The sequence below is a fragment of the Streptomyces sp. G-G2 genome, from assembly GCF_030063135.1.
Lineage (GTDB): Bacteria > Actinomycetota > Actinomycetes > Streptomycetales > Streptomycetaceae > Streptomyces.
In genome coordinates this window covers 27,891-79,476 of record NZ_JASISO010000038.1, presented here as the reverse complement: position 1 = coordinate 79,476, position 51,586 = coordinate 27,891, and the positions used below count along the sequence as shown (strand labels likewise).

The window sequence follows — 51,586 nt, the reverse complement described above, 5'->3', positions numbered from 1 at the left end:
CCGCATCGGTGGTGCCCTTCGCGCGTACCGCCTGCGGCGGGGTCAGAACTTGTTGCGCGGGGTGATCCCCAGCGACATGCCCGCCAGGCCGCGCGCGCGGCCGCCCAGCTTGCCCGCGATCGCGCGCAGCGCGGCGCCCGCCGGGGAGTCGGGGGCGGCCAGCACCACCGGCTGGCCGTTGTCGCCGCCCTCGCGCAGCCGGACGTCGATCGGGATGGAGCCGAGCACCGGGACCGTCGCGCCGGTCGTCCGCGTCAGGCCGTCGGCCACCTGCTGGCCACCGCCCGAGCCGAACACGTCGAGCATCTCGTCGCAGTGCGGGCAGGGCAGCCCGGACATGTTCTCGACGACGCCCACGATCTTCTGATGGGTCTGCACGGCGATCGAACCGGCCCGCTCGGCCACCTCGGCGGCGGCCTGCTGCGGGGTGGTGACGACCAGGATCTCGGCGTTGGGCACCAGCTGCGCCACCGAGATCGCGATGTCGCCGGTACCCGGCGGCAGGTCGAGCAGCAGCACGTCCAGGTCGCCCCAGTACACGTCCGCCAGGAACTGCTGGAGCGCGCGGTGCAGCATCGGGCCGCGCCACACCACGGGCGCGTTGCCCGGGGTGAACATGCCGATGGAGATGACCTTCACGCCGTTCGCGGACGGAGGCATGATCATGTTCTCGACCTGGGTCGGCTTGCCCTCGACACCCAGCATGCGCGGCACGCTGTGGCCGTAGATGTCCGCGTCCACGACGCCGACCTTCAGGCCGTCGGCCGCCATCGCGGCGGCGAGGTTGACCGTGACGGAGGACTTGCCCACGCCGCCCTTGCCCGAGGCGACGGCGTACACGCGGGTCAGCGAGCCGGGCTGGGCGAAGGGCACCTCGCGCTCGGCGGTGCCGCCGCGCAGGTTGGCCGCCAGGTCCTTGCGCTGCTCGTCGCTCATCACGTCCAGCGTGACGGCGACCGAGGTGACGCCCGCGACCCGCTCGACGGCCTCGGTGACGTTCTTGGTGATGGTCTCGCGCATCGGGCAGCCCGACACCGTCAGGTAGACGGTGACGGCGACCGCGCCGCCGTCGCCGACCTCCACCGATTTGACCATGCCGAGTTCGGTGATCGGCCGGTGGATCTCGGGGTCGTTCACCGTCGCCAGCGCGTCCAGGATCAGGTCTTGATCGGGTACGGCCTGGTCGGGCACGCCCTCTTCGGGCACGGCGGCGGAGCTTGTGTCGGTAGCCATGAACCCGATGGTACGGCTCGGTAGCGCGCCCCAGGTAAGACTGTCAGCGGTCGCCTTCGTCACGTTCGGCGGGGAACAGCCTGCGCTCGTCCATCTCCTTGATCAGGTCCTGGAACTCCGACCTGATCCAGTCGCGCGTGGCCACCTCGCCCAGACCCATCCGCAGCGCCGCGATCTCCCGCGTCAGGTACTCCGTGTCCGCGATGGACCGCTCGTTCTGCTTGCGGTCCTGCTCCAGGTTGACCCGGTCGCGGTCGTCCTGGCGGTTCTGCGCGAGCAGGATCAGCGGCGCCGCGTACGACGCCTGGAGCGAGAGCATCAGGGTCAGGAAGATGAACGGGTACTCGTCCCAGCGGACCGAGGGCGGCGCGAAGATGTTCCACAGCACCCAGGCGATGATGACGACCGTCATCCAGACGATGAACCGGCCGGTGCCGAGGAAGCGCGCCACCCGCTCCGAGAGCCGCCCGAAGGCCTCCGGGTCGTACTCGGGCAGCAGTCGGCGCCGGGCCGGCCGTGGCAGGTCAAGGCGCACGCGCGAGCGCGACAGCGCGCTCGAACCGGTCGACTGACCGGCCTTCATCCGCTCCGCCCGGCCCTCGCGCGCCTCGCGCTCGGCCCGGTCGTGGCGGTCCGCCCGCTCGGCGCGCACCTTCCCCGCGACCTCGTCCAGCCGGTCCGACAACCCGTGCTCCCGCCCGTGTTCGCGCGCCTGCTCCCTGGCCTGCTCGCGCCGCTCCCGGCGCCGCTCGCGCCCCGGTTCCCGCGCTGGCTCGCGCCCCCGCTCACCGGCCATGCTCTGACTCCTCGGAGTGGAAATCGGTCTCGCGCCAGTCCTCCGGCAGCAGGTGGTCCAGTACGTCGTCCACGGTCACCGCTCCGAGCAGCGAGCCGCTCTCGTCGACCACCGGCACCGCGACCATGTTGTAGGCGGCGAGGTAGCTGGTCATCGCCGGCAGCGAGGCGTCCGGCCGCAGCGGCGGCAGGTCCGTGTCCACCAGCGAGCTGACCAGCGTGAACGGCGGATCGCGCAGCAGCCGCTGGAAGTGCACCGTGCCCAGGTACTTGCCGGTCGGCGTCTCGTCCGGCGGACGGCACACGTACACCTGCGCCGCCAGCGCCGGGGACAGGTCCGACTGCCGTACGCGCGCCAGCGCGTCCGCGACCGTGGCGTCCGGCCGCAGGACGATCGGCTCGGTGGTCATCAGACCGCCCGCCGTGCGCTCCTCGTACGACAGCAGCCGCCGCACGTCCGCCGCGTCGTCCGGCCGCATCAGTGTCAGCAGGCGTTCCTTGTCGTCCTCGGGCAGCTCGGAGAGCAGGTCGGCCGCGTCGTCCGGGTCCATCGCCTCCAGGACGTCGGCGGCGCGCTCCTCCTTGAGCTTGCCGAGGATCTCCACCTGGTCGTCCTCGGGCAGCTCCTCCAGCACGTCCGCGAGCCGGTCGTCGTCGAGGGCGTTGGCCACCTCGGCGCGCCGCTTGGGCGACAGGTGGTGCAGTACGTTCGCGAGGTCGGCCGGGCGCATCGTCTCGAAGGTCGCGACCAGGTTCTCGGCGCCCTGCCCGTCCTCCTCCAGCGAGAAGCCGGTCACCCCCGACCAGTCCACGGTCAGGGTCTCGCCGCGGCGGCGCAGCGCGCCCGCCTTGCCCTTGCGGACGAAGATCCGGTTGATCTCCCAGTCCCGGCGGGCCGGGAGCTGCTGGATGGCCACGTCCAGGACGGTGACCTCCTCGTCGTCGGCGACGAGCCGCACCCGGCGGTCCAGCAGCTCGCCCAGGACCAGGCGCTCGGTGGGGCGCTGCTCGAAGCGCCGCATGTTGATCACGCCCGTGGTGATGACCTGACCGGACTCCACCCCCGTGACCCGGGTCATCGGGAGGAAGATCCGGCGACGGCTCACCACTTCGACGACCAGACCCAGCAGCCGGGGCGGCCGTCCGCCCACGCGCAGCATCGCGACCAGGTCGCGGACCCGGCCGACCTGGTCGCCATTGGGATCGAAGACGGGTACGCCCGACAGATGCGACACAAAGATCCGTGGGGCGCCTGCCACCATCCGAGCGCCTCCTAAAGCGTCGATCCAGAGTTCTGCCGCCCCTCAGGCTAGCCCGTGCCGTGGGAAACCGCCCTGGTGGGGCGGTCCGCCCGGGCCCGGGCCGCAAACGGGGTGCGGGTACGCTGCCTGCTGCTCGCAGACGAACGACGAGAGGCACCCGCCCGTGACCGCCACCTTCCCCGCCGCACGGCTGCGCCGGGCCACCGCCATCGGGGTCCTCTGCACGGGTCTGGCCATCGCCGCCACGGGCTGCGGGGAGGACCCCGACAAGGGCACCAACGGGGTCGGCAAACTGTCCGCGGACAAGATCGAGGGCAAGGCCCGCGCCGCCGCCACCGCGGCCGGAGCGGTCCACCTGTCCGGGACCCTGGTCAGCGGCGGGAAGTCCTTCACCCTCGACATGAAGCTGAAGTCGGACGGTGGCTCGGGCGAGGTGAAGTCCAAGGACAACACCTTCAGGCTGCTGCGGGTGGGGGACCAGCTCTACCTGAAGGCCGACGCGGCGTTCTGGGGGAAGTCCGAGGCCGCCGGGAAGCTCGGCGACAAGTACGTGAAGGTGCCCGAGGCGGACCCCTCGTACAAGCAGTTCCGCGGGTTCACCGACATGCACGTCCTGCTGGACGGGCTGCTCGGCCTGGGGGGCAAGCTCGCCAAGGGCGCCGACTACACCCAGGTCGGCCGCACCCGCGCGGTCACGGTCACCTCCGACGGGGGCAAGGGCGGCAAGCTCGCGGTCTCCCTGGAGGGCACCCCCTACCCGCTGCGGATGGAACGCGCGGGCGGGGCGGGGCTGGTGGAGCTGACCGAGTGGGGCGCGCAGTTCCCGCTGACCCCGCCGGCGCAGGACGAGACCGTGGACTACGGCTCCCAGCTGCCGACGACCAAGGGCACCGGTACGGGCTCCGGCACCGGGACGGGCAAGAGCCCGAGCCCCCGCGCGAGCGGCTCCGACGACTCCACGGCCTCCGGCGGCCAGGGCGCCGACCCGGGCAGCGGGGGCTGAGCCCCGTCCGTCCTACCCCCGGGCCTTCTTGCGCTTGAGCAGCAGCCGGGGCAGCGCCGCCGGGGCGGGCTCGCGGGTGATGGCCGTGGTCGGCAGCGGGCGCGCGGCCAGCGAGCCGTCCGGCAGCTCGGTGGTGGCCGCCACCGGCTCCAGCCGCAGCAGCCGGCACTCGCGCGCCCACCGCTCGGTCATCAGCTCCGAGTCGGGAGCGTTGAGCCGCTTGCCCTTCAGCTCGGCCACCGCCGCCTCCCACGCCTCCCCGTGCGGGGCCAGCTCGGTGACCCGGGCCGTCCAGGAGATCAGGCGGCCGCCCTTGTCCTTGCTGCGTACGGTCACCTCGGCGGCCCCGCCGTCGGCCAGCCCGGGGAAGGGCTGCTCACCGGGCCCGTCGCCCAGCACGTGCGCCGCGCCGTCCACCCAGGCGTGCCACAGCGCCCGGTCGGGCCCGGTCCCGCGCACCCAGATCAGGCCGGACTTCTTGGTGGCCTCCTCGACGAGGGCCAGGTCGAGCGTGCTGAAAGTCATGCCCACAGGGTAGCCAGGGCGGGCGGCGCGGCCTACAGCCAGCCGTGGCGGCGCAGCGAGCGGTGGATGACGAAGCAGCTCGCGGCGATGGCGGCCATCACCATCGGGTAGCCGTAGCGCCAGTGCAGCTCCGGCATGTGCTCGAAGTTCATGCCGTACACCCCGCAGATCATCGTCGGCACCGCGATGATCGCCGCCCACGAGGTGATCTTGCGCATGTCCTCGTTCTGCGCGACCGTCGCCTGCGCCAGATTGGCCTGAAGGATCGAGTTCAGCAGCTCGTCGAAGCCGATGACCTGCTCGTGCACCCGCGCCAGGTGGTCGGCGACGTCGCGGAAGTACTTCTGGATGTCGGGATCCACCAGCCGCATCGGCCGCTCGCTCAGCAGCTCCATCGGCCGCAGCAGCGGGGACACCGCCCGCTTGAACTCCAGGACCTCCCGCTTGAGCTGGTAGATCCGGCCCGCGTCCGCGCCGCGCGGACTGCCCTTCGCGGGGGCGGCGAAGACCTCGCTCTCCACCTCGTCGATGTCGTCCTGCACCGCCGACGCCACCGCGATGTACCCGTCCACCACGTGGTCCGCGATCGAGTGCAGCACCGCCGAGGGGCCCTTGGCCAGCAGCTCGGGATCGTCCTGGAGCCGGTGGCGCAGCCCCTTGAGGGAGCCCTGGCCGCCGTGCCGGACGGTGATGACGAAGTCCGGGCCGGTGAAACACATCACCTCGCCCGTCTCCACCACCTCGCTGGTGGCGGTGAGTTGGGCGTGCTCGACGTAGTGGATCGTCTTGAAGACGGTGAAGAGGGTGTCGTCGTAGCGCTCCAGCTTCGGCCGCTGGTGTGCGTGCACCGCGTCCTCCACGGCGAGCGGGTGCAGTCCGAAGGCCGCCGCGATCCCGGCGAATTCCGCCTCGGTGGGTTCGTGCAGGCCGATCCAGGCGAAGCCCCCGTCCTCCCGCACCCGGCGCATCGCCTCCCGCGGGTTCAGGCAGAGCGGTCCCTGGACCCGGCGGCCCCCGCGGTAGACCGCGCAGTCCACGACCGCGCTGCTCGTGGAGGGGTCACGGGTGGTGTCGTAGCCGGACTGGACCGGGGTGGACCTGCGCAGCGCGGGACGTACGGCCGCGCGGAGGTAGGGCAGCATCGACATGGCAGGCTCCTTCGCGCGGCTGCGGACCACGCGGCTGGGAGACCCTCCGCCGCGGGCAGGCAGGCGGAAGGAAGCAGGACGGGAGGAAATGTTTCTGCCGTCGCTCTTCGGCTCAAAGGGAGCGGGAGGCGCCCCTGGAAGAGCTGTTGGTACTGCACGATCGACTTCGACCCATTGCAGCCCCACCTCCTCCGGCCGGTCCCCCGTGGGGGAAGTCCCGTCACCGGGGCATCTATCCAGGCTTCTGCCCGTGGCCCCGGCCAGCGGCCCACAGTAACAGCCGACGGATGGTCAAGAGCCTGCCTTTACCCCGGCGATAGGAGTTCTATGCTCGCCCCATGGCAGAAATTCTGGCACTCGTCGAAGCCCGGCTGCGCACCGCTCTGGGTGAGCCCGACGCCCGCGCCGCCGTCACGTTCCTCGGCACCGACCGCATCGAGGTGCTCCGCTTCGCCGACGGGGACGCCGGGGGCACCCTGGTGCGCTACGCGACCCTCGGGATGTCCGCGCAGCCGATGGGCGACCCCACGGTGGTGGTCTCCGATCCGGTCCGCGGTCCGCGCGCCGAGCTGGTCCTGACCGTACGGGGAGGACTGGTGCCCACCGACCAGGTGCTCCGGCCGCTCGCGGTGCTCGGGGCCTCCCCGCAGGTCGAGGGGCTCGTGGTGTCGCCTGGGGCCTCGCTGGACGTGGGCGAACCGCTGTGGCCCGGAGCGCCGTTCAGCTCCGTACTGGTCGCCGAACCGGGCGGGCTGGTGGAGGACCTGGAGCTGGCCGACCCGATGGACCCGGTGCGGTTCCTGCCGCTGCTGCCGATGACCCCGAACGAGGCCGCCTGGAAGCGGGTGCACGGTGCGGCGGCCCTCCAGGAGCGCTGGCTCGCGCGCGGCACGGATCTGCGGGACCCCCGGCGCGCCTCGGTGGCGCTGGACTGAGGGCGACGGACGCGCCGCGAGGGCCGGGCGCGGGACTGGGAGCCGCCACCGGGGGCAGGTATCGACTCCGGACGGGTGATCGTCTCTTGACGCGGCGGCGCACGGGGAGGAGCGTGGCTCTGTATGAGGGGCGAACCGAGTTGCCCGAAGTGCGGTGGCCGGGTCAGGGCGCCCGGTCTTTTCGCTGACTCCTGGCAGTGCACTGCGCACGGCGCCGTCCATCCCCTGCAGCCCGTCATCCCACCCAGTGTCGAGGGCCTCGGCGTCGTGGTGCGCCGGGCCCGGGTGCCCGTGTGGATGCCGTGGCCGCTGCCCGTCGGCTGGCTGTTCACCGGGGTCGCGGCCGCCGGGGACGACCGCAGCGGCGGCCGGGCCACCGCGGTGGCGTGCTCCGGACCCGGTCCGCTGGGCGGCATCGGCGAGCTGGTGCTGGTCGCGGAGGAGCTGGGCGTGGGCCTGGGCGCGCGGTACGCGGGCATCGACGGGCCCGACCCGGGCCCCTTCATCGACGTCTCCTCCCCACCGCATTCCAAGGTGGTCGCCGCCGGGCGGCCGACCCCGATGTGGCACGTGTCCGGGACGCCCGAGGACCGCGCGGTCTTCGCGGGGGAGGCGTGCGGGCTGTGGCTGTGGGCCGTCGTGTGGCCCGAGCAGTCCGGGCTGCTGATGTACGACGAGCTGGTGCTGACCGATCTGCGCGACGCGGGCGCCGAGGTGGAACTCCTGCCGTGCGGGGCGCTGAGCCCCCGGATCCTGGGCGGGGCCGCCTAGTGCCGTGACCGGGAAGGCGCCGTGACCGGGAAGGTGCACCGGGTCGCGGCGCCCGGCGACGGCGCACGACCTGCCTCGCCCTGCGCGGCGCGGCCCGTCCCGCCGGGCGGCGCCCGGTTCCCCCGTACGCCCGTCAAGCCTTGGCCAGAGCAGGACCTACTGCCCGGTTATCCTGGGGTGTCCCCCGTCCGTCCGACCCCTGGAGCCGTGCCGTGCGCATCGATCTGCACGCCCACTCCACGGCCTCCGACGGTACGGACACCCCCGCCGAGCTGGTCCGCAACGCGGCCGCCGCCGGGCTGGACGTCGTAGCGCTGACCGACCACGACACCGTCGGCGGTTACGCCGAGGCGATCGCGGCGGCGCCGCCGGGGCTGACCCTGGTCACCGGAGCCGAGCTGTCGTGCCGTCTCGACGGCATCGGGCTGCACATGCTCGCGTACCTGTTCGATCCCGCCGAGCCCGAGCTGTTCCGCGAGCGGGAGCTGGTCCGGGACGACCGGGTGCCGCGCGCGCGGGCGATGGTCGGCAAGCTCCAGGACCTCGGCGTACCCGTCACCTGGGAGCGGGTGGCCCGGATCGCGGGCGAGGGTTCGGTCGGCCGTCCGCACATCGCCACCGCCCTGGTGGAGCTGGGCGTCGTGGCCACGGTCTCGGACGCGTTCACCCCGCAGTGGCTTGCCGACGGCGGCCGGGCCCACGCCCAGAAGCACGAGCTGGATCCCTTCGAGGCGATCCGGCTGGTCAAGGCGGCGGGTGGGGTCACCGTCCTCGCCCACCCGCTCGCCTTCAAGCGGGGCCGGTGCGTGCCGGAGAGCGCGATAGCCGAGCTCGCGGCGGCGGGCCTGGACGGTGTCGAGGTCGACCACATGGACCACGACCAGGCCACGCGCGCCCGGCTGCGCGGCCTCGCGGGTGAGCTGGGCCTGCTGACGACCGGCTCCAGCGACTACCACGGCAGCCGCAAGACCTGCCGGCTCGGGGAGTACACGACCGACCCCGAGATCTACGGCGAGATCACGCGCCGCGCCACCGGGGCCTTCCCGGTGCCCGGCGCGGGCGGAAGTGCTCACCCCGGCGTGTAGGTACGCCGTACGCCGTGGACCCGCGCCCCGCGCGCGTTCCCGTACGCCCCCGCGCGCCCTTCACCTCCCTCACACCCCTCTTCTCCTGCAAGGCACAAGGCATCACTGTGTTCGATCTTGCCGTCTTCGGCTCCCTCTTCCTCACCCTTTTCGTCATCATGGATCCCCCCGGGATCACGCCGATCTTCCTCGCGCTGACCTCCGGCCGCCCGGCCAAGGTGCAGCGCCGGATGGCCTGGCAGGCGGTGTGCGTCGCCTTCGGCGTCATCGCCGTCTTCGGCATCTGCGGCCAGCAGATCCTCGACTACCTGCACGTCTCGGTGCCCGCGCTGATGATCGCGGGCGGTCTGCTGCTGCTGCTCATCGCCCTCGACCTGCTGACCGGCAAGACGGACGAGCCCCAGCAGACCAAGGACGTGAACGTCGCCCTGGTGCCGCTGGGCATGCCGCTGCTGGCCGGACCGGGCGCGATCGTCTCGGTGATCCTCGCGGTGCAGAAGGCGGACGGGTTCTCCGGACAGCTCTCCGTCTGGTCCGCGATCATCGCGATGCACGTGGTGCTGTGGATCACCATGCGCTACTCGCTGGTGATCATCCGGGTCATCAAGGACGGCGGCGTGGTGCTGGTGACCCGGCTCGCGGGCATGATGCTCTCCGCCATCGCGGTCCAGCAGATCATCAACGGCGTGCTCCAGGTGGTCCACAACGCCTGAGCCCCGGAGAAGCGGAACGTTCGGATCCGCTCAGCTCCGCACATGCGAACGCCCCCGCACCGGATCCGGTGAGGGGGCGTTGTGAAGTGGTGCGGCGAGTGGGTTCGCCGTCAGGAGGACGCGGACTCGAACGGCCGGATGAGGAGGCGCTGGCCGACAGACGCGGCATGCTGCACGATCCGGTTGACGGAGGCCGCGTCCACGACGGTGCTGTCCACGGCGTTTCCGTCGACATCGTCCAAGCGCAGAATCTCGAAGCGCACGGGCTTCTCCCTTCGTCGGTATTTCTCCTTGCATACGGTCAACGAAGTGTAGGAGGCAAACATTCCCTACGCTAAGGAAATTTTTTCACTTGCTAAAGACAGCACGGTCAAACCCTGACGAATCAGCCCAGAACCCTATCAGGGCGCGGGCTGTCGTGGCCGGGTCCTCCGCGTTGGGGGAGTGTTCGGTGCCCGGCACCACCACCCGCCGGGCGCCCAGCCGGTCCGCCATCGCGTCCAGCCACGGCACCGGCCAGGCGTAGTCCACCGCCCCCGACAGCACCAGCTTCGGCAGCTCCACCGCCGCCAGCTCCGCCACCCGGTCCGGCTCGGAGATCAGGATCCGCCCGGTCGCGATGAGCTGCTCCGGTACGGTCGCCAGCCAGCGCTCCCGCAGGAACTCCACCAGATCGGGCGCGTCCGGCGCCGCGTCCGCGGGATCCTGGGCGCGCATCGCCGCCCAGACGGCGGGCATGTCGTCCCCGAGCAGCTCCAGCGCCGCCACGAGCAGCTTCGTACGCTCCTGCTGGGCCGGGTCGATCGCGCCGGGCCCGCTGCTCATCAGGGTCAGCGAGGCGAAGGGGGCGGGGTCGCGGAGCACCGCGGCCCGGGCGACCAGGCCGCCCAGGGAATGGCCGACCAGGTGCACGGGGCGCTCGGCGGCGCCCAGGGCGGCGGCCTGCGCCGACAGGTCCCGGGCCAGCTCGGGCAGGGCGTAGGCGGCCTCGTCGCGGGGGCCCGTGCTCTCGTACTGGCCCCGCCCGTCCACCGCGACCACCCGGTACCCGGCCGCCGTCAGCGGCTCCAGGAGCCCGACGAAGTCCTCCTTGCTCCCGGTGAAACCGGGGACCAGCAGGGCGGTGCCGAGCGCCGGCTCACCGGCCTCGTGCGCGGCGAACTCCCCGCGCTCGGTGGCGAGGGAGCGGGCGCGGGCGGAGGGCGGCAGGGTGAGGCGCGGCGGCTTGCTCATGGCCAGAGGTTACCGGCCCGTACGCGCCGTGGCCCGGATACCCGGACGGCTCCGGTGCGCGGCCGGGCCCGGACACGCGGACGGCCCCGGCCCCCGGGGAAGGGGACCGGGGCCGTCCGGTGGAACGGGTGCCTGGCGGCGCGGGTGCCTACGCCTCGGGGGCGGCGGCGACCTTGCGGGTCCGGGTGCGCTTCGGCTTGACCGGGGCGTCCTCGGCCACGGCGGCGGCCGCGGACTCGACGACCGGCGCGGCCTCGGCGACCTTGCGGGTCCGGGTGCGCTTGGGCTTCACGGGAGCGGCCTCGGCGACGGCCGCGGCCTCGACGACCGGTGCGGCGTCGGCGACCGGTGCGGCCTCGGCGACCTTGCGGGTCCGGGTGCGCTTCGGCTTGACCGGAGCCTCCTCGACGACCGCGACGGCGACCGGGGCGACGGCCGCGGGGGCCTCGACCACGGGGGCCTCGACCACGGCGGCTTCGGCGACGGCCTTCGCGGGCGCCCGGGTGGCTTTGCGCGCCGCGGGAGCGGCGGCCTGGCGCGGAGGACGGCCCCGGCGGACCGGAGCGGGCTCGACGAGCGGAGCCATCTGGAAGTCCGGCTCCGGCGCGGCCGGGACGAACGGCGCGAGCGGGGCGAGCCCCGCCACGGTGGTCGGCGCGGCCTCGGTGACGCCGGCCGGCGCGGCGCCGCGGGTGCGGCGACGACGCGGCCTGCGCGGCTCGTCGGCGGCCACGGCCTCCGGCGCCTCGACAACCGGGCTGACCGGAGCGGGCACCGTCACGACGGCCGCGGTCACGGTGGCCGTGTCCACGGGCAGCGCGCCCTCGCCGTGCTCCGACCCGCCGCGGGTGCGGCGGCGCTGACGCGGGGTGCGGGTGCGCTCGGGGCGCTCCTCGGCCACCGGAGCGGCGGCGGCCGCCGGGCCGCGGCCGCCACGGCCACCGCGGCCGCCGGTCTCGCCCAGGTCTTCCAGGTTCTCGGCCTTCAGGCCCGCCCGCGTGCGCTCGGCGCGCGGCAGGATGCCCTTGGTGCCGGCCGGGATGTTCATCAGCTCGTACAGGTGCGGGGACGTGGAGTACGTCTCCGCCGGGTCGTGGAAGTCCAGCTCCAGCGCCTTGTTGATGAGCTGCCAGCGCGGGATGTCGTCCCAGTCGACCAGGGTGACGGCGATGCCCTTCTTGCCCGCGCGGCCGGTACGGCCCACGCGGTGCAGGAAGGTCTTCTCGTCCTCGGGCGTCTGGTAGTTGATGACGTGCGTGACGCCCTCGACGTCGATACCGCGCGCGGCGACGTCGGTGCACACCAGCACGTCGACCTTGCCGTTGCGGAAGGCGCGCAGCGCCTGCTCGCGGGCGCCCTGGCCGAGGTCGCCGTGGACGGCGCCGGAGGCGAAACCGCGCTTCTCCAGCTGCTCCGCGATGTCGGCGGCGGTGCGCTTGGTGCGGCAGAAGATCATCGCGAGCCCGCGGCCCTCGGCCTGCAGGATGCGGGAGACCAGCTCCGGCTTGTCCATGTTGTGCGCACGGAAGACGTGCTGCGTGGTGTTGGCGACGGTCGCGCCCTCACCGTCCTCGGAGACGGCGCGGATGTGCGTCGGCTGCGTCATGTACCGGCGGGCCAGCCCGATGACGGCGCCCGGCATGGTCGCCGAGAACAGCATCGTCTGCCGCTTGGGCGGCAGGTAGCCCATGATCCGCTCGACGTCGGGCAGGAAGCCCAGGTCGAGCATCTCGTCGGCCTCGTCCAGGACCAGGGCCCGGACGTGCGACAGGTCGAGCTTCTTCTGTCCGGCCAGGTCGAGCAGGCGGCCCGGGGTGCCGACGATGATGTCGACGCCCTTCTTGAGCGCCTCGACCTGGGGCTCGTACGCGCGACCGCCGTATATGGCGAGGACACGGACATTGCGGACCTTGCCCGCGGTCAGCAGGTCGTTGGTCACCTGGGTGCACAGCTCGCGGGTCGGAACCACCACGAGGGCCTGCGGGGCGTCGGTCAGCTGCTCGGGCTTGGCCCGGCCCGCCTCGACGTCCGCGGGGACGGTGACCCGCTCCAGGAGGGGAAGGCCGAAACCGAGCGTCTTGCCGGTACCGGTCTTGGCCTGGCCGATGACGTCCGTGCCGGTGAGGGCGACGGGGAGGGTCATCTCCTGGATCGGGAAGGGGGACACGATGCCGACGGCCTCAAGGGCTTCGGCCGTCTCGGGGAGGATCCCAAGGTCTCGGAACGTAGTCAGGGTGCTGCCTCTTCTGTGAGACGCGGCCCGAGGCGGCGAAGGGGGTCGTACCGTGCCAGGCTTGCAGTACTGCTGTGTACGGAAGCTGCGCGGGACCACGGGCCTTCGCTCAAGCGCTCATGCCGCTGAGGGGGCCCCTCGTGGGCGATGCGCATGAACGCACACACCACGCCGAGGGCGGTCGGGGTTGGAGCCGATCGGGCCACCGACCGGGCATCCTCATTGAACGGCCCGCCGAGTATTCGGCAGGCGCATTACCACTGTACCCCGGAATCGCGCAGCTGTGTCGGGTGAATTCACCAGGTCGACACCGGCGTGCGGGTCGCGGGCCTGCTCCGGCACCCGCTCCGGCCGCGGCGCTCACGTGGTTGCCGCACCGCCCGAGCGGGCTATTGTGCGGTGCATGTCGACCGTAGAAAACGCATCGCCCGCCGCAGCCGACGACGACGGCGCGAACGCCGGAATCGCCGCCCAGAACTGGTCCGAGGCATCCGCCTCGCCGCAGTACCGGGCCGCCGTCGTGGACCTGCTCGGCGCCCTCGCGTACGGAGAACTCGCGGCCTTCGAGCGGCTCGCCGAAGACGCGAAGCTCGCACCCACCCTCAGTGACAAGGCCGAGCTGGCGAAGATGGCTTCCGCCGAGTTCCAGCACTTCGAGCGGCTGCGCGACCGGCTCGCGGCGATCGACGTCGAGCCGACCGGCGCGATGGAGCCCTTCGCCAAGGGCGTCGACGACTTCCACCGCCAGACCGCGCCGTCGGACTGGCTCGAAGGCCTCGTGAAGGCGTACGTCGGTGACTCGATCGCCAGCGACTTCTACCGCGAGGTGGCCACCCACCTGGACACGGACACCCGCGCCCTGGTCGTGAGCGTCCTGGACGACACCGGCCACGGCGGTTTCGCCATCGAGAAGGTGCGGGCCGCGATCGAGGCCGACCCGCGCTGCGGCGGTCGCCTCGCCCTGTGGGCGCGCAGGCTGATGGGCGAGGCGCTCTCGCAGGCACAGCGCGTGGTCGCCGAGCGCGACGCGCTCTCCACGATGCTCGTCGGTGGCGTGGACGGGATGGCGGCGGGCTTCGACCTCGCGGCCGTCGGCGAGATGTTCACCCGGATCACCAAGGCGCACACCAGGCGGATGGCGGCCCTCGGGCTCGCTGCCTGACCGCCGTACACACGTGAGGAGCCCGGTGCGCCATTGCGCGCACCGGGCTCCTCACGTGTGTACGGCGGTCAGGTGTACGGCGGTCAGGCAGTACGGATTTCTAGCGGTCAGCCCGTCGGAAACGAAAACGGAGTCCGCCGGGGCGACCTCCTGGTGCGCGCCGCGGGCCGCAGCAGCAGCGACAGGACCACCGCGGACACCAGTACCGCGCCGATGAAGGTGGCCGGCACCGTGGTGTGTCCGGGGCCCAGCGCGTAGTGCGTGAGGAACGCCCCGAAGAGCGCCCCCGTCACCCCTCCGACCAGCACGGACCGGGGGGCGGGCAGCCGCCTGGCGAGCGTTCTCAGGGCCGCCGCGGACAGGGCGAGACCGAGCAGAACTGAGCCGAGCGCTTCCAGCAGCATGATGAGGTCCCTCCCAGACGTCAGGGCAAATCGGGTCACAGGCGTCCTACCCGAAGCGGAAGAGAGAGAAACGGCCCGGTGGGGTCAACCACCGGGCCGTTCCTTTGGTTCTGCTGGTGCTTCGCGCCTCAGAGCGCGCCGAAGCCCACCTTGCGGGCGCTGGGCTCGCCCAGGTCGACGTAGGAGAGGCGGTCGGCCGGCACCAGGACCTTGCGGCCCTTGATGTCGGTGAGGCTGAGCAACTGCGTCTTGCCGGACAGAGCGTCGGCGACGATGCTCTCGAGCTCCCCGGCGCTCAGGCCGCTCTCCAGCACGATCTCCCGGGGTGCGTGCTGCACGCCGATCTTGACCTCCACGGCTTTGTCCCTCCGACGATCCGATTGCGCGATCACTGTGCGCCGTACCGGCACCACCCTAGCCCGCGGACCCGACGCGAATGGCGTAGAGCGGACACGCTGGCAGCGAACAGCTCCCGTGACCGTCGGCCTCCATGACCGTCAGCCCGTGACCGTCGGGCCCGTGACCGTCAGCTCAGTGGCCGTCGGTGGCGTGCAGCGGGAAACCCGCGATACCGCGCCAGGCCAGCGAGGTCAGCAGGCCGACCGCGGTGTCCCGCTCGACCGGGCTGGAGCTGGAGAGCCAGTAGCGGGCCACCACCTGAGAGACCCCGCCCAGGCCCACCGCCAGCAGCATCGACTCGTCCGTGGACAGGCCGGTGTCCTCGGCGATGACCTCCGAGATCGCCTCGGCGCACTGGAGCGAGACCCGGTCGACGCGCTCGCGCACCGCGGGCTCGTTCGTCAGATCGGACTCGAAGACCAGCCGGAACGCGCCGCCCTCGTCCTGGACGTACGCGAAGTACGCGTCCATCGTCGCGGCCACGCGCAGCTTGTTGTCGCTCGTCGAGGCGAGCGCCGTGCGCACCGAGAGCAACAGGGACTCGCAGTGCTGGTCCAGGAGGGCCAGGTACAGGTCCAGCTTGCCCGGGAAGTGCTGGTAGAGCACCGGCTTGCTGACGCCCGCGCGCTCGGCGATGTCGTCCATCGCCGCCGCGTGGTAGCCCTGTGCGACGAATACCTCCTGGGCCGCGCCCAGGAGCTGGTTGCGTCGGGCTCGGCGCGGCAGTCGGGTGCCCCTCGGGCGCGCCGCCTCGGTCTGCTCGATGGCTGTCACGCCGCCTCCCACTTTCTCTCGTAACACTGCGGCGCTGTGCGCCGCGCCCGCCATCGTACTTTTCGGTAACCGAATCCGGGGGGTCCCGACCGAGTTTTCTCGCGGTGCGGACGTCCGCAAGCACCGCTGGTCAGCCCGGGTCGCCCGGGTCAGCGGTAGTCGTCCTCGTCCAGCTCGACCACCCGTGCCTGCTCGATGGCGTCCGCGTCGGCCGCCCCGCCGAGGTCCACTCCGGTCGGCGGCCCGTCCTCGCGCGGACTCACCTCGGCGCGCTGCTCCGCCGCGTCCGCCTCCGGGGCCTCCGGGCCGGGCTCCTCTCCCAGCTGGTCCTGGAAGGTGTCAGGTTCCGCGGGGTCGACAGTCATGGGACTCCCTCATTCCCTTTTCCTCGTGTGCCCTTGGTTCCTCCTCCGAGCGTAGGAGGATCGCCGGGGCACCGCTACAGGGGTTGTGACGGCGAACACACGGATCCGGGCGTGATCCTCTCGTAACATTGCGCCCATGTCGTCGACCGAGCTGCCAGGTGTGCGGGCCACCGCCGAGCTGCCCCAGGTGGGAGATGTCCGAGTGGGCGAGGGGGAGCGGCTGCGCACGGCCGAGCTGCCCGGTCTGACCCTGACGGTCCGCTCCCGGCCACCGGTCCGCGAGGGACTGGCGCCCGCCCTGTTCCTGCACGGGCTCGGGGGCTCCTCGCAGAACTGGTCGGCGCTGATGGCGCTGCTGGAGGACACCGTCGACGGCGAGGCCGTGGACCTGCCGGGCTTCGGCAGCTCCCCGCCGCCCGCCAACCGCGACTACTCGGTCACCGCCCTCGCCCGGGCCGTCATCCGCCACCTCGACGCCGCCGGGCGGGGGCCCGTACACCTCTTCGGGAACTCCCTCGGCGGGGCCGTCAGTACCCGGGTCGCCGCGGTCCGCCCCGATGTGGTGCGCACGCTGACGCTGATCTCGCCCGCCCTGCCCGAACTGCGGGTGCAGCGCTCCGCGGTGCCCACCGCGCTGCTCGCCGTACCGGGAGTGGCCCCCCTCTTCGCGCGCCTCACCCGGGACCTGACGGCCGAACAACGCACCCGCGGGGTGATGGGGCTCTGCTACGGGGACCCCGCACGGGTGACGGCCGAGAGCTTCCGGTACGCCGTCGAGGAGACGGAACGCCGGATGGGGCTGCCGCACTTCTGGGAGGCGCTCGCCCGTTCCTCCCGCGGCATCGTCGACGCCTACACCCTCGGCGGGCAGCACGGGCTGTGGCGACAGGCCGGTCGGGTGCTCGCACCGACCCTGCTGGTCTACGGTGGCAGGGACCAACTGGTCTCGTACCGTATGGCGCACAAGGCGGCGGCCTCCTTCAGGGGTTCGCGGCTGCTGTGCCTGCCGGAGGCGGGCCACGTGGCGATGATGGAGCACCCCGAGGTCGTGGCGTCGGCCTTCCGGGAGCTGCTGCGCGACGCCGAGCACTCCGAACGACGAGACAAAGACGGCAGAGGCTGAGGACCGGTGGGACGACATAGCCGCAAGGACCTGGCAGCTCCTCCCCGCCCGGTCCGCGGCGACCACGGGGAGCCGGGCACCGCGGACCGGCCGTCCGGCGGCCACCCGGAGCCCGCCGCCCGGCGGCGCGGACCCGAGCCCACCACCGGTCACCAGGGGTACGTCAACCAGCCCGCGCCCGGCGTGCGCGCGGGCCACCCGGAGATCCACGAGCCCGGCGGGGCGTACGGCGACTTGCGCGCCGCCACCCGCTCCCACCCGGCGCCCACGCATCCGGCGCCCGGTCACCCGGCGTCCGGCCACTCCGCTCCCGTCCCGTCGACGCCCGGTCACGCGGCGCCCGTCGAGGCGGTCGTGCCCGTGCCCCCCGCGCCGGCCGTGCCCTTCTCCGCCTTCGGCCTCGTCACCGACACCGATACCCCGGACTTCGGAGCCCCCGCCACCGGCTTCCCCCGGGTCACCCTCCCGACGCCGCCGTCCACCCGGCCCGAGCGCCGTACCGAGGACACGCCCGTCACCTCGACGGGCTCGCACCGCCGGGTGCCCACGCCGCGCCGCACCCCGCGCACGCCCCCGGCGGAGCGGCCCGGATCCGCCCGCCGCCGCAAGGTCCGTACGTACACCGGGATGGCCGCCGCGGCCGTCACCACCGTGCTCGCCGTCGTCGTGGCGGGCCAGGTGTCCGGCGAGGACCCGGCCACCCAGCTCGGGGCGCAGAGCGCCGGTGAGCCCGGCGGCTCCCGCGCCCTGCCCGGCCAGTCCGCCGCCTCCCGCTCCGACGGCCGCGCGACGCCCGACGCGCCCGCCGCGGGCGGCGGCGCCCCGGCGGTGGCCACGACGTACGAGCAGAAGATGGCCGAACCCCACCCGATCGACGCGAAGCTCGTCGGCAGCGGAGCCTTCAGCACCGTCGGGACCGGCGCCCCGGCCCCCGGCAAGGGGAAGCTGGTGCACTACCGCGTCGACGTCGAGCAGGGGCTCGACCTGGACGCGGACCTGTTCGCCGAGGCCGTCCAGCGCACCTTGAACGACCCGCGCAGCTGGGCCCACGACGGCGACATGACCTTCGAGCGGGTCCCCTCGGGCGACGCCCAGTTCGTCATCACCCTCGCCAGTCCGGGCACCACCGGCGCCTGGTGTGCGAAATCCGGGCTCGACACGACGGTCGACAACGTCTCCTGCGACTCCGCTTCCACCGACCGGGTGATGATCAACGCGTTCCGCTGGGCGCAGGGTTCACCGACCTACGGCCAGGACCAGATGCTCGCCTACCGCCAGATGCTCATCAACCACGAGGTCGGCCACCGGCTCGGGCACGACCACGTGAGCTGCCGGACCCCGGGCGCGCTCGCGCCGATCATGCAGCAGCAGACGAAGTCGCTCGATATCGACGGAATCTCGTGCAAGCCCAACCCCTGGGTGTACCCGGTCAGTTGATGGGTACGGGGGCCGCCGGGCGGGGAATGCCGGATTGACAAGGTGTTCGATGGTCGGCAATGGTTCTCCGCATGTCGCACCTCCACACCACGAACGCGAGCGCCGCCATAGAGCGGGCGCTGCTTGGTGTGACCGCGCACAGCGTGGCCGACATCCTCTGTCGCTGACGCCTGCCTGAGCGCGCGCGACACCTTTCGTGATGATTCCGCTTTTGTGATCATTCCGCCGCGCCCGGGCCTTCTCATGCCCGCGGTCGCGGCTTCTTCCGTCCTTCTCCCCACCCCTTTTCCGGGGGGCCGGACGCCGCTTCTCGCGTGGTTCCTTCCCGCACGTCCCATCACGCCGAGAGGTCCCTTTCCGATGCTCCGTCACACCCACATATCGCGCCGCGTGGCCGCGGTCGCCGTCAGCCTCGTACTGGCCGGGGGCGCAGCGGCCTGCGGCCCCGAGGGCGACGGCGGGGCACGCTCCGGTGACAAGCCGGGCGGCGGCGCCGCCGGGCAGCCGCAGCGCGGCGGCACGCTGAACGTCCTCAACAACGAGCCGCAGAGCGACTTCGACCCGGCCCGGCTGTACACCTCGGGCGGCGGGAACGTCCCCTCGCTGGTCTTCCGTACGCTCACCACCCGCAACCGGGAGGACGGCGCGGCCGGTGCCAAGGTGGTGCCCGACCTCGCCACCGACACGGGCAAGGCCAACGCCGACGCCACCGAGTGGACGTACACGCTCAAGGACGGGCTGGCGTACGAGGACGGCAGCCCCATCACCACCGCCGACATCAAGTACGGCATCGAGCGCTCCTTCGCCGCCGAACTCTCCGGCGGGGCGCCCTACCTGCGCGACTGGCTGGTCGGCGGGGACACCTACCAGGGGCCCTACAAGGACGGCGGCAAGGGCCTCGACTCGATCGTCGTGCCCGACGCGAAGACGATCGTCTTCAAACTGCGCAAGCCCGAGGGCGAGTTCCCCTTCGTCGCCACCCAGACCCAGTTCGCACCGGTCCCCAAGGCCAAGGACACCGGGGTCACCTACGAGGAGCACCCGGTCTCCTCCGGCCCGTACAAGGTGGTCAAGAACGAGGGCGACGGCGAACACCTCGTCCTGGAGCGCAACGGCAACTGGGACCCGAGGACCGACGAGGAGCGCAAGGCCTACCCGGACCGGATCGACGTCCGTTCCGGCCTCGACGCCGCCGTCATCAACCAGCGGCTCTCCACCAGCTCGGGCCCCGACGCGGCCGCCATCACCACCGACACCAACCTCGGGCCGGCCGAGCTCGCCCAGATCGGCTCCGACAAGAACCTCGCCGCCCGCGTCGGCACCGGCCACTTCGGCTACATCAACTACCTCGCCTTCAACCCGAAGGTGGCCCCCTTCGACAACCCGAAGGTGCGCCAGGCCATCTCGTACGCGATCAACCGCACCAGCGTGATCAACGCGGCGGGCGGCTCCGCCCTCGCCGAGCCCGCCACCACCTTCCTGCCCGAGCGCGAGGCCTTCGGCCACTCCGCCTACGACCACTTCCCGGCGGGCAGGACCGGCGACCCGGTCAAGGCCAAGCAGCTGCTCGCCGAAGCCGGCTTCAAGGACGGGCTCACCATCACGCTGACCCACTCCACCGCGCAGAACCGGCAGACCAGCCCCGAGGTCGCCACCGCCGTCCAGCAGGCCCTCGCCGCCGCCGGGATCACCGTCAAGCTCGAAGGCCTGGAGACCAACGCCTTCAACGAGAGGCGCTGGGACGTCAAGAACACCCCCGGCTTCTTCCTCTCCCGCTGGGGCGCCGACTGGCCCTCCGGTGGACCCTTCCTCGCCCCGATCTTCGACGGGCGGCAGATCGTGACCAACGGCTCCAACTACAACCACGCGCAGCTCGACGACCCGGCCGTGAACGCCGAGATCGACGAGATCGCCAAGCTCACCGACCTCACCGCCGCGGGCAAGCGCTGGGGTGCCCTCGACAAGAAGGTCGGCGAGCAGGCCCTGGACGTGCCGCTGTTCCACCCCGTCTACAAGCGGCTCGTCGGCAAGGACGTCAAGGGCGTCGTCATCAGCGACTGGACCGGCGTCCTCGACATCTCGCAGGTCTCGGTCAAGTGACGCTCGTATCCGAACGGCAGGCGGCCGCGGCCGGGGTCACCACCCCGGCCGCGGGCGCCCCGCGCCAGGTCTGGCGGCGGCTGCGGCGCCGTCCCGCGGCCCTCGTGGCCGCCGCGGTACTGGCCCTGCTCGTCCTCGTCGCCCTCGCCGCGCCCCTGCTCGCCGACCTCGCGGGCCAGGACCCCAACGCCTACCACGACGACCTCGTGGACTCGGCGCGCGGCGGGGTCCCCCTCGGCTCCTTCGGCGGGATCTCCGCCGACCACTGGCTCGGCGTCGAACCCGGCACCGGACGCGACCTGTTCACCCGCCTCGCTTACGGCGCGCGGGTCTCCCTGCTCGTCGCCCTCGGCGCCACCGCGGTACAGGTCCTCGTCGGCCTCGTGGCCGGACTCGCCGCCGCCCTCGGCAACCGGTTCCTCGGCGGGCTCGTCGCCCGGACCACCGACGTACTGATCGCGCTCCCCATGCTGGTGCTGGGCATCGCGCTCACCGCCGTCGTCCCGCTCGGCTTCCCGCGCCCCCTGCTGCTGATCCTGATCATCGGACTGCTCGGCTGGGGACCCACCGCGCGGATGGTCCGCGCCCAGACCCTCGCCCTGCGCGGACTCGACTTCGTCGACGCCGCCCGGCTGTCGGGCAACGGGACGCTGCGGATCGCCCGCCGTGAACTGCTGCCCGCACTGGCCGCCCCCGTCATCACCTACGCCGCGATCCTCGTCCCGTCCAACATGGTCGCCGAGGCCTCCCTGTCCTTCCTCGGCGTCGGCGTCACACCGCCCACGCCCTCCTGGGGGCAGATGCTCTCCAGCGCCCAGACCTGGTTCCGCGCCGACGCCGCCTACGTGCTGCTCCCCGCGGGCCTGCTCTTCCTCACCGTCCTCGCCTTCACCGTCCTCGGCGACGCCGTCCGCGGCGCCCTCGACCCGCGCGAGGGCTCTCGCCTGCGGGTCGGCACCAGGAAGGAGCGCCGAGCGTGACCCGCTTCGTGCTCGGACGGGCCGGTGGCGCACTCCTCGTGCTGCTCATCCTGTCCGTCGCCGTCTACGCCCTGTTCTACGTCGCCCCCGGCGACCCCGCCCGCCTCGCCTGCGGCGAACGCTGCAATCCGGCGCAGATCGCCCAGGTCCGCGAACAGCTCGGGCTGAACGAGTCCGTCATCGCCCAGTACCTGCACTTCCTCCAAGGCCTCGTCGCGGGCCGCGACTACTCCGGCGGCGCCGGACTCTCCCTGCACTGCGACGCCCCCTGCCTCGGCTTCTCCTACCGCAACGACCAGCAGGTCACCGAGCTGATCCTGCAGCGGCTGCCCGCCACCCTGTCCCTCGCCGCGGGCGCCATGGTCATCTGGCTGGTCATCGGCGTGGGCACCGGACTGCTGTCCGCGCTGCGCCGCGGCGGACTCACCGAACGCGCCCTGACCGTGCTCACCCTCGCCGGCACCGGCACCCCCGTCTTCATCCTGGGTCTGCTCCTGCTGATGACGGTCTGCGCCTACCTCCAGTGGCTGCCGTTCCCGACGTACGTCCCCCTCGGCGACGACCCCGAGCAGTGGGCCTGGAACATGCTGCTGCCCTGGTTGACCCTCGGCTTCTTCGAGAGCGCCAAGTACGCCCGCCTCACCCGAAGTTCCACCTTGGAGACACTGGCCGAGGACCACATCCGCACCTTCCGCGCCTACGGCGTGGGGGAACGGGCCGTGGTGACCCGGCACGCCCTGCGCGGAGCCGTCGCACCGGTCGTCGCGCTCAGCGCCGTCGACTTCGGCACGATGATCGGCGGCGCCGTACTCACCGAGTCGCTGTTCGGGATCCCCGGACTCGGCAAGACATTGATCGACGGTACCCGCGTGGCCGACCTGCCCGTGGTCGTCGGCGTCACCCTGACCATCGGCGCCGCCGTCGTGGTCGCGGGCGCCGTCGCCGACCTGCTCTACGCCGTCGCGGACCGAAGGGTGGCCCTGGCATGACGCACCGTCCGGCGCAGCCGCTGGTGCAGGTCACCGGCCTCGAAGTCGACTTTCCGGTCGGCGCCCCGGGGGAGTGCGTCCGGGCCGTGGACGGGATCTCCTTCACCCTGGAACCCGGGCGCGCCCTGGGCATCGTGGGCGAATCCGGAAGCGGCAAGTCCACCGTGGCGGCCGCCCTCCTCGGGCTGCACCACGGCACCGGCGCCCGGATCTCGGGCACCGTCCGCGTCGGCGGCACCGACGTCGGCGCGGCCACGCCCGCCGAACTGCGCGCCCTGCGCGGCGCCACCGCCGCCATGGTCTTCCAGGACCCGCTCAGCTCCCTCGACCCCTACTACGCCATCGGCGACCAGATCGCCGAGGTCCACCGGGTGCACACCCGCGTCTCCCGGCGCGCCGCCCGCGCCCGGGCCGTCGAGGTGCTCGACCGGGTGGGCATCCCGGACGCGGTACGCCGCTCCCGCGCCCGCCCGCACGAGTTCAGCGGCGGCATGCGCCAGCGCGCCCTCATCGCCATGGCCCTGGCCTGCGAACCCCGGCTGCTCATCGCCGACGAACCCACCACCGCCCTCGACGTCACCGTGCAGGCCCAGATCCTGGACCTGCTGCACGGCCTGCGCGCCGAACGCGGCCTCGCGCTGCTGCTCGTCACCCACGACGTGGGCGTGGCCGCCGAGAACGTCGACGAACTCCTCGTGATGCGCGACGGACGGGGCGTGGAGCACGGCCCGGTCGCCCGGGTACTGGCCGCGCCCGGGAACCCGTACACCGAGCGGCTCCTCGCCGCCGTGCCGCGGCTGGACGCCCCGCGCACCCCGGCCCGGCCCGCGGGGGACCGTACGCCCGTGGTCGAAGCCGTCGGCCTGCGACGGGAGTTCGGGCGGGGCGGCCGGCGGGTCACCGCCGTCGGCGGGGTCTCGCTCACCGTCGCCGAGGGCGAGACCCTCGGCATCGTCGGCGAGAGCGGCAGCGGCAAGTCCACCCTCGGCCGGATGCTCGTCGGTCTCCTCGCCCCCACCTCCGGCAGCGTCCGCCACGCGGGCCGCGAGAGCTCCGGCATCACCCCCGGCGTCCAGATGGTCTTCCAGGACCCCGGCTCCTCGCTCAACTCCCGCCGGAGCATCGGCGAATCCATCGCCGACCCGTTGCGCGCGAGCGGCGGACGCGACGAGCGGGCCGTCCGGGACCGGGTCGAGGAACTCCTGGTCCGGGTCGGGCTGGAGGCCGCGCACTACGACCGCTACCCGCACGAGTTCAGCGGCGGCCAGCGCCAGCGCGTCGGCATCGCCCGCGCGCTCGCCCCCCGGCCCCGGCTGATCGTCTGCGACGAGCCGGTGTCCGCCCTCGACGTCACCACACAGGCCCAGGTCACCGCCCTGCTCTCGGAGATCCAGCGCGAGACCGGCATCGCGCTGGTCTTCATCGCGCACGACCTCGCCGTGGTCCGCCAGGTCAGCGACCGGGTCGCGGTCATGCGCGCGGGCGAGGTCGTCGAGGAGGGCCCGGTGGACGAGGTGTACGACCGGCCCCGGCACGCCTACACCCGGCAGCTGCTGGCCGCCGTACCGTCCCTGGACCCGGCCCTCGCCGCCGGGCGCCGCGCCGACCGCCGGAGGGCGACCACGGTGGCCTGACGCGGCACTAGATGATTGATTCCAAGGGGTCAGTGATCGTAGGCGGTCAGTGAGCGGAGCACTGGTTTGCCGGTCTTGGTGTTGTGCCAGATCGCGGCGGTGAGCGCCAGGATGCGTTGCAGGACGCGGACCGTCACTCCGGTGACGGTCCGGCCGCCGTGTCGTTCCAGGTCAAGCTGTCCTTTGAGGGTCTGGTTGATCGACTCGATGACTTGCCGAAGCGGTTTGAACAGCTCCGCTCCCGGCCGCTCGGCCTCGCCCTTGCGCGCGGGCCGCAGGTGGTGCACGCCGGCGTCCCTCAACTGCGCCTCGAACTCGGCACCGAAGTAGTTCTTGTCCCCGATCAGCGTCTGACCAGGGCGTTCGGCCAGCAGGCCGGGCTCCACGGCGAAGATCTCCAGCAGGGTCTGCTGTTCGTTGGCCTTCGCCCCGGCCAGGGCGAACGCGATCGGCAGGCCGCTGAGCGTGCACACGAGGTGCAGGCGAAGGCCCCAGAAGTAACGCGAGTGACTGGCGCAGTATCCGTACTCGGCCCATCCGGCCAGGTCGGACCGCTTGGCGGTCTCCCGGGACCGGCCGCATTCCACCGGGGTGGAGTCCACGACCCACACGTCGTCCGTCCACCCGGCGGTGTCGGTGGCCAGCACCCGCAGGACGTGCCTGACCAGATCGGCGGCACGCCGCAGGCGCTTGTTCCAGCCCGGCTGCTGAGGCAGGTACGGGAAGAGATACCGCAGGTGAGCGTGGGCATAGCGCAGCCAGCGGGCCTCGGAAACGAAGCCCAGCAGGGCCTGCATCACCGCCAGGGTGACCAGCTCCGCATCACTGAGCTTCGGCTCCAGGCCCACCTTCGGCCGCCAGGGGGCAAAGTGCGGCGAGGCCTTCAAAAGGTCATCGACCCGCACGTACAGTGCAGTTGCGAGGGTGTCCATATCGGTCGTCACACATCGAGGGTGGACACCCTCGCGTCCGTGCGGCTACCCCTTGGAATCAATCATCTAGCGCGGTCGAACGCGAACAGTACGGGAAAGTTACGACTCTTCACCCCTTCCGGTGGCGCGATGGACAACCGTCCGTCGCGCCTTCGGCATATCCGCTTGAGTTCTCGCGGCGGGTCACCGGACCGACGGAGGCCGCCTGAACGGGAGATCGGGGGTGGCACTCGTGCGGATCGCACTGCTCACGGAAGGCGGATATCCGTATGCGACGGGCGAAGCGAGGCTGTGGTGCGACCGGCTGGTGCGCGGGCTCCCGCAGCACGAGTTCGAGCTGTACGCGCTGAGCCGCAGCGCCGGGCAGGAAGAGCGCGGCCGGGTGCCGCTGCCCGGCCACGTCACCCGGGTACGGTCGGCCTCCCTGTGGGCCCCCGACGACGACGGCCGCAGCTATTCGCGGCGCGAACGCCGGCGGTTCCTGGACCGCTTCACCGATCTGGTGCGCGGGATCTGCGCGGCCGACGCCGAGTCCTTCACCGCCGGGCTGTACGGACTGGCCGAACTGGCCCGCGACCAGGGCGGGCTGTACGCCGCCATCCGCTCCGAGACCGCCGTACGGGCCGTCGAGTCCGCCTGCCGGGCCCCCGGCGCGAGCCGCGCCGTGCGGGGCGCCCAGGTTCCCGACCTGCTCGCCTTCGTCGACGAACTGGAGCGCGCGCTGCGCCCGCTCAGCCTGGACTGGTACGAGGGCCTCGGCGCCGTCGACATCTGCCACGCCGCGTCGGGCGGCCTCGCGGCCCTGCCCGGCCTGGTGGCCAAACGCTTCTTCGGGGTTCCGCTGCTGGTCACCGAGTACGGGGTCCAGCTCCGGGCGCACTACCTGGAGCACCCCGAGGAGCGGCCCGCGCTCCGGGCCCTGCTCGCCGCCTTCCAGATCAGGCTCGCCGCCGAGATCTATGCCAGGGCGGACCTGCTCACCCCCGGCAACGCGCACGCGCGGCGCTGGCAGGAGCGCTGCGGGGCCACCCGGGAACGGGTGCGGACCGTCTACCCGGGGATGGAGGCGGACCGATTCGCCACCGTCGGCGAGGCCGCCGACCACGGGGACCCGGCCACCCTGGTGTGGGTGGGCCGGATAGAACCGGCCAAGGACCTGATGGCGCTGCTGCACGCGTTCGCGGAGGTGCGCCGGGCCGAACCGGCCACCCGGCTGCGGATCTTCGCGACCGCGGCGGCGCCGGGGTACCTGGCCGACTGCCGCTCACTGGCGGCCCAGCTCTTCCCGGACGAGGCGGCGGACGCGGTGACGGTCGGCGAGAGCCCCGTCACCTTCGAGGAGATCGGCGGACCGGAGACCCCCGGCCTGCCCGACGCCTACGGCTCCGCCCCCGTCACCGTGCTGTCCTCCGTGGTCGAGGGCTTCCCGATCCGGCTCGTGGAGGCCATGTTCTGCGGCCGGGCCACCGTCTCCACCGACGTGGGCGCGGTGTGCGAGGTCATCGGCGGTACGGGACTGGTGGTCCCGCCGCGGAACCCGCGCGCGCTGGCGGACGCCTGCCTGACCCTGCTGCGCGACCCCGAGCGGGCCCGTCGGCTGGGGGCCGCCGCGCGGGCGCGGGCGCTGGAACTGTTCACGGTCGAGCAGAACGTGGGCGCCTTCCGCGAGATCTACCTCCAGCTGATCGCCCGGGGGGCGGCCTGCCCGCCCGCGGACACCCCCTTCACCCACCCGCCGGAGGCCCGGGTGCCGGGGCACTGGACCAGCCCGACGTGGGCCCCGGTTCCGGAGGCCACGGCATGACGGCCCATCCGGACACCGGCCCGTCCCTCTTCGACCTGGCCCGGCGGCCCGCCCCGGTCGCGGTACCGCTGCCGCCGGCCGTTCCCGAGCGGGTGGCGGTTCCGCTCCCGGTCGCCGTTCCCGAGGCGATGGCGGTTCCCGAGCCGGTCGCCGCTCCCGAGGTGCCCGCCGTGCCCGAGCCCGTCGCCGGGCGGCGGCGCGGGGGCGGGGACCCGGTCAAGGGGCTCATGCACCGGCACCGGGAGCTGTGCGAGCGGGCCGTCGACCCGCTGGAGATCGCCGCCGGGCTGGAGGCGCACGGGATCACCGACCGCACCGCCGCGCGGTTCCGGCACCGGGACGTGTTCTCCCTCGCCGAGGAGCTGTACGCCCGGGTGCCCAGGGAGGACGCGCCGGGCGGCCCCCACCCGGCCGCCGCCCCGGCCCCCGCCCCGGCTCCGTTCGCGGCCGGTGGGCTTCGGGCAGCGGCGTACGCGCTGGCCCCCGGCGCGCTCGCGCTCGGCGCCCTCGCCCTCGGCGGGGACGCCGCGTGGGTGGCCGTCCTCTCCGTCGGCCTGACCGTCGCCGCCCTGACCCCGCCGCGCGCCCCGGGCCGCCGCCTGCCCTGGCCCGCCCAGCTGCTCGCCGCCGCCGCCACCGGGTACGCGACGTACCGGTACGGCGCCGCCTTCGCCGTCGGGCTCGCCCTGGCCGCCGCCCCCGCGCACTGGTGCGCCGCCGCCTTCGCGGCCCGCGCCCGGCGCCGGATGGCCGGGAGCCGGGCGCTGGACGAGTTCGCGGCGGGCGTCCGGCCCCTGCTGGTGGGGGCGGTCGCCGTCTTCACCACCCTCGCGGCCGTCCCGCCCGCGCTGCTCGGCACCCCGCTCGCCGCCGCCGTGCCCTTCGCGGTGCTCCTGTTCCTGACCCGGTTGCTGGTACGCCACGCGCCGCACCGGGTCCCTGCGGCCACCGCTCTCGCGGTGGCGCTGATCCCGTACCCGGGCGCCGCCGCGGCGGCCGCCGCCGGACTGCTCGTCCACGCCACGGTCGCGCTCTCCCGCGCATCCGCGCACGCACAGACCTGACCGCGCCAACAAGGAGAAGAAGACATGACCGGCCAGCCAAAAAACCACGGGGCCGCGCGATGAGGGTGCTGCTGATCGGAGCCAACGGGTACCTCGGCCGCTACGTCGCGGACCGGCTGCTCGCCGACCCCGCCGTCCAGCTCACCGCGCTCGGCCGCGGCGACGACGCCGACGTCCGCTTCGACCTCGCCACCGGCAGTCCGGGCGCGCTGACCCGCTTCCTCGACGCCGTCCACCCGGGTGTCGTCATCAACTGCGCGGGCGCCACCCGCGGCGGGGCCCGTGAGCTGACCCGGCACAACACCGTCGCCGTCGCCACGGTCTGCGAGTCGCTGCGCCGCAGCGGCTGCGGGGCCCGGCTGGTGCAGCTCGGCTGCGCGGCCGAGTACGGGCCCAGCCAGCCCGGATCGTCCACGGCCGAGGACGCCGTGCCCAGACCCGGCGGACCGTACGGCGTCAGCAAGCTCGCCGCCACCGAACTGGTCCTCGGCTCCGGCCTGGACGCGGTCGTCCTGCGCGTCTTCTCGCCCGTCGGCCCCGGCACCCCCGCCGGGTCCCCGCTCGGCAGGCTCGCCGAGGCGATGCGCCGCGCCATGCAGTCGGGGGACTCGGAACTCAAGCTCAGCGGACTCGGCGTACAGCGCGACTTCGTCGACGTACGCGATGTCGCCCGGGCCGTGCACGCGGCCTCGCTGTCCGCCGCGCAGGGCGTCGTGAACATCGGCACGGGCCGCGCGGTCCGGCTGCGCGACGCGGCCGGGGTACTGGCCCGGGTCGCGGGCTACGGCGGCGCCATCCACGAACTCGACGCACCGCAGCAGCCGCACGCGCACCCCGGCCGCCCGCCGGGCCTGGCCGCGATCGGCTCCCCGCGCGCCGAGGCCACGGCCGAACAGCTGGCCGCGGCCGCCCCGCCGTACCCCTACCCGGACGGCTGCGGGACCTGGCAGCAGGCCGACGTGCGCACGGCCCGCGACCGGCTCGGCTGGCGGCCCCGGATCAATCTGGAGGAATCGCTCGCGGACATCTGGATGGAGGCGGCGTGCCGCATCTGACCACCCCGCCCGGGGCCCGGCTGCCCGCCACCGAGGCCGGGCAGCTCGGCCTCGGGGTCCCCGGGTACGGGCACCCGCTGGTCGCCCCCGTCGAGTGGGCCGAGCTGACCCGCCCCGGCACCCCGCTGCACTGGGCCGTCCTCAATGTGGCGGACGGCCCCGGGCGGCGCCCCGACCCGCACTGCACGGTGGCCGCGGCCCGGCTCCGGGAAGCGGGCGGCACCGTACTCGGCCATCTCGCCATGCGGGACGGGGAGCGTTCGTTCGGTGAGATGATCTCGGACGCGCACCGGTTCGTGGACTGGTACCGGGTCGGCGGCTTCTACCTGGCGGACGCCCCGGCCGACCGGGCCGGACTGGCCGCCGTGACGAGGGTGACGGACACCCTGCGCACGCTCGGGACCGGCGGAGACCTCCCGCACCTCGTGCTCGGGCACGGCACCCACCCGTACGAGGGCTACGCCGAGACCGCCGACCAGCTGGTCACCTTCTCCGGGAGCTGGGCCGACTACCGCTGGTCGCAGGTGGCGGAGTGGACCGCCGAGTATCCGCCGGAGCGGTTCTGCCACCTCGTGCACGGGGTCCCGCGCGCGCACCTGGAGGAGGCGGTACGGGTCGCCCGCTGGCAGGGCGCGGGCACGATCTGGTTCACGGACCGGCTGGGAACCCGTACGGGCGGCGCCCCCTGGGCCTCGATGCCCGGGTACTGGGACGAAATCGTCTCGCGGATCGGACCGGGTGTCTCGGAATGAAGAGGGGCGTGGCAGTGTTACGGGCAAGAACGACCTTTTAAATGCTCCCCGCGCCTGTGGGGATGACCCGCCAGGAGTCCCCGTGTCGCTGCCACCCTTGGTTGAGCCGGCTGCCGAGCTCACCGTTGACGAGGTCCGTCGGTACTCCCGCCACCTGATCATCCCGGATGTCGGGATGGACGGGCAGAAGCGCCTGAAGAACGCCAAGGTGCTCGCGGTGGGTGCCGGCGGACTCGGTTCGCCCGCCCTGATGTACCTGGCCGCGGCCGGTGTCGGCACGCTGGGCATCGTCGAGTTCGACGAGGTGGACGAGTCGAACCTGCAGCGCCAGATCATCCACAGCCAGGCGGACATCGGCCGCTCGAAGGCTCAGTCGGCGCGTGACAGCGTGCTCGGCATCAACCCGTACGTGAACGTGATCCTCCACGAAGAGCGGCTCGAAGCCGAGAACGTGATGGACATCTTCAGCCAGTACGACCTGATCGTCGACGGCACGGACAACTTCGCCACCCGTTACCTGGTCAACGACGCCTGCGTGCTGCTGAACAAGCCGTACGTGTGGGGCTCGATCTACCGCTTCGACGGTCAGGCCTCGGTCTTCTGGTCCGAGCACGGCCCGTGCTACCGCTGCCTCTACCCGGAGCCGCCCCCGCCGGGCATGGTTCCCTCCTGCGCCGAGGGCGGCGTACTGGGCGTGCTCTGCGCGTCCATCGGCTCCATCCAGGTCACCGAGGCCATCAAGGTCCTGACCGGCGTGGGCGAGTCGCTGGTCGGCCGCCTGATGATCTACGACGCCCTGGAGATGCAGTACCGCCAGGTCAAGGTCCGCAAGGACCCCGACTGCGCGGTCTGCGGTCCGAACGCGACCGTCACCGAACTGATCGACTACGAGGCCTTCTGCGGCGTCGTGTCGGAGGAGGCCCAGGAGGCCGCCGCGGGTTCGACGATCACTCCCAAGCAGCTCAAGGAGTGGATCGACAACGACGAGCCGATCGAGATCATCGACGTCCGTGAGATCAACGAGTACGAGATCGTCTCGATCCCCGGCGCGAAGCTGATCCCCAAGGGCGAGTTCCTGATGGGCACCGCCCTCCAGGGCCTGCCGCAGGACAAGCGCATCGTCTTGCACTGCAAGACGGGTGTCCGCAGTGCGGAGGTCCTCGCGGTCCTGAAGTCCGCGGGCTTCTCGGACGCGGTGCACGTCGGCGGCGGCGTCATCGGCTGGGTCCATCAGATCGAGCCGGAGAAGCCGATCTACTAGGACGGCCACGAGAACCACCGGAAGGGCCCGGTCCGCACGCGGACCGGGCCCTTTCCGTCGTCCGGCCGCGCTCAGGCCGCGGTGCAGACGGTCCGGGCGGCCGGGACCTTGCCGTCCAGCAGGTACGCGTCCACCGCCTTCTGCACGCAGACGTCGCCGCTGTTGTACGCGCCGTGCCCCTCGCCCTTGTAGGTCAGCTCCACGCCCACGCCCGGGCCGAGCCGCTCCACCATCTTGCGCGCGCCCTCGTACGGGGTGGCCGGGTCTCCGGTGTTGCCGATGACCACGATCGGGGCGGCGCCGGGGGCGTTGACGTCCGGGGTCTCGAAGGCGCCCTTGACCGGCCAGTCGGTGCAGCCGAGCATGCCCCAGCCGAGGAAGCCGCCGAAGACGGCGGAGGCCGCGTGGAAGGCCGGGAGCTTGGCCTTCGTCTGCTCCAGGGTGTAACGCTCCGTGGAGTCGGCGCAGTTGATCGCCGTATTGGCCGCGCCGATGTTGTTGTACGTCCCCTTGGGGTCGCGGCCGTTGAGCGCGTCCGACATCACGAGCAGCAACTGGCCCTGGCCGCCCTCGGCTTCGTCCAGACCCTGTTCCAGCAGCGGCCAGGCCTCCTTGGAGTACAGGGCGTAGGCGATGCCGTTGGTCGCCGCCGTCTCGGTGAGCTGGCGTTCGCCGACGCCCTCGATGGGCTTGGCGGCCAGGGACTTCTGGAGCTTGACGATGTTCGCGTCGATCTCCTGGGGGGTGCTGCCCTGGAGGCGGCAGGCGTCGCCGCGGTCCACGCAGTCCTGCTCGAAGTTGCCGAGTGCCAGCTGGAAGCCCTTGGCCTGGCCGAGCGCGCCCTCCTCGGCGGTCTTCGTCGGGTCGACGACCGCGTCGAAGACGGCCCGGCCGACGTTCTTCGGGAAGAGGTGGGCGTAGACCCCGCCCAGTTCCGTGCCGTACGAGATGCCGAAGTAGTGGAGCTTCTCGTCGCCCAGGGCCTGGCGCAGCCGGTCCATGTCGCGGGCCGCGTTCTCGGTGCCGACGTACGGGAGGAGCTTGCCGGAGTTGCGGACGCAGCCGTCGCGGTACGTCTTGATCCCGGCCAGGAAGGTCTGCTCCTGGGCGGGGGTGGCGGGGGTGGAGTCGCCCGCGTAGTACCGGTCGAGCTGGGCGTCGCTCTCGCAGAGCACGGGGGCGCTGCGGCCGACCCCGCGCGGGTCGAAGCTGACCAGGTCGTAGCGGGCGCGCAGGGCCGCGTACTCCTTGGCGGCGCCGGGCAGGGTGGTGACGCCCGAGCCGCCGGGGCCGCCGAAGTTGAAGACCAGGGAGCCGATGCGGTCGCCCTTACCGGTGGCCTTGGCGCGGATCAGGGCGAGGGGGATGGTCTCGCCCTCGGGCTTGGCGTAGTCGAGGGGGACGGCGAGGGTGGCGCACTGCCATTCCTTGCCGGGGGCCTGGCCGGTGCCCTGGGCGGCGGAGGGGGCGGGGCAGGTAGCCCAGTCGAGGGCGGCCCGGGCTCCCGGGGCGTTCTCCTTGCCCTTGGTGGCGTCCTTGCCGGAGCCGTCGGCGCCGGAGCAGGCGGCCGTGGAGAGCAGCGAGGCGGTGAGGACGGCGGCGGCGGTGACCCGCAGGGCATTGGGCATGCCCCCATCCTGGCGGTCGCCCCGCGCCCCCGCCCCCGCGAAGGTCCGTTCGTGTCCCCGGCCGCCGTCGCCTCAATCGCCGACGGGGCTCACCCCCGGCCCGGCCGCGCACATCCAGCTCGCCCCGGCCCATCCGGCCCGCCTGGGCAACATCGGCCCGCGTGGGCAAAACCAGCCCGCCCGGCGTTTGAGGGCCCGCCGGGGGCATGCTCAGCCACCGTGGACGGTTCGTCGTCCCCTCCAACGCCGGCGGGGCTGGAGATGGCGGCGCCTCACGCCGGCGGCGGCTCAGGTCGGCAGGGCCGGAGGTGGCGGCGCCTCAAACGCCGGCGGGGGCCGGGTGGGCGGTGGGGGTGTCGATGAGGGTGGTGGCGGCGGTGCGGGCCGTCGCTATGCAGGCCGCGACGCCCGCGCCCTCGTACGCCGCCCCGCAGAGCGCCAGCCCCGGCAGCTCCGCCACCGCCGCGCGGATCCGCCCGACCCGGTCCCAGTGGCCCACGCCGTACTGCGGCAGGCCCCGGTCCCAGCGGGTCACCCGGGTCGCGACGGGTTCGCCCATCGGCCCCACCGCGTGGTGGAGTTCGGCGATCGCGGTCCGCACCAGGTGCCGGTCCGGCCGGTCCAGCAGCCCGCTCTCGCCGATCCGCCCGATCGAGGCCCGCAGCACGAAGGTGTCCGGGGCCGAAGCCCCCAGCCAGGGCCACTTGTTGGAGAGGAAGGAGGCGGCCTTCAGGGTGTGCCCGTCCACGGCCGGGACGAGGAACCCGTTCCCCTCCGGCAGGAAGTGCGCCTCCCCGGTGTGCGCGATGAAGGCGAAGCCCCGGCCCGCGTACGGCGAGGCGGACTCGGTCAGGGCGAGCCGCAGCAGCTCCAGCGGCGGTTGCGGGTGTCGAGGTGTACTGGGCGCACAACTCGATCGGTGTCTGCGCCTCGGCCCGGTCGAGGAAGGTGCCGAGCAGGGCGGCCGGTTCGGGGGCCGCCCCGGCCAGGGCCGCACGGAGCCGGGGGAGTTCGTCATGGAAGTAGTCTCCCGGATACCGCGGCCCGCGGCCCGCGGCCAGTCGCACCACACGGCCCGCGGGCGGTGGACGCGTCGCGCTCCTCGCCGAGGTTGATCCGCCGCATGTACGCGCGCGTCGCGGCCGTCCGGCGCAGTACCGCCTCCACCGCGTACGTGTCCCCGGCGGTCAGCAGCTCCGCGAGGTACTCGACGGGGCTGCGCATCGCGTCGATGGCCCCGAAGAGGTTGCACGCGTCCTCGCCGCCGCTCCCGGTGGCGGCGGCGGGCGGCGCAATCCGAGGCCCGCACGCCCCCCGAACTAGATGGCCTCCTTGCGGGTCAGGAAGTTGAACGAGATCCACCCCGGCAGCACCGGCAGCCAGAACGTGCACAGCCGGAACAGCAGCACCGCCGAGATCGCGATCTCCTTGTCCAGCCCGGCCGCGATCAGCCCGAGCGTCAGCGTCGTCTCCACCGCGCCCACACCGCCCGGTGTCGGCGCCGCCGACCCCAGCGCGTTGCCCGCGAGGAAGACCACCGCGATGCTCGCCAGGCTCAGCGTGTCACCGCCGCCGAAGGCGCGGATCGAGGCGTCCAGGCACATCACGAAGCAGGCCGTCAGCAGCAGCATCCCGCCGATGCCCGTGACCAGCTTCTGCGGCCGCTGGAGGATGTCCAGCATGCGCGGCACGACCCCGGCGAACAGGGCCCGTACCCGCGTGGCCACGAACTTCCGCATGAACGGGATCGCCGTCACCACCAGCACCAGGACCGCGACCGTCAGCAGCCCCGCGATGACCGCCCGCGAGGGGGTCATCTGCGTGGTGTTCTCGGTCCCGGTGAGGTAGCCGAAGGACAGCAGCAGCAGGATGTGGCTGGCCAGGCCGAAGAGCTGCGAGGCGCCGACACTGGCCACCGCCAGGCCCGGCCGTACGCCGGACCGCTGGAGGAAGCGGGTGTTCAGCGCGACGCCGCCCACCGCCGCCGGAGCGACCAGCTTCACGAAGGACCCGGCCACCTGCGCGCACACGGTCCGCAGGAACGGCACCCGCTCCGGCACGAAGCCGAGCAGGCTCATCGCCGCCGCGAAGTACGTCAGCCCGGAGAAGGCCAGTGCGGTGCCGACCCAGCCCCACCGGGCCTGCGCGGCGACCGTCGCGAATTCGATCTGGGTGAGCTGCGAGAGCAGGAAGTACGCGGCGACCGAGCCCGCGATGAAGGACACGAGCGTGCGCGGCCTGATCCGTTCCAGCCGGGCGGGTTCCACCGGTGCCTGCGGCCGGATCAGCAGCACCTGCTGGCGGATCTGGCTGAGCAGGTCCTCCTCGCGGGCCTCGTCCAGGGCCTCGTCCAGCGCCCGCTTCTCCGCCTTGCGCTCCGCCTTCGACTCCGCCTTGGACTCGGCCTTGGAGGAGCGCCGCGCGGCCGCGTCGGCCTCGCGTTCCGCCTCGCGCTGGGCCTTCGCCTGCCGCGAGTTCTCCAGTACGGCCTCCCGCTCGCGGGTCGAGCGCTCCCGCGCCAGGCGGCGCAACGTGGCCCGGGTCGACCGGCTCAGCGCGATCGGCTGGAGCAGCGGCAGGCAGTCCGCGACCGCGTCCGGGCCCAGCACCTCCAGGGCCGAGACCACCGAGCGCTCGGCGCCGACCCGCAGGCCGATGGTGGTCAGCAGCTGCGCGATGTCCATCCGCAGCACCAGGTCACCGGCCGCGATCTCGCCGCCGCGCAGGTCGGTGAGGATGACATTGCCAAAACGATCCACCACCAGGGCGTCCCCGGTCAGCCGCCGATGCGCGATCCGGCGCGACTGCAGGGCGCGCACCTGCTCCCACGCGTTGCGGCTCAGGTCGTCGGTGATCTCCTCGTCGCCGAGCGAGTCCATGGTCCGGCCGCCCAGGTGCTCGTAGACGAGCATCACGGCGTCCGGGCCCAGCTCGGAGGTGGCGATCAGCTTGGGCGCGTTCGCCCCGGCGGCGATGGCGGCGTACGCGAGCAGGGCCTCCTGCTCCAGGGTCTGGCGCAGCGACTGGAGGCTGCGCCGGGTGGTGATCCCGCGCAGGGTGAGCCGCCGCCAGACCCGGTAGAAGAACCCCTGGGCCTGCTGTTCGCGGTCCACGACCGTGACGTCCAGCGCCGGGCCGTCCGCCAGCGTGACGTGGTAGCGCCTGCCGCGGTCGCTCTGCTCGGAGACCTCCGGGCCCTCCGGGACCTCGGCGCGCGTCGCGCTGACCGGCTGGAAGCCGACCCGGCGCAGGCCGGCGAGGAGGTTCTGGCCGGTGGGCCGGACGTTGGGGGAGCCGACGGCGTACAGCGTGCCGTAGGCCACGGTCCAGCCGATCAGCACGGTGAGGATGATCGAGAAGGGCGTGGTGTACCCGCCGACGAGCATCGCGAAGGCGTCCAGGAGCAGCACCGCCCACAGGGCCACGCGCCAGCGGGGCCTGCGGGTCATCCCGACGGCGGTCATGTACGCGATGACGGGGGCGAGGTAGCCGTGCACCGGGTCGGTGAGGAGGTCACCGATGCCGGTGGGGCGGGTCAGGGCCTCCTGGATGGTTCCCGGCGCGGCGCGGGAGACCCAGAGGTCGGTGGCGAGGGTCACGCCGTGCGCGAGGACGGCGGCGAGCACGCCGTCGGCGATGCGCAGGCCGTCGCGTTTGATCAGCCGCTCGATGGCGAAGGCGACGGGCACGAGCAGGATGGCGATGCTCGACACCAGGCCGGCGACCTTGATCAGCAGGTCGGGCGCCTGCCCGGTGCCCTTGGTGATGTCCGCTTCCAGGCCGACGGTGGTGCCGTGGGCGAAGGCGGCGATGGCGAGGACGACGGCGATGCCGAGGATGCCGACGAGGAGCCGGACCAGGTCGGAGGGCCGGTGCACGCGGGCGGCCAGCAGGGGCTCGTCGCCCTCGACGCGGTCGGCGTCGGTGGTGGTGGGGGCAGGGGCGGGAGCGTGCTCCGGGGTCGCCGGGGTCGCCGGGGCCGTGGAGGCGCGCGGGCGCGCGGGATCCGCGGCGCGGCCCGCGGCCGTCGTGCCGTCGCCGCCGGCCGCCGCCGGGCCGCCCGTCGGCCCGGGGTCGCCGACGGCCGGCGCGGGGCCGTCGTCGGGCGTGGCCCGCGCGGCGCCGTCCGTCCGCGTGAGGTCGTCGGCCGCAGCGGGTGCGGGGCCGGGGCCCGGCGGTCCCGTGGGGCCCGTGGGACCCCCGGGTCCGGTGGGTCCCGGGGCACCCTTCGGCGCGCCGTCGGGAGGGCTCACACCCTGCTCCTTCGCCGTCACATCCGTCTCTTCTTGATCACGTATCACCAGTCACCGCCCGGAAGATGGTGGCACGACGGGGCGGGTGAGCGGGGCAGCAGGGTGCGCGCCCCGGCGGAGGAAACCCTTCCGCGAGGCCGCGGACCGGGTGCGGCACCATGTGCCGCATGAGCGATGAACCGGAGCTGCCGGAGTACGCCGAACGCGTCCTGGCGCTCACCGAGAACATTCCCCCGGGCCGGGTGATGACGTACGGAGACGTCGCCGAATGGCTCGGCGACGGCGGTCCGCGCCAGGTCGGGCGCGTCATGGCCCTGTACGGCGCACCCGTCCCGTGGTGGCGCGTCGTGCGCTCCGACGGCGTGCTGCTGCCGGGCGGGGAGCTCCGCGCCCTCGGCCACTACCGCGAGGAGGGCACCCCGCTGCGCGAGGCCGCCCGGGCCGCCGCCGGGCACGTACCGCGCCTGGACATGAAACGCGCGCGCTGGGACGGACTCCCGGCATCGGACGGTTGACGCCCGCTCCCGCACGCTCGCCGAGGGCCCCGGTACGGGCGTCCGCGCGCGCGTCCAGGACGGTCCGGCCGCCCGAACGGGCCGCGTCGCGGGGGTGGGCAGGGTCACATCTGCCAGCTTCGGCCATCGCGCGCCCGGGCGGGCGGTCGGAGGCCCGTACGGAGGCCCGTACGGGGGATGCGGGCGTCCCGGGGCGACTGCGCGGGGTCGCGCGCTTGCCGTAGCGTTGACTCCTCGCCCCGGCCAGATTCCGCCAGAGACCAAGACCCACCAGGACCGGCACCCCACGTGATCAGCACTCCTTCAGACCGTCGTACGCGGGCCCCGCACCCGTACCGACTGGTTCGCGGTGGTCCGGCGCGGGTGGATCCCCCTGTTCTGGACGCGGCGCAGCGGGCGGTGGTTGAGCACGGCGAGGGACCGCTGCTGGTCCTGGCCGGACCGGGCACCGGAAAGACGACCACGCTGGTCGAAGCGGTCGCGGCCCGGGTCGAGGCCGGGGCCGACCCGGCCCGGATCCTCGTCCTCACCTTCAGCCGCAAGGCGGCGGTGGAACTGCGCGACCGGGCCGCCCTGCGGCTCGGCGGAGCGCGCGCCCCGCAGGCCACCACCTTCCACTCCTTCTGCTACGGCCTGGTCCGCGCCCACCAGGACAGCGACCTCTTCAGCGAACCGCTGCGGCTGCTGTCCGGCCCCGAGCAGGACGTGACCGTACGGGCCCTGCTGGAGGGCCAGCGCGCCCTGAAGTCGATCCACTGGCCGGACGACCTGCGGGCCGCGCTCACCACGCGCGGCTTCGCGGACGAGGTACGGGCCGTGCTCGCCCGCAGCCGTGAGCTGGGCCTGGGCCCCGTCGCGCTGGACGCCTTCGCGACCCGCACCGGGCGGCCCGACTGGAAGGCGGCGGCGGCCTTCCTCGCCGAGTACCTCGACGTCCTGGACATGCAGGGGACGCTGGACTACGCCGAACTCCTGCACCGCGCGGTACTCCTGGCGGAGCGCACCCCGGAGCTGGCCTCGGCGTACGACGCGATCTACGTCGACGAGTACCAGGACACGGACGCGTCACAGGTCAGGCTGTTGCGGGCGCTCAACGGACCCGCCGGGACGCTGGTCGCCTTCGGTGACCCCGACCAGTCGATCTACGCCTTCCGCGGCGGCGACGTCAACGGCATTCTCGACTTCGAGTCCGCCTTCCCGGGCGCCGCGATCCGGTCGCTGACCGTGTCCCGCCGCTCCGGCGCCGCGCTCCTCGCGGCCACCCGGCTGGTCACGGCCCGGATGCCGGTGACCCGCCTCCCGGCCGCCGCGGTCCGGGCACACCGGGAGCTGCGGGCCACGCGGGAGGGCGGGCGGGTGGAGGTCTTCACCTACCCGACCGCGGCCACCGAGCTGGAGAACATCGCCGACGTCCTGCGGCGGGCGCACCTGGAGGACGGCGTGCCCTGGCGCGACATGGCCGTCCTGGTCCGCTCCGGGGGGCGCACCCTGCCGTCGATGCGGCGTGCCCTGGTCTCGGCGGGGGTCCCGGCCGAGACGGACGGCGGGGACGCGCCCCTGCGGCACGAACCGGCCGTGACCCCCCTCCTCACCGCCCTCCGCACCGCCGCGACCCCGGACGCGGCGGAGCCCACCGCCCCGGCCCCGAATTCAGCCGTGCCCGCCACGCTCGGGGCCGGGAATTCAGCCCCGCCGGCGTTTGAGGCGCCGCCGGAGGCACGTCCAGCCCCGCAGGATCCGACGCACGGGCACCAACCGGCGGGACCGGACGCGTCGCCGGTGGCCGGGGACCCGGGCCCCGCGGACGCCGGGGCGCCTCCGGCGGCGCCTCCGGCGGAGCTGGACACGGGCCCGGCCGGTGCCGACGGGCCGGGTGCGGGCACGGATGTGGCCCTGGCCGGAGACCCGGGTGCGCCGCAGGCGGCGGCACGGCCCGAGGCCGGGTGGATCGGGGTGGAGGCGGCCATGGCGTTGCTCACGTCCCCGCTCGGCGGCATGGACGCCACCGACCTGCGCCGCCTCGGCCGGGCGCTGCGCGACGAGGAGCGGGCCGCGGGCGTCACCGTGCCCGCACCCTCCGACGTGCTGCTCGCCCGCGCCCTCGCCGAGCCGGAGCGGCTCGTGGCCCACGACCCGGCGCACGCCCGCGGCGCGCAGCGCCTCGGCACGCTCCTGCGCAAGGCCCGCGAGCTGCTCCAGGGCGGCGGCACGGCCGAAGAGGCCCTGTGGGTCCTCTGGGACGGCACCCCCTGGCCGCAGCGCCTGGAACGCGCCGCCCGCCGCGGCGGCCCCGGCGGCCGCAACGCCGACCGTGACCTCGACGCGGTCTGCGCCCTCTTCGACACCGCCGCCCGCGCGGAAGAACGTACCGGCGGACGCGGCGCCCTCAACTTCCTCGAACAGCTCGAATCCGAGGACATCGCCGCCGACACCCTCACCGCCCGCACCACCCGCCCCGACGCCGTGCGCCTGATGACCGTGCACCGCTCCAAGGGGCTGGAGTGGGGCCTCGTCGTCGTCGCCGGGGTCCAGGACGGCCTCTGGCCCGACCTGCGCCGCCGCGGTTCCCTCCTGGAGGCCGACCGGATCGGCCGCGACGGCCTCGCCGAACCGCTGACCCCCGGCGCGCTCCTCGCCGAGGAACGCCGCCTCTTCTACGTCGCCGCCACCCGCGCCCGCGAGCGCCTCGTCGTCACCGCCGTCAAGGCCCCCGCCGAGGACGGCGACCAGCCCTCCCGCTTCCTCAACGAACTCGGCGTCACCCCCAAGGACGTCACCGGCCGCCCCCGCCGCCCCCTCGCCGTCCCCGCGCTGGTCGCCGAGCTCCGCGCCACCACCGTCGACCCGGACGCCTCCGAGGCCCTGCGCGACGCCGCCGCCCGGCGCCTGGCCCGGCTCGCCGCGCTCACCGACGACGAGGACCGGCCGCTCGTACCGTCCGCGCACCCGCAGCGCTGGTGGGGCCTGTACGAGCCCACCCGGGCCACGGTCCCGCTGCGCGACCGGGACCGGCCCGTCGCCCTGTCCGGGAGCGCCCTGGACCAGCTGGCCAACACCTGCTCCCTCCAGTGGTTCCTGGGCCGCGAGGTCAAGGCCGACGCCCCCTCCACCGCCGCGCAGGGCTTCGGCAACGTCGTCCACGTCCTCGCCGACGAGGTCGCGTCCGGACGTACCCCCGCCGACCTGGCCGTCCTCATGGAGCGCCTCGACTCGGTGTGGGACGCGCTCGCCTTCGACGCGCCCTGGAAGTCCCGCCAGGAGAAGGAGAACGCCCGCGCGGCCCTGGAACGCTTCCTGCGCTGGCACACCACCGACCGGGGTGGGCGCACCTCCGTGGCCACCGAGCACGACTTCGACGTCACCCTCGGCGCGGGCGACTACGAGGTCCGCATCCGCGGCTCCATGGACCGGGTCGAGACCGACCCGCAGGGCCGGGCGTACGTCGTCGACTTCAAGACCGGCAAGGCCGCCCCCACCCGCGACGAGGTGGCCCGGCACCCCCAGCTCGCCGTCTACCAGCTCGCCGTGCGCGAGGGCGCCGTCGACGAGGTCTTCGACGGCCGCCGCCCCGAAGCGGGCGGCGCCGAACTCGTTCAGCTGCGCCAGGGCGCCGCGAAGAAGGACGGCGGTGACGAGGTCCCCAAGGTGCAGGCCCAGCAGCCGCTCGGCACGGACCCCGCGGGGGACTGGGTCGGCGGGCTGCTGGCCACCGCCGCGGGCCGGGTCCTGGACGAACGGTTCGCCCCCGCCACCGGCGACCACTGCACCCGCTGCTCCTTCCGCGCGGCGTGCAGCGCGCGCCCGGAGGGCCGCCAGACCGTCGAGTGACGCGCGCGGCCGGGGCGGTCCGCCGGACGGTCGGCGGGGACGGTGAGCCGCGACGGTCGGCGGGGACTGTCGGTGCGGGGGGCTAGCCTTTTCACGTGTCCGCGCGCAGGCCCGTCCTCACCGATCCCGAGCAGCTCAAGCAGCTCCTCGGGATCCCCTTCACGCCCGAACAGCTGGCCTGCGTCACCGCGCCCCCCGCCCCCCAGGTGATCGTCGCCGGCGCGGGCTCCGGCAAGACCACCGTGATGGCCGCCCGCGTGGTCTGGCTGGTCGGCACGGGCGCGGTCGCCCCCGAGCAGGTCCTCGGCCTGACCTTCACCAACAAGGCCGCGGGCGAGCTGGCCGAGCGCGTACGGACCGCTCTCGCCCGGGCCGGGATCAGCGACCCCGACCCCTCCCCGGCCGACGACACCGCCGGGGGTGAACCCCGGATCTCCACCTACCACTCCTTCGCCGGGCAGCTCCTGAAGGACCACGGGATGCGCATCGGGCTGGAGCCCAGCTCCCGCCTCCTCGCCGACGCCACCCGCTTCCAGCTCGCCGCCCGGGTGCTGCGCGAGGCCCCCGGCCCTTACCCCTCGCTCACCAAATCCGTCCCCGACCTGGTCAGCGACCTGCTCGCGCTCGACAGCGAGCTGTCCGAGCACCTGGTCACCCCGGACGGGCTGCGCGCGTACGACACCGCGCTCCTCGACGCCCTCGCCGACGTCCGACTCGGCAACGAAGACCTCCGCAAGGTCCCCGAGGCCGCCCGCGGCAGGCTCGAACTGCTGGAGCTGGTCGTCCGCTACCGCGCCGCCAAGGCCTCCCGCGACCTCCTCGACTTCAGCGACCAGATAGCCCGCTCCGCGCAGCTCGCGACGACCCGGCCCGAGGTCGGCGCCCTGCTGCGCGAGGAGTTCCGCGTGGTCCTGCTCGACGAGTACCAGGACACCTCGGTCGCCCAGCGGCTGCTGCTGTCCGGCCTCTTCGGCGGGGGCACCGGCCACGCCGTGACCGCCGTCGGCGACCCCTGCCAGGCCATCTACGGCTGGCGCGGCGCCTCCGTCGCCAACCTCGACGACTTCCCCGAGCACTTCCCGCACGCCGACGGCCGCCCCGCCGACCGCCTCTCCCTCAGCGAGAACCGGCGAAGTGGCGGCCGCCTCCTCGACCTGGCGAACGGCCTGGCCGCGCCGCTGCGCGCCCTGCACGCGGGCGTCGAAGCACTGCGTCCGGCGCCCGGCGCGGAACGCGACGGGTACGTCCGCTGCGCCCTGCTCGAGACGCACGCCCAGGAGCTGGAATGGCTCGCCGACTCCATCGCCCATCTGGTGCGCACCGGCAAGGAACCGGGGGAGATCGCCGTCCTGTGCCGCTCCGCCGGTGACTTCGCCGCGATCCAGGGCGCGCTGGTGGCCCGGGACGTCCCCGTCGAGGTGGTCGGCCTGTCCGGGCTGCTGCACCTGCCGGAGGTCGCCGACCTGGTCTCGGTGTGCGAGGTCCTCCAGGACCCCGGCGCGAACGCCGCCCTCGTCCGGCTCCTCATCGGCCCGCGCTGGCGCATCGGCGCCCGCGACCTGGCCCTGCTGGGACAGCGCGCGCGGCTGCTGGTCGCCCGCGCCCCCGCCGCGGGCGACGGCCCGGACCACCGCCTCGCGGCGGCCGTCGAGGGGGTCGACCCGGCCGAGGTCGTCTCGCTCGCGGACGCCCTGGAGACCTTCCTCGGGGACGGCCCGCAGCAGGACCAGCTGCCCTTCTCCCCGGAGGCCCGGGTCCGCTTCGCGCACCTCGCGCGGGAGCTGCGCGACCTGCGCCGGTCGCTGGCCGATCCGCTGATGGACGTGCTGCACCGGGTGCTGGCCGCCACCGGCCTCGACGTCGAACTGTCCGCGTCCCCGCACGCCCTCGCCGCCCGCCGCCGCGAGACCCTCTCCGGCTTCCTCGACGTGGCGGCCGGTTTCGCCGCCCTCGACGGAGAGGCCACGCTGCTGGCGTTCCTGGCCTTCCTGCGGACCGCCGCCCAGTACGAGAAGGGCCTCGACCACGCCCTGCCCGGCGGGGAGAACACCGTGAAGGTGCTCACCGCCCACAAGTCCAAGGGCCTGGAGTGGGACGTGGTCGCCGTCCCCGGGCTGTATGCGGGCGCCTTCCCGAGCGAACGCTCCCGCGAGGCCTGGACCTCGTACGCGAAGGTCCTCCCGCACGCCCTGCGCGGCGACGCGAAGACCCTGCCCGGGGATCCGGAGTGGACCTCGGCGGGCCTGAAGAACTTCAAGACGGCCCTGCGCGCCCACCAGGCCACGGAGGAGCTCCGCCTCGGCTACGTCACCTTCACCCGCCCGCGCTCCCTGCTGCTGGCCTCCGGCCACTGGTGGGGCCCGACCCAGAAGAAGCGCCGGGGCCCGTCCGCCTTCCTGACCGACCTGTACGAGCACTGCGCGGCCGGAGACGGCGAGATCGAGGCCTGGGCCGAGGAACCGGAACCGGACGCGGTGAACCCGTCCCTGGCCACCGACGCCACCCCGGACCACTCCTGGCCCCTCCCGCTGGACCCGGCCTCCCTCGCCCTGCGCCGCCGCGCGGCAGCCCTGGTCGAGTCCCACCTGGCCGCCCCGCCGGACCCGTCCCCGGAATCCGGCCCGGCCGGGGAAGAGGACCACCTCTGGCCCCCCGACTGCGAAGACCCCTGGCCCGATGAGGAAGAAGCCCCCTGGCCGGACGACCCGGAGGAGCATCCGGCCGCGCCCGGGGGCCCCCCCGGACGGAGTCCGGAGGAGTCCGAGGCGCGGGGTCCGGGGCGCAACCCCGAAGCCCCGCGGGGCCCGAGACCGGCGCCCGCCCCCGAGGCACCGGCACAGCCACCGGCACACACCCCCGCCCCCGAGGCACCGGCACACCCCCCCGCCCCCCAGGGAACCCTCCTCACCCCCGAGGAGGCCCGCAGCCTCGCTTCCTGGGACCGCGACCTCGACGCCCTGGAGGGCGAGCTCCGCCGTTCCCGCGAAGCCGTCCGCGACGTCCTCCTCCCCGCCACCCTCTCCGCGAGCCAGCTGCTCCGCCTCGCCGCCGACGAGGACGGCTTCGTCCGCGACCTCGCCCGCCCCCTCCCCAAGCCCCCCCAGCCCGCCGCCCGCCAGGGCACCCGCTTCCACGCCTGGGTGGAGTCCCGCTTCGACGAGCTGCCGCTCCCCCTGCTCGACGTGCTCGACCCCGTCACCGAGCTGCCCGGCTCCGACCAGGAGGTGGCCGACGAGCGCGACCTCGACGGCCTCAAGGCCGCCTTCGAGCGCAGCCCGTACGCCGAGCGCACCCCGTACCGGATGGAGGTCCCGGTCCAGTTCACCCTCGCGGGCCGGGTCATCCGCGGCCGGATCGACGCCGTCTACCGCGATGACGACGGCTCGTACGAGATCGTCGACTGGAAGACCGGCCGCACCGCCGAGGCCGATCCGCTCCAGCTCGCCGTCTACCGGCTGGCCTGGGCGGAAGCCACCGGCACCCCCCTCGACCGGATCACCGTGTCCTTCCTGCACGTGCGCAGCGGCCGCGTCATACGGCCCGCGAACCTCCCGACCCGGGCCCGCCTTGAGCGGATCCTCCAAGGCGCATCGGACGCGGAAGGCGACCCGCGGCCGGAAGGTTAGGCTCGGGGGTATGAGCCAGACTCCGGACAGCGCCGTCCGTACGTACATAGACACGCACCGCGCGGCCTTCCTCGACGACCTCGCCGAGTGGCTGCGCATCCCCTCCGTCTCGGCCCAGCCCGAGCACGCGGGCGACGTGGAGCGCAGTGCGCTGTGGCTGGCCTCGGCGCTCAAGGAGACCGGCTTCCCCATCACAGAGGTCTGGCCCACCCCGGGCGCCCCGGCCGTGTTCGCGGAGTGGCCGAGCGAGGACCCGGCCGCGCCGGTGGTCCTGGTCTACGGGCACCACGACGTACAGCCCGCCGCGCTCGCCGACGGCTGGCACACCGAGCCCTTCGAGCCGGTGATCAAGGACAACCGGATGTACGGGCGCGGCGCGGCCGACGACAAGGGCCAGGTGTTCTTCCACACCCTCGGCGTACGGGCCCACCTGGCCGCGACCGGCGCCGCCGCCCCCGCCGTGCACCTCAAGCTGCTGATCGAGGGCGAGGAGGAGTCCGGCTCCACGCACTTCCGGGCCCTGGTCGAGGCCGAGGCCGCCCGCCTCGCCGCGGACGTCGTGATCGTCTCCGACACCGGCATGTGGTCCGAGACCACCCCGACCGTCTGCACCGGCATGCGCGGCATCGCCGACTGCGAGATCGAGCTGCACGGGCCGGACCAGGACATCCACTCCGGGGCCTTCGGCGGGGCCGTGCCCAATCCGGCGACCGTGGCCGCCAGGCTCGTCGCCGCGCTGCACGACGCCGACGAGCGGGTCACCATCCCCGGGTTCTACGACAACATCGCCGTGCTGACCGACGCCGAGCGCGCGCTGATCGCCGAGCTGCCCTTCGACGAGGCCGAGTGGCTGCGCACGGCGAAGTCGCACGCGGCCTCGGGGGAGGCGGGCTACTCCACCCTGGAGCGGGTCTGGGCCCGCCCGACGGCCGAGGTCAACGGCATCGGCGGCGGCTACCAGGGGCCCGGCGGCAAGACGATCGTGCCCGCCCGCGCCCAGCTGAAGCTGTCGTTCCGGCTGGTGTCCGGGCAGGACCCGTACGAGGTCGAGGCCGCTGTACGGGACTGGGTCGCGGCCCGCGTCCCGGACGGAATCCGCCACTCCATCGTCTTCGGCGCGCCCACCCGCCCGGGCCTGACCCCGCTGGACCACCCGGCGCTGCGGTCGGTCGTACGGGCCATGGAGCGTGCCTTCGGCGAGAAGATCCGTTTCACCCGCGAGGGCGGCTCCGGCCCGGCGGCCGACCTCCAGGACGTACTGGGCGCGCCCGTGCTCTTCCTCGGGATCTCCGTACCGTCCGACGGCTGGCACTCGCCGAACGAGAAGGTCGAACTCGACCTGCTCCTCAAGGGCGTAGAAACGACCGCCTACCTGTGGGCCGACCTCGCCGAAAACTGGAATCCCGCGTCCACCGCCGTCTGACCGTGCCCGTCCCACCACCCCGGGGGAGTAGGAAGTACTAGTGAGCATCTCGACCGAGAACGCCGCCACCACCACCGGCGGCCCGGCCGCCGACCGGCCGGTCTCGCTGACCGCGCCGAGCGGCATCGACCGCGCCGCGCACCACCGCCTCGACGAGGCCTGGCTGGCCGCCGCCTGGAGCCACCCCTCGACCCGCGTCTTCGTGGTCTCCGGCGGCCAGGTCCTGATCGACGACACCGCGGACGGGGGCTCGGAGATCGTCATGACCCCGGCCTTCGAGGCCCCGGCGACCGAGACCCACCGCTATTTCCTGGGCACCGGCGAGGACGGCGTACGGTACTTCGCCCTCCAGAAGGACTCGCTGCCGGGCCGCATGGACCAGTCGGCCCGCCCGGCCGGTCTGCGCGAGGCGGGCCTGCTGCTGTCCCCGCGCGACGCCGGGCTGATGGTGCACGCCGTGGCCCTGGAGAACTGGCAGCGGATGCACCGCTTCTGCTCCCGCTGCGGCGAGCGCACGGTGGTCGCGGCGGCCGGTCACATCCGGCGCTGCCCGGGCTGCGGCGCGGAGCACTACCCGCGCACCGACCCGGCCGTGATCATGCTGGTCACGGACGACCAGGACCGCGCGCTGCTCGGCCGCCAGGTGCACTGGCCGGAGGGGCGCTTCTCCACCCTGGCCGGGTTCGTGGAGCCGGGCGAGGCCATCGAGCAGTCGGTGATCCGCGAGGTGTGGGAGGAGGCGGGCGTCAAGGTCGGCACGGTCGAGTACGTCGCCAGCCAGCCCTGGCCGTTCCCGTACAGCCTGATGCTGGGCTTCACCGCCCGCGCGGTCACCTCGGAGATCACGGTGGACGGCGAGGAGATCCAGGAGGCCCGCTGGTTCTCCCGCGAGGACCTGCGGCGCGCGATCGAGTCCGGCGAGGTCCTGCCCCCGGCGGGCATCTCCATCGCGGCCCGCCTGATCGAACTCTGGTACGGCACCCCGCTCGCCAAGTCCGCCACCTGACCCGAGCCGGTCGACCCGTGCCGCCCCGTGTACGCCGCCGCCCCCTGCCGGGCGGGCCGGAGGGGGCGGTGCGGGGTGGGGCCGGCGCCGGGGTCAGACGGCGAGGGCCTGCTTGACCTGGGCCAGGCTGGGGTTCGTCATCACGGACTCGGTGCCCGTAGCGGCGACGACCAGCAGGGTCGGCACGGTCTGGTTGCCACCGTTGGCCTTCTCGACGAAGGCGGCCGACGCGGGGTCCTGCTCGATGTTGATCTCGGTGTAGGCGATGCCTTCCCGGTCCATCTGGCTCTTCAGCCGACGGCAGTAGCCGCACCACGTGGTGCTGTACATCGTCACGGAACCCTTGTCCTGCATGGTGGGAACTCTCCTCTGGGGGGTCTGGGTACGTCCGAGTACTCGAACGTACGAGGGTGCCAGCCCATTCCCCGGAGGGCGAGGCGGGTCCCGCGCGACGCGGCGTACGGCGTCCGGCGTATTCGTACGACCGCGGCGCACCCCCTGTGGACACGTTTCTCGTCCGGCCCTTCCGACCTGGCAGCATGGCGGGGTGACAGCAGCAACGCACTCCTCATCCTTCCCGGCCGCCGCCGACTCGGCCGACGCGGTGCTCCTGGGCCTGGACCCGGAGCAGCGCGATGTCGCCACGACCTTGACCGGGCCGTTGTGCGTGCTCGCGGGCGCGGGCACGGGCAAGACGCGGGCGATCACCCACCGCATCGCCTACGGCGTCCGCTCCGGCCAGCTCATGCCCGCCAGTGTGCTCGCCGTCACCTTCACCAACCGCGCCGCGGGCGAGATGCGCGGACGGCTGCGCACCCTCGGCGCGGGCGGCGTTCAGGCGCGTACCTTCCACTCCGCCGCGCTGCGCCAGCTCCAGTACTTCTGGCCGAAGGCCATCGGCGGCGACGTGCCCCGCCTGGTCGAGCGCAAGATCCAGCTCGTGGCCGAGGCCGGTGCGCGCTGCCGGATCCGGCTCGACCGCAATGAGCTGCGCGACGTCACGGGCGAGATCGAGTGGGCGAAGGTCACCCAGACCGTCCCCGCCGACTATCCGGCGGCCGCCCTCGCATCGGGCCGCGAAGCCCCCCGGGACATGGCGGAGATCGCCCAGATCTACGGCACGTACGAGCAGCTGAAGCGCGATCGGTCGATGATCGACTTCGAGGACGTGCTGCTGCTCACCGTCGGCATCCTCCAGGACCGCCACGACATCGCCGAGCAGATCCGCAGCCAGTACCAGCACTTCGTGGTCGACGAGTACCAGGACGTCAGCCCGCTCCAGCAGCGCCTGCTGGAGCTGTGGCTCGGCGACCGCGACAGCCTGTGCGTCGTCGGCGACGCCAGCCAGACCATCTACTCCTTCACCGGCGCCACCCCCGACCACCTGCTGACCTTCCGTACGCGCTATCCGCAGGCCACCGTGGTCAAACTGGTCCGCGACTACCGCTCCACCCCCCAGGTGGTCCACCTCGCCAACGGCCTGCTCAACCAGGCCCGCGGCCGGGCCGCCGAACACCGCCTGGAGCTGATCTCCCAGCGCGAGGCGGGCCCCGACCCGGTCTATGCCGAGTACCCCGACGAGCCCGCCGAGGCCGAGGGCGTCGCGGGCCGGATCCGGGACCTGATCGCGGCGGGCGTCCCGGCGGGCGAGATCGCCGTGCTGTACCGCATCAACGCCCAGTCCGAGGTGTACGAGCAGGCGCTGGCCGACGTCGGCGTGCCCTACCAGCTGCGCGGCGCGGAGCGGTTCTTCGAGCGCCCCGAGGTCAAGAGGGCCATGCTCACCCTGAGGGGCGCCGCGCGCTCCGGCGGGAACGACCCGCTGGTCGACGACGTCGTCGGGCTGGCCTCCCAGGTGCGGGCCGTGCTCAGCTCCAACGGCTGGACCACCGAGCCGCCCACCGGCTCCGGGGCCGTCCGCGACCAGTGGGAATCGCTGGCCGCGCTGGTCCGGCTCGCCGAGGACTTCGCCCGCAACCGGCCCCACGCCACCCTGGGCGACCTCACGGTCGAGCTGGACGAGCGGATGGCCGCGCAGCACGCGCCGACCGTCCAGGGCGTCACCCTCGCCTCCCTGCACGCGGCCAAGGGCCTGGAGTGGGACGCGGTCTTCCTCGTCGGCCTCACCGACGGCATGATGCCGATCACCTACGCCAGGACCGACGAGCAGGTCGAGGAGGAACGCCGCCTGCTGTACGTCGGCGTCACCCGGGCGCGGCTGCACCTGACGCTTTCCTGGTCCCTCTCCCGGGCTCCGGGGGGCCGGGCCTCCCGGAAGCCCAGCCGCTTCCTCAACGGCCTGAGGCCGGGTTCCATGGCCGCCGGAAGCCGGGCGGCCGGCGCCGTCGAGGGCGGGGTCCGCAAGCGGGGCCGTCGCGGGCCGGTGCTGTGCCGGGTCTGCGGCAAGACCCTGACCGAGGCGGGCGAGCTGAAACTGATGCGCTGCGAGGACTGCCCGTCCGACATGGACGAAGGCCTCTACGAACGGCTGCGGGAGTGGCGCGCGGGCCAGGCGAAGGAGCTGGGCCAGCCCGCTTACTGCGTCTTCACGGACAAGACCTTGATGGCGATCGCGGAGGCCGCTCCCGCGGAGGCGGGCGAGCTCTCGATGATCTCCGGGGTGGGCGGCCGCAAGCTCGACCGGTTCGGGGCCGATGTGCTGGCCATCTGCGCAGGTGAGGAGCCGGAGAGCGGTGCCGTGGACGACGCGTAGAAACTCGTCGGGAAAATAGTTTGCGCATGCCCCGCGAAGCCCCATAGGTTCTTAGCAACGGAAACGGTGGCTTCTCCGAAGCCCCGGATTCATGCTGTACTTATCCGAATACGCATGGGACAGGCCCTCACGGGCCGGGTCCCCGAGACGCCGAGAGGAGGCGAGACCAGTGACCAGCTTCATGACCTTCACCAAAATGACCGATCGCTCGGTTGCCGCTTCCTCCTGCCTGCTTCTCGCTCCCTCCGCGCTCTCCGCCTCGGGTACCGGTCTGTCCGCGATTTCCGCTGTCAGCCCCGCCCCCCTGGCCGCCCTCCCGGTGAACGAGCGCAATGAACGACCGGTCCAGGCATCGGCAGCAGTAGCGGCGGGCCAGGCCAAGGCGCATGCCTATGGCGGCTTCGCGGCGGCGACCGGTGCCGGAAACCAGAAGAAGCAGACGACGCAGCACCACCTGATGTGGGCCTTCCGTGGGCTCGAACCCTGGAGTGATCCAGTCTGATCGCATGATCGGACCGGCGCCTTCAGGGCCGCGGAACCCCACCCGGGATCCGCGGCCCTTTTGTTTGTCCCCGAACCGGGGACGGCAGCGCGAAGGGGCCTCGGGACTGGCAAGAACAGGTACCAGCCGAACCCGGCCGACCGGCCGGAACGCCTAGCCGAACAAGACGAGGAAGAAACCACCGTGCAACTCGAAGCGCACGCCCCGTCCGTACCGCAGACCCAGACGATCTCCCCGCCCGCAGTCCCGGAGGACTCCACCTTGACTCCCCTCACCGCGCTCACCGCGCTCGACGACGCCATCGAGAACCTCGGCGTACCCGTCGCCTGCCGTACCTACGACCCGGAGGTCTTCTTCGCCGAGTCCCCGGCCGATGTCGAGTACGCCAAGTCGCTCTGCCGCACCTGTCCGCTGGTCGAGGCCTGCCTCGCCGGAGCGGTCGAGCGCCGCGAGCCCTGGGGCGTCTGGGGTGGCGAGCTGTTCGTCCAGGGCGTCGTCGTCGCCCGCAAGCGTCCGCGTGGCCGTCCGCGCAAGAACCCGGTCGCTGCGTGAACGCCACCGGAACCATCGACCGCCCCCTGACGCGCGACCCCCTGAAGCAGGCCCTCATGACTCCGCAGCACACGAGCGAGCAGCCGTCCGGCTCCGCCATCGAAGACTTCACCACCACCGGCGCGACCACCTCGCGTCAGAACAGGACCCGCGAGATGCAACTCATCCCAGAAGCCCTGGCTCGTGCCCATATGGACGACCGGATGCGCGAGGCGGACGGCGAACGTCACGCCTTGCGCGTGGTCGCCGCGCGCCGCATGCAGCGGCGAGCCGAGCGCGTCTCGCTGCGCGCCCGCCGCGCACTGGCCATGGCCGTCATGAACTAATACCGACGAAGGAAAACCGCCGGGGGGGCGGTCCGAACGGACC

The 51,586-nt window shown here is 73.3% G+C and carries 45 protein-coding genes; 27 read left to right on the top strand and 18 right to left on the bottom strand.

Annotated elements, in window-relative coordinates:
• Positions 1 to 42: 42 nt before the first annotated feature.
• The 3 genes from QMF80_RS27115 to QMF80_RS27105 form a co-directional block, all read right to left on the bottom strand.
• Positions 43 to 1,233: an Mrp/NBP35 family ATP-binding protein gene (locus QMF80_RS27115; RefSeq protein ID WP_283457811.1), complete on the bottom strand. Its 1,191-nt coding sequence runs from the start codon at positions 1,231 to 1,233 to the stop codon at positions 43 to 45.
• Positions 1,234 to 1,276: 43 nt separating this feature from the next.
• Positions 1,277 to 1,816: a DUF1003 domain-containing protein gene (locus tag QMF80_RS27110; protein WP_283457839.1), complete on the bottom strand. Its 540-nt coding sequence runs from the start codon at positions 1,814 to 1,816 to the stop codon at positions 1,277 to 1,279.
• A 202-nt stretch (positions 1,817 to 2,018) separates the two neighbouring features.
• Positions 2,019 to 3,290 carry a magnesium transporter MgtE N-terminal domain-containing protein gene (locus QMF80_RS27105; RefSeq protein WP_283457809.1) on the bottom strand — a complete coding sequence of 424 codons (1,272 nt, stop codon included), beginning with the start codon at positions 3,288 to 3,290 and terminating at the stop codon, positions 2,019 to 2,021.
• A gap of 163 nt (positions 3,291 to 3,453) precedes the next feature.
• Here QMF80_RS27105 and QMF80_RS27100 point away from each other — a divergent pair, with 163 nt between their 5' ends.
• Complete coding sequence (locus QMF80_RS27100) at positions 3,454 to 4,293, top strand: hypothetical protein (protein ID WP_283457807.1); 840 nt, start codon at positions 3,454 to 3,456, stop codon at positions 4,291 to 4,293.
• A gap of 12 nt (positions 4,294 to 4,305) precedes the next feature.
• On the opposite strand, the gene QMF80_RS27095 is transcribed toward QMF80_RS27100, so the two are convergent.
• On the bottom strand, positions 4,306 to 4,818 hold the full coding sequence (locus QMF80_RS27095; RefSeq protein ID WP_283457806.1) for a hypothetical protein: 513 nt from the start codon (positions 4,816 to 4,818) through the stop codon (positions 4,306 to 4,308).
• A 32-nt stretch (positions 4,819 to 4,850) separates the two neighbouring features.
• Complete coding sequence (locus tag QMF80_RS27090) at positions 4,851 to 5,966, bottom strand: magnesium and cobalt transport protein CorA (RefSeq protein WP_283457804.1); 1,116 nt, start codon at positions 5,964 to 5,966, stop codon at positions 4,851 to 4,853.
• A gap of 338 nt (positions 5,967 to 6,304) precedes the next feature.
• Here QMF80_RS27090 and QMF80_RS27085 point away from each other — a divergent pair, with 338 nt between their 5' ends.
• The 4 genes from QMF80_RS27085 (at position 6,305) to QMF80_RS27070 (ending at position 9,470) form a co-directional block, all read left to right on the top strand.
• Complete coding sequence (locus tag QMF80_RS27085) at positions 6,305 to 6,901, top strand: suppressor of fused domain protein (RefSeq protein ID WP_283457802.1); 597 nt, start codon at positions 6,305 to 6,307, stop codon at positions 6,899 to 6,901.
• 123 nt (positions 6,902 to 7,024) lie between these two features.
• Positions 7,025 to 7,672 (top strand): DUF6758 family protein, encoded by a 648-nt coding sequence (locus tag QMF80_RS27080; RefSeq protein WP_283457801.1) that lies wholly within the window; start codon positions 7,025 to 7,027, stop codon positions 7,670 to 7,672.
• A 212-nt stretch (positions 7,673 to 7,884) separates the two neighbouring features.
• A complete protein-coding gene (locus QMF80_RS27075) occupies positions 7,885 to 8,757 on the top strand; it encodes a PHP domain-containing protein (RefSeq protein ID WP_283457799.1) in 873 nt (290 codons plus the stop codon).
• Positions 8,758 to 8,864: 107 nt separating this feature from the next.
• The gene (locus QMF80_RS27070; protein WP_283457836.1) at positions 8,865 to 9,470 is read left to right on the top strand and encodes a MarC family protein; all 606 of its coding nucleotides are present in this window, start codon (positions 8,865 to 8,867) and stop codon (positions 9,468 to 9,470) included.
• Positions 9,471 to 9,580: 110 nt separating this feature from the next.
• Here QMF80_RS27070 and QMF80_RS27065 read toward each other — a convergent pair whose 3' ends face one another.
• The 3 genes from QMF80_RS27065 to QMF80_RS27055 form a co-directional block, all read right to left on the bottom strand.
• Positions 9,581 to 9,733, bottom strand: a complete 153-nt coding sequence (locus QMF80_RS27065) for a DUF8834 family protein (protein WP_283457798.1) — start codon at positions 9,731 to 9,733, stop codon at positions 9,581 to 9,583.
• Between the two features lie 85 nt (positions 9,734 to 9,818).
• Positions 9,819 to 10,703 (bottom strand): alpha/beta fold hydrolase, encoded by an 885-nt coding sequence (locus tag QMF80_RS27060; protein WP_283457796.1) that lies wholly within the window; start codon positions 10,701 to 10,703, stop codon positions 9,819 to 9,821.
• Between the two features lie 148 nt (positions 10,704 to 10,851).
• A complete protein-coding gene (locus tag QMF80_RS27055; protein ID WP_283457835.1) occupies positions 10,852 to 12,846 on the bottom strand; it encodes a DEAD/DEAH box helicase in 1,995 nt (664 codons plus the stop codon).
• Positions 12,847 to 13,339: 493 nt separating this feature from the next.
• Here QMF80_RS27055 and QMF80_RS27050 point away from each other — a divergent pair, with 493 nt between their 5' ends.
• Complete coding sequence (locus tag QMF80_RS27050) at positions 13,340 to 14,098, top strand: ferritin-like fold-containing protein (RefSeq protein ID WP_283457793.1); 759 nt, start codon at positions 13,340 to 13,342, stop codon at positions 14,096 to 14,098.
• A gap of 107 nt (positions 14,099 to 14,205) precedes the next feature.
• On the opposite strand, the gene QMF80_RS27045 is transcribed toward QMF80_RS27050, so the two are convergent.
• The 4 genes from QMF80_RS27045 to QMF80_RS27030 form a co-directional block, all read right to left on the bottom strand.
• On the bottom strand, positions 14,206 to 14,502 hold the full coding sequence (locus QMF80_RS27045) for a hypothetical protein (RefSeq protein WP_283457791.1): 297 nt from the start codon (positions 14,500 to 14,502) through the stop codon (positions 14,206 to 14,208).
• 128 nt (positions 14,503 to 14,630) lie between these two features.
• Entirely contained in the window at positions 14,631 to 14,858 is a 228-nt protein-coding gene (locus tag QMF80_RS27040; RefSeq protein WP_283457789.1) for a DUF3107 domain-containing protein, read from the bottom strand.
• A 175-nt stretch (positions 14,859 to 15,033) separates the two neighbouring features.
• Positions 15,034 to 15,675 carry a TetR/AcrR family transcriptional regulator gene (locus QMF80_RS27035; protein ID WP_283457787.1) on the bottom strand — a complete coding sequence of 214 codons (642 nt, stop codon included), beginning with the start codon at positions 15,673 to 15,675 and terminating at the stop codon, positions 15,034 to 15,036.
• Positions 15,676 to 15,824: 149 nt separating this feature from the next.
• Complete coding sequence (locus QMF80_RS27030; RefSeq protein ID WP_283457785.1) at positions 15,825 to 16,040, bottom strand: Rv3202a family protein; 216 nt, start codon at positions 16,038 to 16,040, stop codon at positions 15,825 to 15,827.
• A 136-nt stretch (positions 16,041 to 16,176) separates the two neighbouring features.
• On the opposite strand from QMF80_RS27030, the gene QMF80_RS27025 reads away from it, so the two are divergent.
• From QMF80_RS27025 to QMF80_RS27000, 7 genes are all read left to right on the top strand, one after another.
• Complete coding sequence (locus tag QMF80_RS27025) at positions 16,177 to 17,163, top strand: alpha/beta fold hydrolase (protein ID WP_283457783.1); 987 nt, start codon at positions 16,177 to 16,179, stop codon at positions 17,161 to 17,163.
• A gap of 6 nt (positions 17,164 to 17,169) precedes the next feature.
• Positions 17,170 to 18,600 (top strand): DUF3152 domain-containing protein, encoded by a 1,431-nt coding sequence (locus tag QMF80_RS27020; RefSeq protein ID WP_283457780.1) that lies wholly within the window; start codon positions 17,170 to 17,172, stop codon positions 18,598 to 18,600.
• A 59-nt stretch (positions 18,601 to 18,659) separates the two neighbouring features.
• On the top strand, positions 18,660 to 18,767 hold the full coding sequence (locus tag QMF80_RS38120; protein ID WP_349372243.1) for an Ms4533A family Cys-rich leader peptide: 108 nt from the start codon (positions 18,660 to 18,662) through the stop codon (positions 18,765 to 18,767).
• Positions 18,768 to 18,960: 193 nt separating this feature from the next.
• The gene (locus QMF80_RS27015; RefSeq protein WP_283457779.1) at positions 18,961 to 20,700 is read left to right on the top strand and encodes an ABC transporter substrate-binding protein; all 1,740 of its coding nucleotides are present in this window, start codon (positions 18,961 to 18,963) and stop codon (positions 20,698 to 20,700) included.
• The gene (locus QMF80_RS27010) at positions 20,697 to 21,680 is read left to right on the top strand and encodes an ABC transporter permease (protein ID WP_283457777.1); all 984 of its coding nucleotides are present in this window, start codon (positions 20,697 to 20,699) and stop codon (positions 21,678 to 21,680) included. The genes QMF80_RS27015 and QMF80_RS27010 overlap by 4 nt, the downstream gene beginning before the upstream one ends.
• Complete coding sequence (locus QMF80_RS27005) at positions 21,677 to 22,669, top strand: ABC transporter permease (protein WP_283457775.1); 993 nt, start codon at positions 21,677 to 21,679, stop codon at positions 22,667 to 22,669. The genes QMF80_RS27010 and QMF80_RS27005 overlap by 4 nt, the downstream gene beginning before the upstream one ends.
• Entirely contained in the window at positions 22,666 to 24,303 is a 1,638-nt protein-coding gene (locus tag QMF80_RS27000) for a dipeptide ABC transporter ATP-binding protein (protein WP_349372242.1), read from the top strand. Before QMF80_RS27005 ends, QMF80_RS27000 begins: the two co-directional genes overlap by 4 nt.
• 29 nt (positions 24,304 to 24,332) lie before the next feature.
• On the opposite strand, the gene QMF80_RS26990 is transcribed toward QMF80_RS27000, so the two are convergent.
• Positions 24,333 to 25,247: an IS982 family transposase gene (locus tag QMF80_RS26990; protein ID WP_283457773.1), complete on the bottom strand. Its 915-nt coding sequence runs from the start codon at positions 25,245 to 25,247 to the stop codon at positions 24,333 to 24,335.
• Positions 25,248 to 25,467: 220 nt separating this feature from the next.
• On the opposite strand from QMF80_RS26990, the gene QMF80_RS26985 reads away from it, so the two are divergent.
• From QMF80_RS26985 to moeZ, 5 genes are all read left to right on the top strand, one after another.
• Positions 25,468 to 27,039 carry a DUF3492 domain-containing protein gene (locus tag QMF80_RS26985; RefSeq protein WP_283457833.1) on the top strand — a complete coding sequence of 524 codons (1,572 nt, stop codon included), beginning with the start codon at positions 25,468 to 25,470 and terminating at the stop codon, positions 27,037 to 27,039.
• Positions 27,036 to 28,103 (top strand): hypothetical protein, encoded by a 1,068-nt coding sequence (locus QMF80_RS26980; protein WP_283457770.1) that lies wholly within the window; start codon positions 27,036 to 27,038, stop codon positions 28,101 to 28,103. The genes QMF80_RS26985 and QMF80_RS26980 overlap by 4 nt, the downstream gene beginning before the upstream one ends.
• A 59-nt stretch (positions 28,104 to 28,162) precedes the next feature.
• Complete coding sequence (locus QMF80_RS26975) at positions 28,163 to 29,158, top strand: NAD-dependent epimerase/dehydratase (RefSeq protein WP_283457768.1); 996 nt, start codon at positions 28,163 to 28,165, stop codon at positions 29,156 to 29,158.
• Positions 29,146 to 29,910, top strand: a complete 765-nt coding sequence (locus tag QMF80_RS26970) for a spherulation-specific family 4 protein (RefSeq protein ID WP_283457766.1) — start codon at positions 29,146 to 29,148, stop codon at positions 29,908 to 29,910. Before QMF80_RS26975 ends, QMF80_RS26970 begins: the two co-directional genes overlap by 13 nt.
• Before the next feature lie 82 nt (positions 29,911 to 29,992).
• On the top strand, positions 29,993 to 31,171 hold the full coding sequence (moeZ, locus tag QMF80_RS26965; RefSeq protein ID WP_283457764.1) for an adenylyltransferase/sulfurtransferase MoeZ: 1,179 nt from the start codon (positions 29,993 to 29,995) through the stop codon (positions 31,169 to 31,171).
• Positions 31,172 to 31,242: 71 nt separating this feature from the next.
• Here the strand turns inward: moeZ and QMF80_RS26960 are convergent, their stop codons facing one another.
• The 4 genes from QMF80_RS26960 to QMF80_RS26945 form a co-directional block, all read right to left on the bottom strand.
• Entirely contained in the window at positions 31,243 to 32,799 is a 1,557-nt protein-coding gene (locus QMF80_RS26960) for an alpha/beta hydrolase (protein WP_283457763.1), read from the bottom strand.
• 319 nt (positions 32,800 to 33,118) lie between these two features.
• Positions 33,119 to 33,817 (bottom strand): protoporphyrinogen/coproporphyrinogen oxidase, encoded by a 699-nt coding sequence (locus QMF80_RS26955; RefSeq protein ID WP_283457761.1) that lies wholly within the window; start codon positions 33,815 to 33,817, stop codon positions 33,119 to 33,121.
• The gene (locus QMF80_RS26950; protein WP_502962925.1) at positions 33,814 to 34,023 is read right to left on the bottom strand and encodes a hypothetical protein; all 210 of its coding nucleotides are present in this window, start codon (positions 34,021 to 34,023) and stop codon (positions 33,814 to 33,816) included. The genes QMF80_RS26955 and QMF80_RS26950 overlap by 4 nt, the downstream gene beginning before the upstream one ends.
• 95 nt (positions 34,024 to 34,118) lie before the next feature.
• Complete coding sequence (locus QMF80_RS26945; RefSeq protein WP_283457760.1) at positions 34,119 to 37,052, bottom strand: lysylphosphatidylglycerol synthase transmembrane domain-containing protein; 2,934 nt, start codon at positions 37,050 to 37,052, stop codon at positions 34,119 to 34,121.
• 167 nt (positions 37,053 to 37,219) lie between these two features.
• Between QMF80_RS26945 and QMF80_RS26940 the strand changes: the two genes are divergently transcribed.
• The 5 genes from QMF80_RS26940 to nudC all read left to right on the top strand — a co-directional run bounded on the left by QMF80_RS26940 (position 37,220) and on the right by nudC (position 47,450).
• On the top strand, positions 37,220 to 37,567 hold the full coding sequence (locus tag QMF80_RS26940; RefSeq protein WP_283457758.1) for an MGMT family protein: 348 nt from the start codon (positions 37,220 to 37,222) through the stop codon (positions 37,565 to 37,567).
• 363 nt (positions 37,568 to 37,930) lie between these two features.
• A complete protein-coding gene (locus tag QMF80_RS26935) occupies positions 37,931 to 41,395 on the top strand; it encodes an ATP-dependent helicase (protein ID WP_283457756.1) in 3,465 nt (1,154 codons plus the stop codon).
• A 95-nt stretch (positions 41,396 to 41,490) separates the two neighbouring features.
• Complete coding sequence (locus tag QMF80_RS26930; protein ID WP_283457754.1) at positions 41,491 to 45,021, top strand: ATP-dependent helicase; 3,531 nt, start codon at positions 41,491 to 41,493, stop codon at positions 45,019 to 45,021.
• A gap of 10 nt (positions 45,022 to 45,031) precedes the next feature.
• Entirely contained in the window at positions 45,032 to 46,444 is a 1,413-nt protein-coding gene (locus QMF80_RS26925; RefSeq protein ID WP_283457752.1) for a dipeptidase, read from the top strand.
• A 46-nt stretch (positions 46,445 to 46,490) separates the two neighbouring features.
• Positions 46,491 to 47,450 carry an NAD(+) diphosphatase gene (gene nudC, locus QMF80_RS26920; protein WP_283457831.1) on the top strand — a complete coding sequence of 320 codons (960 nt, stop codon included), beginning with the start codon at positions 46,491 to 46,493 and terminating at the stop codon, positions 47,448 to 47,450.
• 93 nt (positions 47,451 to 47,543) lie between these two features.
• Here the strand turns inward: nudC and QMF80_RS26915 are convergent, their stop codons facing one another.
• Entirely contained in the window at positions 47,544 to 47,804 is a 261-nt protein-coding gene (locus QMF80_RS26915) for a mycoredoxin (protein ID WP_283457750.1), read from the bottom strand.
• 250 nt (positions 47,805 to 48,054) lie between these two features.
• On the opposite strand from QMF80_RS26915, the gene QMF80_RS26910 reads away from it, so the two are divergent.
• From QMF80_RS26910 to QMF80_RS26895, 4 genes are all read left to right on the top strand, one after another.
• Positions 48,055 to 50,163: an ATP-dependent DNA helicase UvrD2 gene (locus QMF80_RS26910; RefSeq protein ID WP_502962927.1), complete on the top strand. Its 2,109-nt coding sequence runs from the start codon at positions 48,055 to 48,057 to the stop codon at positions 50,161 to 50,163.
• A gap of 169 nt (positions 50,164 to 50,332) precedes the next feature.
• Positions 50,333 to 50,665 (top strand): hypothetical protein, encoded by a 333-nt coding sequence (locus QMF80_RS26905; RefSeq protein ID WP_502962924.1) that lies wholly within the window; start codon positions 50,333 to 50,335, stop codon positions 50,663 to 50,665.
• Between the two features lie 183 nt (positions 50,666 to 50,848).
• Positions 50,849 to 51,217 (top strand): WhiB family transcriptional regulator, encoded by a 369-nt coding sequence (locus QMF80_RS26900; protein ID WP_283457744.1) that lies wholly within the window; start codon positions 50,849 to 50,851, stop codon positions 51,215 to 51,217.
• Positions 51,214 to 51,543, top strand: coding sequence for a putative WhiB-interacting protein (locus QMF80_RS26895; RefSeq protein ID WP_283457742.1), 330 nt, complete (start codon positions 51,214 to 51,216; stop codon positions 51,541 to 51,543). The genes QMF80_RS26900 and QMF80_RS26895 overlap by 4 nt, the downstream gene beginning before the upstream one ends.
• Positions 51,544 to 51,586: the final 43 nt, after the last annotated feature.

Coding starts and splice junctions, on each gene's coding strand:
- QMF80_RS27115 (WP_283457811.1), bottom strand. CDS start 1,233: ATGGCTACCGACACAAGCTCCGCCGCCGTGCCCGAAGAGGGCGTGCCC.
- QMF80_RS27110 (WP_283457839.1), bottom strand. CDS start 1,816: ATGAAGGCCGGTCAGTCGACCGGTTCGAGCGCGCTGTCGCGCTCGCGC.
- QMF80_RS27105 (WP_283457809.1), bottom strand. CDS start 3,290: ATGGTGGCAGGCGCCCCACGGATCTTTGTGTCGCATCTGTCGGGCGTA.
- QMF80_RS27095 (WP_283457806.1), bottom strand. CDS start 4,818: ATGACTTTCAGCACGCTCGACCTGGCCCTCGTCGAGGAGGCCACCAAG.
- QMF80_RS27090 (WP_283457804.1), bottom strand. CDS start 5,966: ATGTCGATGCTGCCCTACCTCCGCGCGGCCGTACGTCCCGCGCTGCGC.
- QMF80_RS27085 (WP_283457802.1), top strand. CDS start 6,305: ATGGCAGAAATTCTGGCACTCGTCGAAGCCCGGCTGCGCACCGCTCTG.
- QMF80_RS27080 (WP_283457801.1), top strand. CDS start 7,025: ATGAGGGGCGAACCGAGTTGCCCGAAGTGCGGTGGCCGGGTCAGGGCG.
- QMF80_RS27060 (WP_283457796.1), bottom strand. CDS start 10,703: ATGAGCAAGCCGCCGCGCCTCACCCTGCCGCCCTCCGCCCGCGCCCGC.
- QMF80_RS27055 (WP_283457835.1), bottom strand. CDS start 12,846: ATGACCCTCCCCGTCGCCCTCACCGGCACGGACGTCATCGGCCAGGCC.
- QMF80_RS27050 (WP_283457793.1), top strand. CDS start 13,340: ATGTCGACCGTAGAAAACGCATCGCCCGCCGCAGCCGACGACGACGGC.
- QMF80_RS27045 (WP_283457791.1), bottom strand. CDS start 14,502: ATGCTGCTGGAAGCGCTCGGCTCAGTTCTGCTCGGTCTCGCCCTGTCC.
- QMF80_RS27030 (WP_283457785.1), bottom strand. CDS start 16,040: ATGACTGTCGACCCCGCGGAACCTGACACCTTCCAGGACCAGCTGGGA.
- QMF80_RS27025 (WP_283457783.1), top strand. CDS start 16,177: ATGTCGTCGACCGAGCTGCCAGGTGTGCGGGCCACCGCCGAGCTGCCC.
- QMF80_RS38120 (WP_349372243.1), top strand. CDS start 18,660: ATGGTTCTCCGCATGTCGCACCTCCACACCACGAACGCGAGCGCCGCC.
- QMF80_RS27015 (WP_283457779.1), top strand. CDS start 18,961: ATGCTCCGTCACACCCACATATCGCGCCGCGTGGCCGCGGTCGCCGTC.
- QMF80_RS27000 (WP_349372242.1), top strand. CDS start 22,666: ATGACGCACCGTCCGGCGCAGCCGCTGGTGCAGGTCACCGGCCTCGAA.
- QMF80_RS26980 (WP_283457770.1), top strand. CDS start 27,036: ATGACGGCCCATCCGGACACCGGCCCGTCCCTCTTCGACCTGGCCCGG.
- QMF80_RS26975 (WP_283457768.1), top strand. CDS start 28,163: ATGAGGGTGCTGCTGATCGGAGCCAACGGGTACCTCGGCCGCTACGTC.
- QMF80_RS26960 (WP_283457763.1), bottom strand. CDS start 32,799: ATGCCCAATGCCCTGCGGGTCACCGCCGCCGCCGTCCTCACCGCCTCG.
- QMF80_RS26955 (WP_283457761.1), bottom strand. CDS start 33,817: ATGACGAACTCCCCCGGCTCCGTGCGGCCCTGGCCGGGGCGGCCCCCG.
- QMF80_RS26950 (WP_502962925.1), bottom strand. CDS start 34,023: ATGCGCAGCCCCGTCGAGTACCTCGCGGAGCTGCTGACCGCCGGGGAC.
- QMF80_RS26940 (WP_283457758.1), top strand. CDS start 37,220: ATGAGCGATGAACCGGAGCTGCCGGAGTACGCCGAACGCGTCCTGGCG.
- QMF80_RS26925 (WP_283457752.1), top strand. CDS start 45,032: ATGAGCCAGACTCCGGACAGCGCCGTCCGTACGTACATAGACACGCAC.
- QMF80_RS26915 (WP_283457750.1), bottom strand. CDS start 47,804: ATGCAGGACAAGGGTTCCGTGACGATGTACAGCACCACGTGGTGCGGC.